Raw genomic sequence first — 53,671 nt, forward strand, 5'->3', positions numbered from 1 at the left:
GCTTCGTCGCTGTCACCGGCCGCCCGCTGCAATATGTCGCGCACGGCCGGCGTGTCGATCTGGTCCTCAGCCAGCAGGTAGATCGCCCATTCGCGGTTTATCGCATCCTGATCGCCGGTCAGGAACATCAACAGGCGGAGGTTTTCCTCGGCTGCCGGATCGTCGAAAAGAATGACCTTTTCTGCAATGGCATCCAGCAGAAAAGGCGACGTTGGCAAATAGCGATCGGTCATGTCGGCTAGCTGGCACAGGCTGATCCTGTCTCGCAAGCGCACAAATCCGTAGCTTTCGATCACCCGTGCGCCGATTCAGGCAGTTTTCAACTGTTCATCCAGAAAATGGGCAATGTCATCCAGCGCCACCTGCTTATCCAGGAATGCTTCCCCCACGCCGCGCAACAGTACGAAGGGCAGGGTGCCGGAATCCATCTTCTTGTCATGCAACATGTGATTGGCCAGCTTGCGCCCGTCGGCATCCATGCCCAGCGCCGCGATGCTGATCGGCAGGCCGGAGGCACCGATGGCCGCCACCACGCGTTCGCCATCGGCCTCGCTGATATAGCCGCGCCGTGCCGAATATCGGGCTGCCAGCACCATGCCCAGCGCCACGCCTTCGCCATGCAGCAGGCGGTCGGAAAAACCGGTTTCCGCCTCCAGCGCATGGCCGAAAGTATGCCCCAGGTTCAGCAGCGCGCGCGCGCCGGTCGTTTCCCGCTCGTCCTCGGCCACGATCCGGGCCTTGGCCTTGACGCTTTCCGTGACGGCATAATCCTGCGCTGCCTTGTCGCCGGCCATGACCTTGGGCCCTTCGGTTTCGCACCAGTCGAAGAAAGCGCGGTCCCCCAGAATGCCGTATTTGATCACTTCTGCATAACCGGCGCGGGTTTCGCGCACCGGCAGCGTGTCCAGCGTGGCCAGATCGGCCAGCACCAGCCCCGGCTGGTGAAACGCGCCGACCAGATTCTTGCCCGCGCTGGTGTTGATCGCGGTCTTGCCGCCAACCGACGAATCGACCTGCGCCAGCAGAGTGGTGGGCAATTGCACGAAGCCGCAGCCGCGCTTCATGATGGAGGCGGCAAAACCGGTCAGATCGCCGATCACCCCGCCGCCCAGCGCCAGGATATGGTCGCCGCGCTCCACCTCTTCATCCAGCAGCCAGTCCATTACCCGTTCCAGCACGCGCCAGCTCTTGGCGCCTTCACCGGGATCGAGCACCAGCCAGCGCGGTTCCTTGCCGGCCGCTTCCAGCGATGTGGCCACGGTGTCGCGCCACAGCCCGGCGACGTTCGAATCGGTGACGATTGGCACCCGCTGCTTGCGCAGCAGTTTGCCGCACTGGCCGGCCACATCGGCCAGCAATCCGCTGCCCACGCGCACTTCATACGAACGCCCGGCAAGGGCCACAGGGATTACAGCCATTGATCTAGTGCCTTCAGAATCTGGTTGATCGTTTCGGTGTGCGGGCCGGTCTTGCTGGTCACGCGCAGCGGCGCGAGCGCGTAGGCGCCATCGCGTTCCCGCTTCAGCCGGCTTAGAATCTCATGCGGATCGCCATTGCGCAGCAGCGGCCGCGTGTCCTTGCGGCCGACGCGTTCGACCAGCGTGGCGACATCGCTGTCCAGCCACACGGCCACGCCCTTTTCCAGGATCAGCCTGCGGGTTTCTTCCTGCATGAAGGCGCCGCCGCCCGTGGCGATGATGCAGGGGCCATCATCCAGCATGCGCGCGATCACGCGCCGCTCGCCATCGCGAAAATGCGCCTCGCCAAACCGTTCGAACACTTCTGCCACAGTCATTTGCGCGGCTGCTTCGATCGCTTCGTCCGCATCGACGAAGGGCAGATCGAGCAGATGGCCGAGCTTGCGCCCGATGGTGGACTTGCCCACGCCCATCATGCCGATGAGCACGAGGGGCCGGTCCAGCCGGCTTGCGATGGCCCTGATTTCGCCATCGTCGGGGAGGGGGGGTGCGTTGGTCATTGCCGCATGCGCTATAGTTGCGCTAACCGCCCGTGCAAGTTCGTGAGGAATTGCAATTGGTGGCAATGCGCCTGGGTAAGATCTGGTCTGGACTGCTGGCGGTGCTGATCGTGCTGTTGCTGTTCGCCTGGTATGATGGCGGGCGGGAACAGCAGCGGCTGATCGAACAGCCTGTGGAATTGCCGGGGAACACGCGATGAGACATGCCGTTCTGCTGGCCGGTGCTGCACTGGCCCTGAGTTCCACCTTGGCGCTGAGTTCCACGCTGGCCTTCGCCGCGCCGGAATCGCTGCTGCCGCCGGTGTTCGACAATCCCGCACCAGCGCCCGCGCCCGCGCCGCGCCCCTCTGCCCAGCGCCCGGCGCCCGCCCCCTCGGCCCCTTCGGCATCGGCGCAGCGTCCCGCCCCCGCCGCAACCGGACAGGCCGCCGCGCCCGCACCGCTTCCCGGCATCGGCATGCCGGTGCCCGTCATCCCGCCGCCGCTCGTTTCCGGCGCTCCCCTGCCATCGGGTTTCCCGTCGCTGCGGGAAATGGAGGCGATGGATCCGGATGAGCTGGACGAGCTGCTCGGCCTGAAGCCCAAGTTCGACATCCCCCCCGCTGCCCGCCGCGCCATGAGCCAGGTCGGCGTCATCAGCACGCAGGAAGGCGGCTTTGGCCCGCGCGCGCTGGCCGGCCAGCCCGAAGCGCTGGTGCGCAAGGCGATGGAGGGGACGCGCGGCCCGATCGTGTCGCGCTGGGGCCACATGCTGCTGCGCCGCGTGCTGGCCAGCCGGCTCGATGCTCCCACCGGCGCCAATCCGGCCGATTTCGCCGCCCAACGCGCCGCCCTGCTCAACCGCATGGGGGAGGCGCAGATAGCGCGGGCGCTGGTGCAGGATGTCGATTCGGCGAATTACACCCTGCCGCTCACCAATGCGGCCTTCGCCGCCTACTTCGCGACAGGCGATATTCTCGGTCTCTGCCCGGTCATGCGGCTCAAGGCGACGCAGCGGAACGATGCGCAGTGGGAAATGCTGCAGGCGATCTGCCTGGCGCATGAAGGCAATGCCTCCCGCTCCGAAAGCCAGCTTCGCCGGGCCCAGCGCAGCGGCGGCACCGCGTCGATCGATGCGCTGCTGGCCCAGCGTTACGCAGGGGCCGCCAGCCAGGGCCGCCGCGCGGTCACCATCGAATGGGGCAATGTCAAGGAACTGACCCCCTGGCGGTTCGGCCTTGCCCGGTCGCTCGGCGTGGAAATTCCCGCCGATCTGCGCAACGCAGCCGATCCCGCCTATGATCTTTCCGATGTGCTGATCCCGGCCACCCCGCTGCAGCAGCGGGCCTCCTCGGCCGATCGTGCCGGCGCGCGCGGCGTGCTGTCAGCCTCGGCCATGGTGGATCTCTATTCCCAGGTCTGGGCCACGGCGGAAATTACCGGCGATCTGCGCGATCGCGCCCGGCTTTTGCGTGAAGCCTATACCGCCAATGATGTCGCCGCGCGGCTGACGGCCATGCGCGGCCTGTGGGGGGATCAGCCCGCCTATGGCCGCCAGGTGTTGACCGCCTATGCGGCGGCCCGCGTCCCGGTCAGCGATGCGCTGGCCGATGATGCTGCCGATCTGGTCGCTTCAATGCTGTCCGCCGGGCTTGATCGCAATGCCCTGCGCTGGGGCAGCGTCGTGGGTGAAGGCAGCCAGGGCTGGGCCCTGCTGGCACTGGCCCAGCCGCAGCGCAACAGCCCGGTCGGCTCCGGCGCCTTCGGCAATTTCGTCGATGGGGACAGCAGCGACGGTCAGCGCAAATCGCGCTTCCTGCTCGCAGGTCTGGCCGGTCTCGGCCGGCTCGATGATGGCGCCGTGGCCAGCTATTCCAGCCAGCTGGGCGTCGATCTTGAGCGTGACAGTGTGTGGAGTCAGCGGATCGACAAGGCGGCGGAGGTCAACAATCCGGCGCTCGTCGCGCTGCTCGCCGGGGTCGGCATGCAGGGCACCGGGTGGGACAAGATGAGCGCCCGCCACCTGTTCCATATCGTGCGCGCGCTGCGCATGGTCGGGCTGGAAGCCGACGCCCGCATGATCGCCGCCGAAGCGGTCGCACGGGGATAAGCATCCGCGATGGGCGCGGCGATCGATGCGTTCCTGGCCATGCAGGCCGCCGAACGCGGTGCCGCGCTGAACACGCTGGCCGCCTATCGCCGCGATTTGGAAGCCACGGCCGAACAGCTAGGAGATCTGGCCGCGGTCGACCGCGAAGGACTGGGCCGACTCGGATCGCTCTGGGCGGAATTCTCGCCCGCCACCGTGGCGCGCAAGGCTTCGGCCCTGCGGCAGTTCTTCGCCTTTGCGCAGGATGAAGGCTGGCGCGCGGATGATCCCTCGGCCTTCCTGCCCCGTCCGGCAACGCGCCGTCCCTTGCCCAAAATCCTCAGCCACGCTCAGGTCGCCGCGCTGTTCGACCGCGCCGAACAGGAAGCCGCTGGCGACAGCCCGCCGGCCGTGAGGCTGCTTACCTTGCTCGAACTGCTTTACGGATCGGGCCTGCGCGCGACCGAGCTGGTCAGCCTGCCGCTTTCAGCAATCCCGCGCGATGCGCCGCTGCTGAATCTCACGGGCAAGGGCGGGCAGCAGCGCATGGTCCCGATTTCGCACCGTGCTGGTCAGGCCCTGTCGCGCTGGGTACCTCTGCGCGGGGTGGAAAGCCGCTATCTCTTCCCTTCGCGCGGCAAGCATCTGACACGGATTCGCCTGTTCCAGCTGGTGCGCGAACTGGCCGCGCGGGCGGATATCGATCCCGCAGCGGTCAGCCCGCATGTGCTGCGCCACGCCTTTGCCACCCATCTGCTCGAAGGCGGGGTGGATCTGCGCGTGCTGCAAACCCTGCTCGGCCATGCCGATATCACCACCACCCAGATCTACACCCATGTGGATGCCGCAAGGCTGGTTGCGCTGGTCAATGAACGGCATCCTCTTGCAGCCGGCGATAAGGGCGGTTAGCGCGTTGCGATGATTTCTTACCTCGAATTCGAGAAGCCGGTCGCCGAACTGCAAACCCGCATCGCGGAACTGCGCGCTGCGTCCCAGGGCGATGACGTCGACATTTCCACCGAGCTGCAGCGGCTGGAAACCAAGAGCGCGGAACTGCTGGCCAGTACCTATGCTTCGCTCACGCCCTGGCAGAAAACCCAGGTCGCCCGGCATCCCTCCCGCCCGCATTTCCGCGACTATGTCGAAAGAATGTTCAGCGATTTCATGCCACTGGGCGGCGATCGTCTCTATGGTGATGACGAAGCGATCATGGGTGGTTTCGCCACGATCGGCGGGCGCAAGGTGATGCTGATCGGCCATGAAAAGGGCCATGATACGCAAAGCCGGCTGCGCCACAATTTCGGCATGGGCAAGCCGGAAGGCTATCGCAAGGCGATCCGGTTGATGGAAATGGCCGGCCGGTTCGGCCTGCCGGTGGTCACTCTGGTCGATACATCCGGCGCATTTCCGGGAATCGAGGCCGAAGAACGCGGCCAGGCCGAAGCCATCGCCCGTTCGACCGAAGCCTGCCTGGCGCTGCCGGTGCCGATGGTGGCGGTGATCGTGGGCGAAGGTGGATCGGGCGGCGCCGTCGCGCTGGCCAGCGCCGAACGCGTGCTGATGTTCGAACATGCGGTCTATTCGGTGATTTCGCCCGAAGGCTGCGCCTCGATTCTCTGGCGCACCGCTGAGCGCGCGCCACAGGCCGCCGAAGCCATGAAGATGACCGCGCAGGATCTGCTTGGCCTGGGCGTGATCGATCGTATCGTGCCCGAACCGATGGGCGGGGCACATCGCGATCCGGCTGCGGCGACCGATGCGCTTTCGCTGGCGATCACCGATGAACTCAACCAGCTGGTCGGTCGCGATCCCGCCGAACTGCGCCGCAAGCGCGAAGATCGCTTCCTGGCGATCGGGGTCAAGGGCTGAGGCTGATCCGGCCCGGTTGCCGGCACAGACAATCGAGAAATTCAGACGCCGTCGGTTCTTCGGGAACCGGCGGCGTTTTGCTTGGTACAGCCTGCAACTGATGGCGGTTCATGGCGCGATTTGGCGCGCCCGGTAACAACGTGCCTCAGGGTGACAAGCGGCAGGGGCTATGGCAATTGCCGGACAATGTTGGAGGAGCTCTGAAATGCCGCATTCCCGGACTGTTCTTGCCCGTCTGTGCCTGGCCGGTGTCGCCAGCCTGTCGCTGGCGGCCTGTGCCACTGTTCCGGGCGCAGCCATCGCTCCCGGATCGCCGATTTCTGCGGCAGAGGCGCAGCAGGGTGCCGAATATCACCCGCAATTCGTGGCCGAATTCGGCGGCGCCATGTCCGGCCCGCAGGCCAGCTATGTCGAACAGGTCGGGCAGAAGATCGCGCTGCAGTCGGGTCTCGCCAACAGCCAGTCGGCCTTCAACGTCACTTTGCTCAACAGCTCGGTCAACAATGCCTTCGCCGTGCCCGGCGGCTATGTTTATGTCACCCGCCAACTGGTCGGGCTGATGAACAATGAAGCCGAACTGGCGGGGGTGATGGGGCATGAGGTTGGCCATGTCGCTGCCCGCCATTCCGCGCGCCGGCAACAGACGGCCCAGCGCAACCAGCTGCTCGGTGTGTTGGGTTCGGTTTTGTCCGGCGTGCTGCTGGGCGATTCGACGCTCGGCCGGCTGGGACAGGAACTGTCGAGCACTGCGCCGCAACTCGCCACGCTCAGCTATTCGCGCAGCCAGGAACTGGAGGCTGATCAGCTGGGCATCCAGTATCTGCGCGGCGCCGGCTATGATCCGCGCGCCATGGGCACGCTGCTCTACAGCCTCGCGGCGCAGAATGCGCTCGACGCCAGCCTGCAGGGCCGCGCCAACGCCACGGCGCCGCAATGGGCCTCCACCCACCCGGATCCCGCCAGCCGCGTGCAGAGCGCACTCGCCCAGGCGGGCAACGCCACCGGGGTCACCAATGCCGATGTCTTCCTTACCCGCGTCAACGGGCTGATGTATGGTGATGATCCGCAGCAGGGCGTCATCGAAGGGCGTGCCTTCATCCACCCGGCCATGCGCCTCAGCTTCACCGCCCCCGAAGGCTTCTACATGGTCAATGGCGCGCAGGCGGTGTCGATCAATGGCGAAAGCGGGCGCGCGCAGATGAGCACCGCCAGCTTCAGCGGCAATATCGATGCCTATGTGCGGCAAGTGTTCCAGGGCCTGGCCGGGCAAGGGCAGCAGCTCGCCCCGCAACAGCTTCAGCGCACCACCATCAACGGCATTCCGGCCGCCTATGGCACGGCGCGGGTCGCCTCGGGGCAGAGCCAGGTCGATGTTTCGGTGTTTGCCTATCAGTTCGCCAACAACCAGGCCTACCATTTCGCCGCCATCACGCCGGCGGGCGGGGCCGGGGTGTTCAATTCCATGTTCCAGTCGATGCGGCGCATCACCGCGCAGGAAGCGGCTCAGGTCATTCCGCGGCGGATCAGCGTGATCACGGCGGGGCGGGGCGACACCGTGCAGTCGCTCGCCGGGCGGATGGCCTTCACCGACGGCCAGGTCGAACGCTTCCGCGTGCTCAACGGGCTGACGGCCGACAATCAGATCGTTGCCGGGCAGAAGTACAAGATCGTCGTGAAGGCGAACTGACAGCGGACACAAGAAAAGGGCGGCAGATTGCTCTGCCGCCCTTTCGTCACACCATTAAGGCTGATTGTCAGCCTTAGCGTGCGGTGTTGTTCGAACCCAGTTCGTCCGAAACGGTCGTGAACGTCGTTTCGAGATTGTCGCCCAGGGTCGACATGGCGGTGATGGCGGCAACGGCGATCAGCGCTGCGATCAGGCCGTATTCAATTGCGGTGGCGCCCTGTTCGTCGCGGATCAGCTTGCTGAAAAACTTCATGATGGTCTCCTGGTTGAGGTCTTCGATACCCGGTCTGCTGCGTTTGCTGTGCTGCGGACAATCTGGGAAATAGTCCTCAATTCTTGATAATTCGCTAATCGGTTGAAGCTTTTACACTTGTCTCAACCCGGCCCCAGAACTTGATGTTTTCGTCGGCAACACCCTTCATCGCGCCAACAATCGCAATGACGACCAGGGAAACGATTAACCCGTACTCAATGGCCGTCCCCCCATGTTCATTGCGGGTCAGGCGGCGGATAAGCTTCGACAAATTCATACGGAACGCCCCTGCCTGGAAACTGCTCCGGCCTGCGGATTGTGTATGAACATTCCTAAGTATTGGTTGATGGAAGGGCTCCAGTTGCAAAAAAATCCGACAATTCTGTTGCTGGTCGTGGCTGCGGCCATCCGTCGTTCTGACGGCAGCCTGCTGTTGCAACAGCGCCCGGCGGGAAAACGGCACGGCGGTCTGTGGGAATTTCCGGGCGGCAAAGTTGAGTCGGGGGAGGTGCCGATGCAAGCCCTGCAGCGCGAAATTGTCGAGGAACTGGCCATCACCATCGATATCGCGGCGCTCCAACCCGCAGGATTCGCCGAAACGGCCGCCGAATCCGGTCATCCGGCGCTGTTGCTGATTCTCTATACGGCAGACAGCTGGTCCGGCGCGGTCACCCCATGTGAAGGCCAAGCATGGGGTTGGTTCACCCCGGCGGAGGCGGAAAGACTGGCGCTCGCCCCGATGGATCGCGCTTTGCTGAAAAAACTGACGGATCAGGGGTTGCCAAGCTGAAAATCCCTGCTATTTGGCCACCTCCAGAGCGCGCCCGTAGCTCAGCTGGATAGAGCACCAGACTACGAATCTGGGGGTCAGAGGTTCGAATCCTTTCGGGCGCGCCAATATTTCCCAAGTGGAAATGTTACCGCAGAGGCGGTTTAAACAGATGGACTTAAGAAACGCGGCCTTTGTGCCGCGTTTTCTTTTCCTGATTGTCATCCGCATGATCGGCATCCCGACATTTTCCTGAAATAGTCCTCGCAACATTCCCGCTGGCGAAGCCGGCAGCGTTGGATTTCATCCGCAGCCGATCGCTACAGCCAACCCCTTCACGCGGACGCTTCACGAGCTTGGAGCGGCGATCCGATTGCATCGGATCGCCGCTCCAATCCCTTTTCTTTGCCGCAATTTCCGAGCCAGCAGGTGATTCCACCTGCTTGGAAATTGCTCTAGGGAAGCGGTATCAGGTTTCACTTGTTACGGGACATCCCCATGGGCCGCTCTGCCACGCGCAATGCTTTTCTGCTGATCTCTTCCCCCATCGCGCTCGCACTGGCCGGCTGCGCCCAGACCGGGACGAACTTCGCCGCAACCGCCGCCAATCCGCCGCTGGCCGCGCCGCCCGCCTTTGACACGCCGATTGCGGCGGAACCCGCCGAATACAACGTCGCCGCCCAGCTTGCGAAAATGGCCGAAGTGCCGATGGCGCCCGACACATCCTATCTGACGGCGGAAGAACGGCAGGTGGTCAATCTGCTGATCAAGGCCTCCGATCTGATGAGCAAGATCTATCAGCATCAGCGCACGCCCGAATATGACACCATTCGCAGCGCGATAGAGCGCAACCGCCGCGCGGACCGCGATCAGCTGCTGCAGCTGTTCGATCGCAGCTTCGGCCCGTGGGATGAACTTGAAGATCACCACCCGTTCTGGGGCACAACTCCGATGCCGCTCGGCGCCGGCTTCTATCCAGCCGATCTGACGCGGGAGGAATTCGACACCTATCTCGCCGCTCATCCGGATCAGAAGCCGGCGCTGACCAGCCCCTATACGGTGGTGAAGCGCGATGGCGCGCGGCTGGTGACGGTGCCCTATTCGGTGGAATACCGCCAATGGCTGGAACCTGCGGCCGATCTCCTGCGCCAGGCATCCGCGATCACCACCAATCCCAGCCTCAAGCGCTTCCTGGCGCTGCGGGCGGACAGTTTCCTGTCGGATGATTATTTCGAAAGCGAGCTGGCCTGGATGGATCTGTCCGGCACCCCGATAGAGGTCGCGATCGGCCCCTATGAGGTCTATACGGATCGTCTGCTGGGGACCAAGACCGCGTTTGAAAGCTTCGTCACCCTGCGTGATCCGCAGGCCTCGGCCGCGCTGGACAAATACAAGAGCCATCTGCGCGCGATGGAACAGAACCTGCCGATCCCCGACGAACACAAGAATTTCCAGCGCGGCTTCGAAAGCCCGATCGCGGTCGCCGATCAGGTGCGCGGCGGGGGCGACAATGTCCCCGGTGTGCAGACCATCGCCTTCAACCTGCCCAATGACGAACGCGTGCGCGAAGCCAAGGGTGCGAAGAAGGTGATCCTGGCCAATGTGCTGGGCGCCAAATACGATCGCATCCTGCAGCCCATCGGCGCGCTGGTGCTGGCGCCGGATCAGGCGCGGCTGGTGGTGAAGAAATATATGGAACTGGAAACCCTGTTCCACGAACTGTCCCACAGCCTCGGGCCGGGCTCGATCACCGTCAACGGCCGCCAGACGACCGTGGGTGAAGAGCTGCGCGAAGAATATTCCGCGCTGGAAGAATCCAAGGCCGACATCATGGGCGTGTGGAACATCCTCTACATGATGGAACAGGGTGAACTGCCGATCGCGGAAAAGAGCCAGCTCTGGGCCACCTATTTCGCCGGCATCTTCCGCGCCATGCGCTTCGGCACCGGCGAAGCCCATGGCAAGGGCGCTGCGGCCCAATATGGCTGGCTCAAGGCCCATGGCGCCTTCGCCTGGAACGAAAACCTCGGCCGCTTCGTGATCGACGAGGCAAAGATGGAAACCGCGCTGCGCGATCTCCTGACCGAAGAACTGATGCTGCAGGCCCGGGGCGACTATGCCGGCACCCAGGCCTTCTTCGCCCGCTGGGCCGTTCTGGACGAACACGCCCAGGCCGCCATCGCCGCCATGGACGACATCCCGGTCGATATCGTCCCCATCTATCCCAACGGCGTGTAAGGGCAGGGCGCCCCCGCCAAATCGTCGCCCCGGCGCAGGCCGGGGCCGCTCTCAGCGAGGCACTACCCCCGAGTTCCCCAACCCAAATCACCAACACCCGCTCAGCCTGAGCCCGTCGAAGGCCATGCGCCCCACCTCAGCGGCAAAGGCAAACGCAGTGCCTGCCCTTCGACGAGCTCAGGGCGAGCGGATGTGGAGCAGGCCGCAAATTGCGGCAGGGTACCAGACGCAAAAAAAGACCGGAACGAACGATCCCCCAATCGTCGCCCCGGCGCAGGCCGGGGCCGCTGTCAGCGAGGCACTACGTCCCAATTCCCCTGGACCCCAAGCACCAAACCCCGCTCAGCCTGAGCTCGTCGAAGGCCACGCGCCCAACATCAGCGGCACCCTCAACGCGAACCTCACCGCCCCCGCTGCGCCGGCACAAACTGTTCCCTCACCGCCTGCGCCAGCAGATCCAGCGGCAGCAGCCCCTGGCCCACCACGAAATCATTGAACGCCATGCGATCGAACTTGTCGCCCAGCGCCAGCTCGGCTTCCATGCGGATATCCAGCAAGCGGCCATAACCATAGAAATAGCTGCCCGCCTGCCCCGGCATGCGGAAGGTGTAGCGATCCACTTCCTGCTTCACCATTGCGGGCGAAAACCGCGCCTCATCCCGCAGCACGCGTTCGGCCGTGGCGACATCGGTCAGCCCCAGGTTCAGCATCGGGTCCAGCATGGCCCGCGCCGCGCGCAGCAGCCGGTGCTGCAGCGCGATCAGCTGTCCCTCGACCGGCTCATGGGGCAGCATCTCGGCCTCGGTATACAGCGCCCAGCCTTCGGCATTGGTGCTGTTGAAGGCGTAGAGAATCCGCGCCTGGCTCACCCCGCGCTCCACCATCTGGGCGAATTGCAGCTCATGCCCCGGCCGCCCCTCATGCGCGCTCAGGGTCCAGGCGGCGGCAGCAAAGTTGAAATCGTCGAAGCCGGTGCTGTCGCTTGTGGCCGGCCCGGTGGTCAGCACGAACTGACCGCGCTCGCCGGTGTTGCCGATCAACCGGGGCGGCAGCATGTGCGGGGCCGGGCTGGCGGCATTTTCCGCCTCGCTGCCCAGCCGCATCAGCACCGGATAATCGGGCAGGGAGATGATCTTTTCCCGCCGGATCACCTCCTCCAGCTGCGCCAGCACCTGGGCATAGCGGGCTTCCAGCTGGTCCTGCGGAATGCGATCCTGTTTCAGCGCGGTGATCACGCTGGGGTAATCGCTGGTGGGCAGGCCCAGCTTGGCCGCCACCTGCGGGGCCAGCATCTCCATCTGCGCGCGCGTTTCATAAAACCCGCGCCGCGCCCGTTCGATCAGCTCCTGGGGCGGAATATCGATCCCCACCTGCCGCAGGCGGAACGCATAAAGCTCTTCCGGCAGCCGGAAACTGTCGCGCGCCAGCGGAACGATCGTGGCGCTTTCCCACTCGCCATATTCGGTCAGCTGGCGCTCCAGGGCATCCAGCGCTTCGGGCGCGGCAATGTCATATTTGGCGAACAGCTCGCGGATGCCGGCAATATAGGTCGGGATCTTGGGCAGCGTATCGTCCAGATCGCCGCGATAGGGGCCGATCTTGCCGTCCGCGCGGCTGTCGGCAAAGCGGGCCTTGGCCAGCTCCGTCAGCGGGGTGGTGCCGGGGTGGATGCCGGTATAGCGTTCCAGCAATTCCCTGGCTTTGGCCCGCCGTTCGGGCGCGACCTGATCGTCGAGCAGGCTGTTGATATTGCCGAAGATCATCTGCGGCACATCATACCAGTCCAGCATCAGCCGGTCGCTGATCTGCGTGCCGTCGATATCCTGCTGCAGCGATGCGATCAGGATCGCCAGATCCTGCTTCAGATTGGGGTCGGTTTCGCGCGCCAGCGCAGCCTTGAACTCGTCCTGCATGGCGCGCGACGCCGCGACATAGCGCTCCCCGATTTTGGGGCCGAGATCCATCGCCAGCCCGTCGAACTGTTCCAGTCCCGCCTGCGATGCGCCCTCGGGCTGGAACTGCGCCTGCATTTCCAGCAATTGCTGCGTGTATTGATTGCTGCGCGCGACCCAGTCCGCGCTGGCCGGGGAGGCCGCCGCACCGGCCACAGCACTGGTCGCATCGGTCGGCGCATCATGCGCTGCAACCGGGGCGGCGGCGATTATCACCGGCGCCAGGAATGATCCGGCCAGCAGGGCCCGGATGAAAGTGGTCATGAAACTGCCTCCTTATCCAGGCCGCCACGGGCCAGATGATACTATGTCGTCTCAGCCGAGCCGCTTGACCCAGCCATGGCGATCCTCGCCAGTGCCGCGCTGGATCGCTACCAGCTGTTCGCGCAGCTTGCTGGTCAGCTGGCCGGGGCCGCCGCTGCCGATCGTGAATTCGCCATCATGGCTGGCAACCTTGCCCACCGGGGTCACGACTGCCGCCGTGCCACAGGCAAAGGTTTCCACCAGCCGGCCGCTCTCGGCATCGGCTTTCCACTGGTCGATGCCATAACGTTCCTCCCGGATCGTCAGGCCGCTTTCCTGCGCCAGCGTCATCAGGCTGTTGCGGGTGATTCCGGGCAGGATCGTGCCAGACAGCGGCGGGGTGACGATCGACCCGTCATCGAACACGAAGAACAGGTTCATGCCGCCCAGTTCTTCGATCCAGCGATGTTCCGCTGCATCCAGGAACACGACCTGATCATGGCCGCGTTCTATGGCTTCTGCCTGCGGTACCAGGCTGGCGGCGTAATTGCCGCCGCATTTGGCCGCACCGGTGCCGCCGGGCGCGGCGCGGGTGTAATCGCGGCTGACCCAGATGGAGACGGCGGGGGCGCCGGACTTGAAATAATTGCCGGCCGGGCTGGCGATCACCAGGAACTTGTACCGCTTGGCCGGGCGGACGCCCAGAAACGCTTCGGATGCAAACATGAAGGGGCGCAGATACAGCGATCCGCCATCCACCTTGGGGAACCAGTCGGCATCGGTCAGCGCCAACTGCGTCACCGCATCGACAAACACGTCCTCAGGCAGTTCCGGCATGGCCAGACGGCGGGCGGAATCGTTGAAACGGCGGGCGTTTTCTTCCGGGCGGAACAGCGCCATCGTGCCATCGTTCAGGCGATAGGCCTTCAGCCCTTCGAAGATTTCCTGCGCATAATGCAGCACGGCCGCTGCCGGATCGAGCGCGATTGGCTGACGTGCGCCGATCACCGCCCGGTGCCAGCCCTTTTCCTCGCTCCAGTCGATCGACACCATGTGATCGGTGAACACCTTGCCGAAGCCGGGGTCGGCAATCAGGGCCTCGCGCTGCGCGGCGGGCAGCGGGGCGGGGTGGGGCAAGCGGGTGAGGGTGAGGCCGGGCTCGGCGAGACTCGCCATGATATCTGCGTTCCTTGATCTGTGTTGGAGGCGCTATTGAATGAAAATGTCGCCAATGCAATACAAATTGAAATTTTCAGTAAGTCATCGACGAAAACGCCGTCGGAATGATCTCTAGAGCAATTTCTAAGCAGGTGGAATGACCTGCTGACTCGGAAATTGCGGCAAACAAAGGGAAATAGAGCGGCGATCCGATGCAATCGGATCGAAAACCGCTCTATTCGCAGATGCCGAAAATGAGAAGGGCGGCTCCGCCTTTCGCGGAACCGCCCTTCGCATGGTCAGCGGCCGGAACTGCCGCCTACGGAGCCTCTATCGGCGAATGAAGAATTACCGATAATGCTCCGAGCGGGTCGTTACCGACCTCCCTGCTGAACCATGAGACATCGGTCACCTCCTTTCGCGCTAAGAAGCTGTGCCCCTCGCTTCACCGGGGGCAGAACCGCGTGGACCGCGGCTCCGAGAGAGATAATTGGTTTCGGCAGGCTCAAACACAAGTCTTGTATTTGATTTTTTCGCCGTCAGAATTGGTGTTTCGCGCTGCAGCAATTCTGTGCTCCGCAAACGCCCGAAAATCACCTGATCTGATTGCACGCGATGCAATCACGCGCAGGCGGCGCCAAAGCGCCGTCAGTCCCTCGGCACGAATACTGGAAGTCGCGCTGCCGCCCGGGCGCTGCGGCGCCTACCGGCAGTCTTCCACCACGCGGGTGACTTCGGGCCAGGCCGGCACATAGATCGGCGCTGTGCCGGGCACATCGATGGCAAACCGGCCCCGGGAAAAGGCCATGGCATCCAGCAGGCTGTCACCCGCCACCACCTGCGCGATGATCGCCGGGGTGTTGCCCTGGGCGGGCCCGGCGGCCAGCGTGCGCTCGGCGGTTTCGGTGCGGATCTGCATCGTCACCTGGTTGGTGGCGCGGCCGGCGCGGCCGATTTCCACCATGCCGGCGGCGCGGTTGCAACGCATGGTCAACAGCGCGCCGGTTTGCGGATTGCCGAACAGCGCCATGCCGCCACCCTGCGCCGCGCGATAGCTCCAGTCGCCCGGCGTCTGCGGCGCGTCCAGCCAATTGCTGACCGCAGCGGGCGGGGCCGGCGGCGGCAGCGCGGGCTGCTGCGGTGCAGGGGCTGGCTGCGGCGTGGTGGGGGCCGGGGTCGGCTGCGGCGCGCTCGGCACGCAGCCGCTGATCATCATGCCCGCCGCCAGGGCCATGGCCCCGGCGATATGGCGCAGCGATCGGGTCTGCCCGGATAACCTGTGTGCCGCGCATCCATCCCCGTTCAGCCGGTGGCCGGCGGGGGTGCGTGCTGTGAAATCCGGGCAGAACTTTGTGGTCAACGGCAAGACTCCAGAACGCGGGCGATACCGGCATGGCCGGGAGGATTGAGGCGGTCGGGCCCCGGCGCAGCTACGGAAGGAAGGGACGGGCAAAAATACATGTGCGCTCCTTCTGATCCCAACTGACCGCCCTGCGCAAGCCTGTTGGCCAAGCCTTGCCGACCAGCTGCCTCACAAACAGGGCTGGCCGGGGCGGGTTGTCGGCCTTATCTGCCCGATATGGCAGTGAAGAGACGGATCGATCAATTGCTCGTGGAACGCGGCCTCGCCGAAAGCCGTGCCCGCGCGCAAGCGCTGGTGATGGCAGGGCTGGTGTTCGTGGCAGAACGCCGGATAGACAAGCCCGGTCAACAGCTTGCAGAAGATTGCGTGCTGGAGGTGAAGGGGCGTGATCACCCCTGGGTCGGGCGCGGCGGGGTCAAGTTGGACCATGCGATCCGCCATTTCGGGCTTGATGCGACCGGCGCGGTCGCCATGGATATCGGCAGCTCGACCGGCGGGTTTACAGAGGTGCTGCTCAGCCATGGCGCCGATCATGTCTTTGCCGTCGATGTCGGCACCAATCAGCTGGCGTGGAAATTGCGCCAGAATCCGCGCGTCACTGTGCTCGAACAGACCAATGCCCGCGCGCTGACCCCGCAATTGATCGATCGCCCCTGCAATTGGGTCGTGTGCGACGCTTCCTTCATCGGCCTTTCCAAGGTGCTCGAAGTGCCGCTGCAACTCGCTGCTCCGCAGGCGCGGCTGGTGGCGCTGATCAAGCCGCAGTTCGAAGTGCGGCGGGAAGAAGTGGGCAAGGGCGGCATCATCCGCGATCCCGCGCTCCACACCCGCGTGTGTGACGAAGTGTGCGACTGGCTGACGGGCCTGGGCTGGGCGATCGACGATCTCGCCCCCAGTCCGATCACCGGCAGCGAGGGCAATGTGGAATTCCTCGTTTCCGCCAGTCGGCAGGCCGCCTCGACATAACCGGCCTTTCCCCGCGTGGGACAGGCGCTGATGGCAAGTTGCGCTGCAGCACGCGGCTCGTCACTATTGCGCCCGAATCGCGACCTGAGGAATCGATGAACCGTCTCGCAACACCGGCGCAACTTCGCGCGAGTTTTCTACGCTGGGCCCTGTTCGTCGTGCCGGCCGTCGTCCTGCTCGGCTATCTGTCGGGCACGCTGGCCGGCAGCTCGGGGGATAATCCCTGGTTCCAGATGCTGGAAAAACCGGCCACCTTCCCGCCGCCCGTCACCTTCGGCATCGTCTGGACTCTGCTCTATGCGATGATGGGCTTTGCCTTGGCCATGATCTGCGCCGCCTGGGGCGCGCGCTATCAATTGCCCGCGATCCTGGCCTTCTGCATCCAGCTGGCGCTGAATCTGGCCTGGTCGCCCACCTTCTTCGCCGCGCATCAGATCACGGGCGCACTGTTTATCCTGGTGCTGCTGGATCTGGCGGTGCTGTTGACCATGGTGCTGTTCTTCAAGGTGCGGCGTGCCGCCGGCCTGCTGCTGATCCCCTATCTGCTGTGGGTGCTGTTCGCCACGCTGCTTAACTGGCAGTTTCTCGATCTCAATCCCGATGCCGATGGCGCCACGCCCAGTGCAGCAGTGCAGCGGTTTGAAATCTGATTGCGGATCATCACCGGGATTTCATCAAATATTCTTGCTGAAATCCCCGCGCCGCACCAGATAGGGCCCATGCAAAGCGAAAACCCTCTGATCGCCGATTTCGTCAAGCTCGCCAACAGCGCTGCCGGCACCTTTGCCGGCATGACGCGGGAAGCGCGCGATGCTGGCCGCGAACGCCTGCGTGAAGCATTGGGCGGGCTGGATTTCGTCAGTCGCGAAGAATTCGACGCGGTCAAGGCCATGGCCAGCCGCGCCCGTGAAGACAGCGCCCAGCTGGAAGAACGCATCGCCGCACTCGAAGCAAAGCTTGCTGCCAGGGGCTGACGCCTGATCGGCCATTCTGTCTGACCGGTCGGCCTGGCTGATGGGCGGAACCCCGCCATGCAATTGCGCTGTCCTGCCATTCTGCTCGCCGCCCGCGCCCATGGCGAAACGGCGGTCATCGCCCGGCTGCTGACCGAAGATCACGGCGTCGTCGCCGCCTATGTCGCCGGCGGGCGTGGGCGCGCCCTGCGCCCGGTGGTGATTCCCGGCAATCGCGTCGAGTTGCAGCTGTCTGCGCGCAACGACAGCCAGCTGCCCTTCGCCAGGCTGGAACTGCTCGAAAGTCGCGCGCCCTGGTTGGCCGAACCGCTGCCGGCGGCCGCGATCAGCTGGGCCTGTGCCCTGACTGCCAGCGCGCTGCCCGAACGCCAGGCATTCCCGCCGCTGTTCTCCGCGCTCGATGCGCTGCTCACCGCGGTCTGCCACGCCCCTTCCGCACGCGGCTGGATCACGGCGCTGGTCGCTTATGAAATCCTGCTGCTGCGGGAATTGGGCTATGGGGCTCATGCGCTGTCAGGCGGGGGCAGGGCGCTCTCCGGCGTCACCGCGCGCGATTTTACCGAAAATCTTGCCGCGCTGGATGATTTGCGCCCCGCTTTGACGCGTTACCTGCTTGCCGAGCGGCACGGCGATGTTATGGCCGCCCGCTCCCGACTTAGAGAATTGCTTGGACGGATCGTGGAATGAAGATTGCTTGTCTTGCCGGTGACGGAATTGGCCCCGAAATCATGGCCGAAGCGCGCAAGGTGCTCGATGCGCTGGCGCTCGATGGCGTGATCGTCGAAGATGCCGATGTGGGCGGTGCCGGCTATCACAAGCACGGCCATCCGCTGCCGCCGGCAACGCTGGAACTGGCAAAATCCGCCGATGCCGTGCTGTTCGGCGCCGTGGGCGATCCCAGCTGCGACAATCTGGAACGCCACCTGCGCCCCGAACAGGCCATTCTCGGCCTGCGCCAGGCGCTGACGCTGTTCGCCAATCTGCGCCCGGCAACCATGTTCCCCGGCCTCGAAGATCTGTCCGCCCTGCGCCCGGAAGTCGCGCGGGAGATTGATCTGCTGATCGTGCGCGAACTGAATGGTGACGTCTATTTCGGCGAAAAGGCGATCCGCCGGCTCGACGATGGCCGCCGCCAGGGCTTCGATCTGATGTCCTATGCCGAAGACGAAGTGCGCCGCATCGCCCATGTCGCGTTCCGCGCGGCACAGGGTCGCGGTGGCCGGCTGTGCAGCGTGGACAAGGCCAATGTGCTGGAAACCAGCCAGCTCTGGCGCGATGTCGTGGTGGAGGTTTCGGCCGAATATCCCGACGTCGAACTCAGCCACATGTATGTCGACAATGCCGCGATGCAGCTGGTCCGCAATCCCGGCCAGTTCGATGTCGTCGTCACCGGCAATCTGTTCGGCGATATCCTGTCCGATCAGGCCAGCATGTGCGTCGGCTCGATCGGCCTGCTCGCCAGCGCCTCGCTCGGCGAAACGCAGACGGCCTATGGCACCAAAGGCCTGTATGAACCGATCCACGGCAGCGCGCCGGATATCGCCGGGCAGGGCAAGGCCAATCCGCTGGCCATGATCCTCAGCCTTGCGATGATGCTGCGCCACTCCTTCTCGCTGGAGGCGGAAGCCGCGCGGATCGAAGCTGCCGTGGCCAAAACGCTCGCAGACGGCATCAAGGGCGCTGATCTGGGCGGCAGTGCCGGCACCGCCGAAATCGGCGACGCCGTGCTCGCGCGCCTCTGAACATGGCGGAAGCTGCGGCAGATCAGATAAGCGCCGCCGCCGCACGGCCGCTGGAACTGGCGATCGTCTTGCCCACGCTCAATGAGCGGGGCAATATCGCGCCCATGGTCGCCCGGCTCGAAGCCGCGCTGCAGGGCATCGCCTGGGAAGCGATCTTCGTCGACGACAACAGCCGCGATGGCACCGCCGACGCTGGCCGCGACATCGGCCGCACCGATCCGCGCATCCGCGTGATCCAGCGGATCGGCCGCCGGGGCCTCGCCAGCGCCGCGATAGAGGGCATGTGCGCCACCTCCGCGCCGATCGTCGCGGTGATGGACGCCGACCATCAGCATGATCCCGCGCTGCTGCCGGGCATGCTCGATGCGATCCGCTCGGGCCAATATGATCTCGCCTATGCCAGCCGCTTTGCGGAAGGCGCGAGCATGGAACAATGGAACCGCCCCGATCGCGAAAAGGCCTCCAGCATGGCCAATGCGCTGGCCCGCAAGGTGACGGGCGTGGATCTCAGCGATCCGATGAGCGGCTATTTCATGCTGCGCGCGGAAACCCTGCGCGCCAATGCCGGCAAGCTTTCCGGGATCGGCTTCAAGATCCTGCTCGATATTCTCGCCACGGTGGAAACGCCGATGCGGGTGAAGGAATTCCCGCTCAATTTTGCCGCGCGCGCGGAAGGGGAAAGCAAGTTGGACCGCACCGTGGTGTTCGAATTCCTCGTCGGCCTCTATGACAAATGGCTCGGCCGCATCATCCCCACCCGTTTCGCGCTGTTCGGCACGATCGGCGCCCTGGGCGTGGTCGTGCATATGGCTGTGCTCTCCGCCTGGCTGGCCGCCTTCGGGGGCACGCTGCGCGATCAGCTGATCACCGATTTCGAAATCGGCCAGACCCTCGCCGCCATGGTGGCAATGACCTTCAACTTCTTCCTCAACAACTGGCTGACCTATGCGGACAAGCGCCTCACCGGCACCGGCCGTCTGTTGCAGGGCTGGGCCAAGTTCGCGCTCACCTGCTCGGTCGGGCTGCTCGCCAATGTCGGCGCGGCGGCGCTGCTGGTCCGCTTCGGCTTCCACGAATATCCTGCCGCGCTGATCGGCATCGCCATCGGCTCGGTCTGGAACTTCGCCCTCTCCAGCCGCTTCGTCTGGGGCCGCTTCAGCTGATCCATTGATCGCGCTTCCGGGCATGCTACCCTTCCAGTGAAGGAGAATGGCATGCCCGGCAAGGCTGACGATACGGATCAAAAGACGCCAAAACTGCTGTCCGGCGGCAATCCGCAGATCCCCAAGGGCGATGGCGATGCGCCGGTGCAGGCCTATATCGCCGCCATGCCCGGCTGGAAAAGCGCCACCGGCCGCCGGATCGATGCAATTATCAGCCAGGCCCTGCCCGATGTGCGCAAGGCGGTGAAATGGAACACGCCTTTCTATGGTGCCGCGGATCAGCCGGGTTGGTTCCTCAGCTTCCATTGCTTCGATCGCTACATCAAGCTCGGCTTCCTGACCGGCACCAGCCTCGATCCCGAACCGCCGATTTCTTCCAAAGTGCCCAATGTGCGCTATTGGCATTTGCACGAAGCCGATGAGTGGGAGGATGCGCAACTGGCGGACTGGGTGCTGCAGGCCAGCCGCATTCCGGGGCAAAAACTTTAGGATTTCCGTGCTACGGACACGCCGGATCGGGTGAATCGCCCGACCGGGGCCTATCAGGGGGAAGAATTTCAGCCATGTCTGCGAGCAAACCGTCGCGCCGTTTCCTGTCCGGCATGCCTCCCCGCCTGGTGCTGGGCAGCATCGCCGCCGCCAGCCTCGCGGGCTGCAGCAGTCAGGCGTCGGATCTGCCGGCTGAAGATGTGCAGTTCACCACCCTGGCCGAATGCACCGCCGCCGGTTTCGACGAGCAGCTGTGCAAAGGCGCACGCAGCACTGCGGAGCAGGAACACGCCGCCGCCGCGCCCCAATTCGCCAGCCAGGCAGAGTGCGAGGCCGAATGGGGCCAGCACAAATGCGAAACCGCCCCCCAAACCGAAACCGCGCAACAGGCCACCAGCGGCGGCACGGGTTTCTTCGTGCCCTTCATGGCCGGCTTCGTCCTGTCGCGGATGATGCAGCAGAGTTTCAACCGCGATGGCCGCGTGCCTTCCTATGCCGCCGGCGGCGCCAATGGTGGCGGCCCGGTCTATCGCGATCGCGCCGGTTCAACCGTGGCCATGTCGCGCCAGGGCGGCAAGACCATGCTCAAGCCAGTCAATGTCAACACAGCCACCGCCGCGCGCGGCGGTTTCGGCAGAAGTGAATCGAGCAGCAGCGCCAGCTTCGGCGGCTGAGATGCAGCGTTTCCTCGTCCCGGAACGGCCCAACTGGCGCGACCACGCGCGTGACGCCGGCTTCGGCTTCCACGAAATGTATGGTCAGCCCTATTGGCAGGAAGGCGCCGCCTACGCCTTCACGCTGGACCAGATAGAGCGCGACATCGAAGACCCCAGCGCCCAGCTGCATGACATGTGCCTGGATCTGGTCGCCGATGTCGTGAACCGCGAAGACCAGCTCCACCGGCTGCATATTCCGGAGGCGCATTTCGATCTGCTGCGGGACAGCTGGAACCAGGGCGACCGCCATCTCTATGGCCGGTTCGATCTCGCTTATGACGGCACCGGTCCGGCCAAGCTGCTGGAATACAATGCCGATACGCCGACCTCGATTTTCGAAGCCGCCTGGTTTCAGCATTACTGGCTGACGGACAATATCGACGCCGGCGTGCTCCCGGCCGGCACGGACCAGTTCAACCTGTTGCAGGAAAGCCTGGTCGAAGCCTTCGCCGCCTTCCCGCGTGACCGGATTTTCCACTTCGCCTGCTGGATGGCGAATGAGGAAGATCGCGGCAGCACCACCTATCTGATGGATTGCGCGATACAGGCCGGGCACCAGGCCGAACTGATCGATATCGGCGCCATCGGCATCGATCCGCACGGTCGCTTCACCGATCTGCAGGACCGCAGCATCGATCGCTGTTTCAAGCTCTATCCCTGGGAAGACATGCTGCGCGAAGATTTCGCCCGGCACCTGCGCCCCGGCGTCTTCGTCGAGCCGGTGTGGAAGGCGATCCTGTCGAACAAGGCGATGCTGCCGCTGCTGTGGGAACGGCACAGGGGCCACCCCAATCTGCTGCGCTGCCATTTCGAAGGCGATCCACTGGCCGCCGACATGGACCGTGCCGTGGCCAAGCCGATCTTCTCCCGCGAAGGGGAAAACATTCAGCTGCTCGACGGCGGCCAGGTGGTCGAACAGGCCCCCGGCGCCTACGCCCACCATCCGCGCGTGATCCAGGCCTATGCCTCGCTGTTCGAAACCGACGGCCAGCACGCCGTGCTCGGCAGCTGGATCATCGGCGACCGCGCCGCGGGCCTCGGCATACGTGAAGACAGCACCCGCATCACCCGCAACCTCTCCCGCTTCGTACCCCATGTGATCGTGGGGTAGGGGCGTTCGTCATTGGGGCGCCACCCTTACATCTCCATTCCCAAACCCCCCTTCGTCTTTCCCGCGAAGGCGGGAATCCAGCCAGCGCGACGAACCGTAATGCTCACCATTCGCGCCCGATCACCCCAATTCAGCCTCCACCATCACCCCCTCTGCACCAATTGCGCAGTCGCCGGATCATAGACATAATCCGTAATCGTGCCGTCCCTGATCCGCGCCACCGCATCGTCCACCGCAAAACGCGGCACCAGAAACCATTCGCGCGGCACGATCGGATTGCCGAAGCGATCCTTGATCTCGATATCCAACTGCGCCGGCGCAAATATCCGGTGGATCAGGTTTTCCAGCTTCACGCGGTTGATGTTGTACAGCGTATAGGTGGCAACGATCTCGACATCCGCCATCAGGAATGTCGGGTCCAGCCGGGCATTGGCGATGCGTCGCGTCACGTCGCCGCCGGTTACCCCGATCTTGTGCAGCACCTCCCGATTTGCCGCGACGATGGGATTGTCGGACTTGCTGCGCAGCACATAGATCGTGCCACTGGCAAGATCGTCAGCCTCGTTTGCGCTGGCGAACAGCGGCCCGGCGTTCGGCTCGGACACGCGGCGGCTGGCATCATCCTTGTACAGTGCGCGTTGCAGCGAACGGAGCAAAAGGTTGCTCTCGGTGCCGTTGGAATAGATGACGCGCAGCCGTGCATCGTCCTCGCCGTTGGGCGCCTTGAAGGTTTCGCCCACCTCGGCGACATAGGCGGTCTGGCCGCCAAGGATGAAAAACTCGCCTTCCCGGATATCGGTTTTCAGGAAACCGGCATCCTTGCGGATGGGCTGCGTGATACGCGCCCCACTGTTGAGATCGGCCTGCACCGCGGTGAACAGCGGCTTGAAGCGGTCGAAGTCCTCGCACGGCTCGCGGTTGGCGATTTCCTCTGCGGCGCGCTTTTCGGCAGTGGTGCGGACATAACGAAGCTCGGTAATGTCGCTTTCGCCAAAGCCTTCCAGTTCGGCGGCAAGATCGTCCTCGCTCATTTCCGTAAGCGGTGCACCTCTGCCTGAAAGCAGCCCCTGGCGATCCAGCGGCGTGAGAATGGCCAGGCAATCCTCCTGCTCGCGCAGGCGGTCCAACCGCACGGCATAGAGCCGCTCGAAAATGTCGTTGTCCTCGCCATGACGGGGAGCATGGCCGTGTTTATCCACGAACCGCTGCACTTCTTCGAAGCCGGCGATGATGCGCTCTTCGCGCGGGGTTCGCCCAAGTTTCGCTTCGGGCGGAGCGAAATCCGCAAGCTCGGCGGCAAGCTCGTCAAGATTGAGGTCACGCGCCATAACGGCCCTCTTTCCTGAAGCGCATGAAGGCGGCGGCGCCTTCGGCCATCTGCTTTTCCCATGGATCGCTGGCGGTCAGGGAGGGCAGACGCCCCCGCTCCTTCTTGAACCGGACAGCGCGATCGGCGTATTCAGCGGCATCTTCCGGCGAAAAGCTGGTCCGCTTGGCCGCGATGGCGGCGGCAACCTGTTTCAGGCGATCCTCGCTCATCGTCTTGGCCAGGATCGCATAGGCTTCCTGAAACGGATTGATGCGGTCGATCAGGTCGATGTCGAGTTCGCGCACGTCCATCGCGAATTTTCGCACGCCGTCGATCAGCGCGGTGTTGCCGCTGGGCTCGCCGGCGACGATGCGTGCGGCCTGCTGGGTGAGATTGAGCGCGGCGATGGCGTGCTGGCGCACAGCCTCCTGATCCTGCTCATTCAGTTCGGGATATTTGTCCTTGATGATCTTGCCCATGCGCAGCTGGGTCAGTTCCTCCGGCACCAGTTCCTCATCGAACAGGCCGCGCTCCATCGTCACCTTGTCCTGCACGAAGCTGGCGATCACCTCGTTCAAATCCTCGCGACAGATGCGGTTGGCTTCGGGAGATTTCGGTTCGTTGAGGCCCTTGATCTCGATCTGGAAAACGCCGCGCTCCTCATGGAAGCCGACATTGCACTTCTCTGGATCATAGCCGTCCGGCCCATAGTCGAAGTCCGGCGCGGCGACATTGGTCGGATTTTTGGGCTTAAACTCGAAGCGGGGGGCCAGCACCTGCTCCATCAGCAGGCTGGCGGCAATGGCCTTGAGCGTATCGTTCACCGCCTCCGTCACCGCGCTTTCGGAAGCATCCGGCTCGGCGATCAGATTGGTAAAGCGGGCATGGGTCTTGCCTGGCGCATCGCGGGTGGCACGGCCGATGATCTGGACGATCTCGGTCAGGCTGGCGCGATAGCCGACGGTCAGCGCGTGTTCGCACCAGATCCAGTCGAAACCTTCCTTCGCCATGCCCAGCGCGATGATGATGTCCACATTGTCGCGGTTGTTCTTCTGCGCCGGGTCTTTGAGCGCGGCGAGAACGCGGGCGCGCTTGTTGGCGTCGTCGTCCACCAGATCGGCAATGCGCAAGGTCTTGCCAGCTGCCGTCTTCACCAATTGGAAGCCGGTGGCCTCGTCCACGCCCTCCCAGCTGCCCAGGGCGTCAAGGATGTGGTTCACCTCCTTGATCTTGTCCTTGGTGCTTTCGCGCGAATTGACGCTGGGAATGTGGATGATGGTTTTCTCATCCGGGTCCAGCACGGCCAGGATGTCGTCGGCATAGGCGCCCGAATAGAAGAAATAGCCGATATTCAGTTGCTTCAGCCATTCGTAGCCGTTCAACTGCTCATAGTAAGTGTAAGTGACGCTATCGAATTTTGCCTCGTCGCCGGGGGACAGCACAGCCTCGGCATCACCCCGGAAGTAGCTTCCGGTCATGGCGACGACATGTACCTTGTCCCGCGCGATGAACTCGGCGAGGTGCTGGCCCAGCCTGTTGTCCGGGTTGGCGGAAACGTGGTGGAACTCGTCCACCGCGATCAGCCGATCATCGAAGGCTTCAACGCCAAATCTGTCCACCGCGAAACGGAACGTGGCATGGGTGCAGACCAGCACTGTGTCGTCGCTGTCGAGGAAGGCCCCGACGCTGTTGACCTTGCCGCCATCCTCGCCCGGCGCATTGCAGAGGTTCCACTTCGGGGTGACGACCCAATCGGCCCAAAATCCGTATGTGCTCAGCGGCTCATCGGCGAAGCTCGCGCCGATGCTCTTTTCCGGCACGACGATGATCGCCTGCCGCAGACCTTGGTTCGCCAGCTTGTCGAGCGCGATGAACATGAGCGCGCGGCTTTTGCCAGACGCTGGCGGGGATTTGATCAGCAGATATTGCTCGCCGCGCTTCTCATAGGCGCGCTCCTGCATGGCGCGCATGCCGAGCGAATTGGCCTTGGTGGATGCGCCGCTCTGGGCATAGGAAACCGAAACACCCGGCACCGATTTTGTCATTGCCAATCCCACCCGTTCAAAACCCGATCATTTGCACCCGGCATGTCGGTCATTCCAAGTCATCCTTCGCCAACTCCCGCTCGATCTGTTCGATGCTCGGCAGGCTGGTTTGCAATTCGGCGGGCAGGGATTCCACCAACTGATATTCCGCCACGCCCATGGGCTGCGCCTTGTCGCGCAACGCATATTCCGCCACCACCTTGTTCTTGTTCTTGCAGAGCAGCAGACCGATGGTGGGGGCGTCCTGTGGGTGTTTGATCTGGGCGTCCACCGCAGTCAGGTAAAAGCCCAGCTGGCCCAGATGCTCTGGCTTGAATTTCCCGGCCTTGAGTTCGATCACCACATAGCAGCGCAGCTTGAGGTGATAGAACAGCAGGTCGACAAAGAAATCCTCGTCACCCACTTCCAGCAGCACCTGCCGCCCGACAAAGGCGAAGCCCGCGCCTAGCTCCAGAAGAAATTCGGTGACATGCCGCACCAGCGCCTGTTCGATTTCGCGCTCCTGTGCTTCGTCCGTCAGGCCGAGAAAGTCGAAGCGATAGGGGTCTTTCAGGGATTCGCGCGCCAGATCGGATTGCGGCTTGGGCAAGCGAGCGTCAAAGTTCGTAACGGCCTTGCCGGATCGTTCCAGCAGGCGGCTTTCGATCTGTATCACCAGCACATTGCGCGACCAGTTGTGCTCTATCGCCTGTGCGGCATACCAGCGGCGGGTCTGCGGGCCGGGCAACTTATCCAGCAGCGCCAACTGATGATACCAGGGCAATTGTGCAAGCACCTCTTGCACAAATGGCTCATCGGGCCACGCCTCGGCAAAGGCGCGCATATATTTGAGGTTGCGCGAAGAAAACCCCCTCATGTCCGGGAAGGCCGCGCGCAGGTCCGTCGCCAGCCGTTCGATCACCTTGGCACCCCAACCCTGTGCGGCCTGCCGGTCCAGAATGTCCCGACCGATCTGCCAATAGAGCAAGACCAACTCGCGGTTCACCGCCAGCGTCGCGCGTTGCTGGGCGGTATGGATGCGGGTTTTCAGGTCGGCCAGCCAGTCGGCATATCCGGCGGGCGGTGTCGTCAGCTGCGTGGGGGCGGCCGTCATGACGCCCGTTCTTTCGTGCCTCGGTCCGCACGTTTGGGCGCAGCCGATGCGGCCATTTTGGTATAGAGGTCGAACAACTTTTCCAGCCGCTCGGTATCGTTCTTGAAGCGACGCCCGATATAGATGCGCTCCAACACCTCGTCATTGCGCTCATGGGCTTCGCGCAGGTCGGCGGGCATTTTCTCCGGGTCGTAGAGGTCGGCGATGGTGGCCGGGAAATGCGCCTCGCGGGCCAGCAGGATGTCCTCGGCGCAGCGGGTCAGGTCGACCTTATTCTTGTCAGTGAGGGTCGGCACGGGAAATGTGTTCCAACCTAGCGTATTAGAATAGCGGTAGTCGGTTTTCAGCTTGCCGCAAACAGTGCCGATCCAGACTAGGTGCAGGCGCGAGGCGATCAGCGCCATGTTCCACAGAGGGGCATCGTAAAGGGCGAATGCTTGATTAGTAGTTCCTATGCGACCCGGAAACACTGCAGTTGGCAAGTATTCTCGCGCCTCCGAACAGATTGTTGGTGCGAGAATGGTCATGCGTTCGCCCAAATTGCGATCTCGAAACTGATGAGGCCGGTGAATCAAGGCATTGTAGCTCGGATCGGGGCTGGTTTCCCTCGTTCTGCGAACACCATCTATTCGATGGCGTACAAATTCACTCTCCAATGCGGAACTGAGATCACTATCGTCGATCCAGAGGCAGTAACGCTGTAGCCCTCGAATAAACTCCTGTGCGCCGTAGAGCGGAATGATGATACGCTCAAACATTGGATCATCGTGAATGAGCTTGTCTCGTTCGGCTCTCGTCAGAGTGAGATAATTTCCGTCTCCCGGAAGGTTGCCATATCGCATCCGGGAAACATCTGAGATCGGATTACTACTTGTTTCGACAACTTGCACATCTGAGGGCAGCAAGTAAGGATTGATATTGACTACTTCGTGTCGCTGCTCATCGTCAAAAATATACTTTGGCGTTCTTGGCAGGCCAATACCAAGGACCACGCATGTGACACCCGCATTGTCGGCAGCGTTGTTGCTCCATTTGAACGAGCGATGGGCAAAATTAATTTTTAGGCCCATCGAAAACAAATGTGGCCAGTAAATAGGAATTTGGGTTCCTTGCGATACAGAGTTAGTAGTAACAAATGCAAATTCACCGCTATTCTTTTGAACGTAATGCGCAGATTTTTCAATCCAGCAGAAAACATAATCCAGCGATGCGCTTGATTTTAAATTCTTCCCAAGGACGAACTTAATTTCGTCTTTCTGCTCTTTATTCTGGTTGCGACGCCCGACATATGGCGGATTCCCACAGATAAATGTTTCGCCGCCTTCATTTTCAAAGTCGATTTGCGCCTGATCTAATGGTGCCGAAAATAAGTCGTCTCCGACCAATTTTACTCCGGTCCCAGTTGGTGGGCAGATGCTCAACCAATCCAACCGAAGTGCATTCCCGCAGGTAATCCAGTTTTCGGCGTTAAGCGGGAGGAACTCGGCCAGCGCCAACTTTTGTCCGCGATAGAGGGTGTCACATTGAAACTCGGCGATAATCAGCGCCAGCCGCGCTATCTCGGCAGGAAACTCGCGCAGTTCAATTCCGCGAAAATTGGTAAGCGGGATTTCGCTTTTTCGATCAACCTCGCCGCGTCGCCGATTAATCTCGGCCTCGATCTCCCGCATTTCCTTATAGGCGATGACCAGAAAATTGCCGCTGCCACAGGCGGGATCGAACACGCGGATTTTTGCCATGCGGTTGCGCAGGTTCAGCAGCTTGCGCGGGTTGTCGTCTGCCTCGGCCAGCTTCTCCCGCAAGTCGTCCAGAAACAGCGGGTTCAGCACTTTCAGGATGTTGGGGCGACTGGTGTAGTGCATCCCCAGCGCACCGCGCTCCTCGTCGTCAGCGACGGCCTGGATCATCGAACCGAAAATATCCGGGTTGATCTGGGTCCATTTCAGATTGCCGATATGGATCAGATAGCTGCGGGCGATGCGGCTGAAACGCGGCACCTCCAGACTGCCGGAAAACAGCCCGCCGTTCACATAGGGAAAGACATTGGCCCAGGACCGTATGCCTGCCGCCGCGCGTTCCTTGATCACGGTGTTCATGGCGCGGAACAGTTCGGCGATCACCTCATGAGTGTTGGCGCTGTCCTTGGCACTCATCTGGTCGACGGTGGCGGTGAACAGCCCTTCGCCATGGAAGATGTCGGTATCTTCTGCGAAAAAGCAGAAGATCAGCCGCGCCATGAAATGATTCATCTCGGCCCGGCGCTCGGCGGTGCCCCAATCGGGGTTGTCCTTCAGCAGCTCGACATAAAGCCGGTTGAGCCGGGCGGTCGCGCGGATGTCGAAGGCGCTGTCGCGCACCTGCTTGACGGTGCTGATCCCCGCCAGCGGCAGGAAGAATCCGAAGTGATTGGGAAAATCGGCATAGGGGCAAGCGACGGTCTCACCCGATGTCAAATCCTCCGCCTCGAAAGTGTCGCCATCGGTCGCGAGGATGAATTGCGCCTTGGCCTTGGCGGTGGCCGGGCTGGCTCTCAGCCCGGCAAAGGCGGCGGAAACCTCACCGGGCGCGGCGGCGGCAATGTGAATATTGTTGCGCTGCAGGACCGCGCCGGCAAGATCTGATGCGTTGGTGGAACCCTTGACGGCGCGCAGACGCTTGATCGTCGTTTGCTTGTTGCCGAAGGCCTCCAGGAACTGAAACGGAAATTCCGCCGCATCGAACATGCGCTCCGCCAAGGCGGATACAGCTTCTTCAATTTCAACGGCGTTCATGTTTGCTCACGTTTCCTGTCAATCCAATGCGGGGCCGGTGCAGGGGGCAGCAATACCCCGCTGTCGGCGCGACAAATCCCTAAGATGGCTTGCGCATGATGTCATCTCAAACAGCAGGCGCAGCAGTGATCGCCAGCTTCCCAGTTAGCTTGCTCAGCCTCCCTTTCGCGTCGCCCCAGCGGAGGCTGGGGCCGTTGACAGTGAAGCGCAAATATCTCGCGTCCCTACATATTTTTCATCGACGCGTGGGCTGAAAGGCACCTCTCACATAGCTCTCGCGTTCTCTACTGATTGTCAGATTGCCTCTGCAACCAGCACGTGCAAACACGAAACAAGGTAAAGCGCTGACAGGGGGCACCAAGAAAAAACCGGCATCCGTCTCCGCTCTGGCCGATTTCGGCCGCATCCGCCTCTCCCGGACATTCTTCATGCGCGATTTCCTGTTCTCGGACATCGCCGCTATGCACGGCTTCACCAATCTGCCCGACGCCCCCGACCTCGCCATCGCCGCCGGGGAACGGCTCTGTCAGGATTTGCTGGAGCCGCTGCAGGATCGCTTCGGCCGCATCGCCGTGCGCTCCGCCTTTCGTTCGGAAGAGGTCAATGGCTTCGGCAATGACATGCAGCGCGCCGGGAAGAAGGGCTATGGCTGCGCCGCGAATGAGAAGAACTTCGCCGGCCACATCTGGGATCGGCGCGATGCCGCCGGGCGCATGGGCGCGACAGCCTGCATCGTTGTGCCATCATTTTACGATGCTTTCCCGGGGGAGGGGGAGTGGACGAAGCTGGCCTGGTGGATCCACGACCATCTGCCCTATTCCACCATGGAATTCTTCCCCACCTATCGCGCGTTCAATCTCGGCTGGCGGGAAGAACCCGAACGCTCGATATACAGCCATGTCGCGCCCAGGGGTTGGCTGACGAAGGCGGGAATGTCGAACCATACCGCCGATCACCGGCAGGAATGGTTCGGCATTGAGCGAGCGATGAAGGGCTGAAGTTGATCACGGCTACGGCCGAGGCAGCATCCGCCACCGCCCCGGCAAAACCATCCTACCCCGCCAACGCCGCGTATGTATCCCGCAACAGCTCCGTACTATACGAAGCCAGCGATTTGCCGCGCACATGGTGGTGGTCCATCAGCCGGGCCAGTTCCAGATAGCCCTTGGCCATCGGGCGGTGTTCGTGGGCGTTCAGCCACAGGCGCAGCAGGCGGCGCTTCTGGGTGGCGCTGTTCTGGAAGCCGGTGCGCGAATGCAGCACCTTGAAATTGTGCCAGAACACCATCTCACCTGGTTGCATTTCAAAGGAAATCGTGAATTCCGGGCGAGCGCAGACCTGTTTCAGGAAACGGAGCGCCTCCACCAGTTTCGGCGGCACCTCTTCGCCTCGGCTCTGCGCGGCGGCGAACACGAACAGCACGTAATTGTACAGGCTCACATGCCTGTCCACGATCGAGAAGATCGGCACCTTGTAATCGGTCGTGCCGCTGCCGCCCTCCGCGTCGCTGCCGTCGGGGAAATAATATCCCTCGGTCAGCACCGCCAGCAGATCGGGTCGTTCGTCCAGCACCGCGTTGAATACGGCCGCGCTGCTGGTCATGCCGCTGATCCCGCCCGATACCGCCGTCTGGATCGTCGCCAGGCTCAGGATCTCGTGGAAATCGGTGTGCGGGCCCAGCTCGGTATCCATCAGATAGCCGCGATTGTCCGGATTGGGTTCATGCTGGACATAGCCGATCTTGTCACCGCGCGGGCTCTGGATCGCCGGCGTGCCCAGATGCTGGCCCAGGCCGACATAGATGCGGGTGAATTCCGCCTCGGTAAACTGTTGCAGCGAAATGCCCGACAGCAGCGTCGCGCCGCGCCCGTGCACGATGTCATGCTGCACCGCCTGCATCAGCTGCGTCAGTTCCGGCGCGCTGAAATGGGCGCGTGTCACCTCTTCGGGGGGCAGGGCTTCGGTGGCCTGCACGGCTTCGGCCAGCGCGGCGATCTGTGCGGCGCCCAGCCGGCGCGTGATCAGCTCGGCCCCGCCATTGCCCGTTGCGGTCCAGGCCGATGCGTCGGTCACCCTGGTCCATGCACCGCTATCCGCTGCGCCACTCATCCATCCATCTCCGAAAATGCTGCGTGCAACCATTTGGTTGTTTGGGTGAACCTTTATCGGCTCAGCGCCAGCTGTCCAGCCATGTCCACCACAGGAACGACTGTTCGCCGGTCAGCTCCGCCGCGCTCACGATCGGCCAGAACCAGGCGAAGATGCCCAGCGTCGCCACCAGCACGCCGATCACCAGCCAGCGCATCCAGCCGCGCTTCTCCCAGAGCGCGTCCAGCGCCAGCGCCAGTCCGCCCATCAGAAAGCAGCTGGGCAGCACATAATGGTAATAGAATTGCACATTCTTGTTGGCCACGATCCACAGCCCCAGGCTGACGGCATAGAGCACGAACACCGCCAGCGCATCGCGCCTTCCGCGTTCCAGCCCCATCCAGCAGCACCAGGCCATGGCGGGCAGGGCGATCAGCATGGTCAGCGGATGGCCGACCAGCAGCACCCCGCGCTGCGCCCCGTCGGCAGGCTCATACAGATACCAGATCGCCCGCAGATTGCCGACCCATTCATACCACACGCTCTGGTAAGTATGCGGTGCAAGCTTTTGTTGTTGCAGGCCCAGCATCTCCTGATGCAGCGTCACCAGCGCCCAGGGGCCTTCCAGCGCCTGGGTGCTGGCGGTGTAGAACGGCCAATAGCTGGCGGCATAGACCAGCAGCGGCACCAGCCCCAGCCACAGCGCTGCCTCGGCCACCGATATGCCAGAGATCGGCGCGCCCTGGCGGGTGAAGGGCAGGGCAGCCACGCGCTTAAGCCCCAGCGTGTCGAAGCGGGCAATCAGGAAGGCGATGCCCGGCAGCATGGCCAGCGGCGCGGCGTTCCATTTGGCCGCCATTGCGCAGCCCAGCGCCACCCCGGCCAGCGCCAGCCGCCAGCGGGCGGCGAGGGTGCCTGCCTCCGGATCCTGACCCGCGCGCATCGCCCCGGCGCACAGCCACAGCGCGATCATCAGCGGGGCGATCATGAAGATGTCGAGCATGGCAATGCGCGATTGCACCAGCAGCGGAATGGCGGTGATCAGCAGCACGCCGAACAGGATCGTCGCCATCCGCCGTCCGCTCGCCAGCCACATGGCCCGCATCGCCGCCCACAGCGCCGCCACTCCCGCCAGCGCGGGCAGCAGGCGCCAGCCGATCGGCCGGTCGCCCAGCAGCCACATGCCCAGCGCCAGCCATTCCTTGCCCAGCGGCGGGTGTTCGCGGTTGATCGGATATCCGCCTTCCAGCAGCACGCGGGCGGCGGGCAGATAATGCACTTCGTCGAAGAAGGGGTGGGACGGGATCGTCAGCCGCACCAGGCACAGCCCGGCAAAGATCAGCGTCAGCAGTGCCGTCCACCCGATCGGATCATGGCTGTTCGCGGATGGTTGCGGCATCGAACGGATCGATAGGGCCAGCTTCGGGGGGAGGCAAGACGCTTGCCCGCGCCATCTCCCACTCCTACAGCGCGCGTCATGAAAAAGACCACCGGAACCGATCGTTCGATCACTTCGAAATGGCGTCCCGCTACCCAGGCGGTGCGCGGCGGCACCTGGCGCAGCGAGCATGGGGAAACCAGCGAAGCGCTGTTCCTCAACAGCGGCTATACCTATGACGATGCCGAAACCGTTGCCGCCCGCTTTGCCGGCGAACAGGACGGCATGGTCTATTCGCGCATGCAGAACCCCACCACGGCCATGCTGGAAGAACGCATCGCCCTGATGGAGGGGGCAGAGGCCTGCCGCGTTCAGGCGACCGGCATGGCGGCGATGACCGCCGCGCTGCTCTCCACGCTCTCGGCCGGCGATCATATCGTTGCGGGCAAGGCCGCCTTCGGTTCCTGCCGCTGGCTGGTCGATACGCTGCTGCCGCGCTTTGGCATCGAAGGCACCAATGTCGACGCGCGCAACAATGACGAATGGGAAGCGGCGATCCGCCCCAACACGAAGATGTTCTTCTTCGAAACCCCGGCCAATCCGACCATGGACGTGGTCGATATGGCCTTCGTCTGCGGGCTGGCGAAGTCGCGCGGGATCCTGACGGTGGTCGACAATGCCTTCGCCACGGCGGCGCTGCAGCGGCCGATGGAATTCGGCGCCAATATCGTCGCCTATTCCGCCACCAAGCTGATGGACGGGCAGGGCCGCGTGCTGGCCGGGGCGCTCTGCGCGTCGGAAGAATGGATCCTCGACAAGCTGATGCCGTTTCAACGCAACACCGGGCCGATCCTGGCGCCGTTCAACGCCTGGGTCGTGCTCAAGGGGCTGGAAACGCTGGACCTGCGCGCCCGGCAGCAGTCGGCCAATGCACTGCAGGTGGCCCAGTTCCTCGAAGGCCGGGTGCCGACCATTCTGCACCCGGGTCTGCCCAGCCATCCGCAGCATGATCTGTGCATGCGCCAGATGAGCGCGACCGGGCCGATCTTCTCCTTCGTGCTCGACGGCGGCCGGTCGCAGGCCATGGCGCTGCTCAACGCGCTGGAGGTGATCGACATCTCCAACAACATCGGGGACAGCCGCTCGCTGATGACCCATCCGGCCACCACCACCCATCACAACATGGGTCCCGAAGGCCGGGAAGAGGCTGGCGTGGGCGAGAGCATGCTGCGCCTGAATGTCGGGCTGGAAGACCCGCTCGACCTGATCGAGGATCTCGATCAGGCGCTGGGCCGCATCGGCCTCTGACCGGCGTGCTCCGCGCGGGCCTTTTCGGGGTCCGCGCGGGGGCGGGGCGCGTTCATGCGCAGGCAGGGCGTGCTCCTGCGTACTACAAAAACGCGCGCCCTCTTGCTCCTGCGGGCAAAGGCGTTAGGCTGCGGACCATGCAGGATGCTATGGCCGCTCTGTTCCAGCATGTCGCCATCACGGCCGGCATCACCGTGCGCGTCGCGGTAAATTTCATGCCGGATCAATCACGTGTGGAAGCCGGCCGGTGGTTCTGGGTGTATCACATCCGTCTTGAAAACCACCGCGACGACACAGTGCAACTGCGCACCCGCCACTGGCGCATCACCGACGCCCACGGCGCGATCAACATGGTCGACGGCGAAGGCGTAGTCGGCGAAACCCCCCGCCTCGAACCGGGCCAGACACATGATTATGTGTCCGGTTGCGAGCTGACCACTACCACTGGTACGATGGAGGGATACTACAGCTTTTCCCGTGAAGACGGGTCGCTGTTCGACGTGGCCATTCCCTTCTTCCCCCTGGCGGCCGTCGCCCCCACCGAGGGCTGATGGCACCACCGTGCTTGAAGCGCGGGCTCAGCCGCAATAAACCGACGCCGATATGAAGCGGACCCATCTCCCCCTCAACGCGCTGCGCGTGTTCGACGCCGCCGCCCGCCACCTCAGCTTTACGCGCGCGGCCGATGAGCTGGCGGTGACGCCCGCCGCCGTCGGGCAGCAGATCCGCGCTCTCGAAGATGTTCTGGGCGTGGTGCTGTTTCGCCGTACTTCCAAGGGGTTGGAGCTGACTGATGAGGCTTCGTTGGGGCTCGATTCGCTGCGCGAAGGCTTCCTGCGGTTTGAAGAAAGCGTCCAGGCGATGCAGGCTGGCCAGGCCAGTTCACGCTATACCATTGCCGTGCCGCGCGAATTCTACGCCCAATGGCTGGCTCCGCGCCTGGCCCGTTTCCGTGCGGCGAATCCCGATGTCCGGTTCCAGCTGATCGCCGATGAAGATGCCGATTTTACGGAAGCCAATCTCGATGTGGCGATTCGCCTGATCGAGGGGCCGGGCGATCTGGAAGGGGTGCAGCTCTCGCCGGCGCAGAAAGTCACTGTTGCTGCGCCCGATGCGGCGGATGGCTGGATTTCCTGGCCGACCTATCCCACTGATCAGGAACAGGATGCGGCGCTGGCCGTCGGGAATGCTGGCCAGGCGCTGAGCAGCGCGATTGCCGGGCTGGGTCAGGCCACCATGCCACTGCCGCTGGTGGAAGAAGCACTGGAGGATGGCCGTCTGGTGGCACTGGCCGGGCCAGAGGATAGCCGGCACGCCTATTGGCTGGTGGCCCCCCGCCCGCAATGGCGCCAGAAGAAGGTCAAGGCGCTGGTCGACCATCTGCTGGGCCAATTGCCTGCCGACTGATGTGAACAGCCTTGTCCTGCGCTCGGCACGGTTCACCCTGCGGCCGATGGTGCGCGCCGACGCCGCCGCGCTGCTGCCTGCCTTCGCAGACCCCGCCGTGATGCAATGGTGGAGCCGTGGTCCTTTCGTCAGCGAGCAGGAACTGGCCGAATGGTTGGTGCCGGATAGCGGTTGGGACGAAGGCCGGAGCTGGGCGGTGGTCGAGCATGCGGAGGGAGCGGCAATCGGCCGGATGGCGGTGATCGATCGCGGCGACGGGATCAGTGAACTGGCCTGCCTGACGGTGCCGGAATGGCAGGGAAGGGGGCTGGCGCGGGAAACGCTGGCCGTGCTGATCCGGCATCTGTTCGACAATGAAGACTGCCGGCGGATCTATGCCGATGTCGATATCGACAATGCAGCATCCAACCGGCTGTTCGAAAGCCTTGGGTTCGCGCGGGAGGGGGTGCTGCGGGAAGCCATGACCACCCATATCGGCCGGCGCGACAGCGTCATATGGGGGCTGCTCGACAGCGATCCGCGCCAATAGCCAGCCGCAAGGTCAGATATCGTCGTGCTCTGACCGGTAAATGTAGGCCTGCGGCACATGGTCTGTCAGCCACACACCATTGCCTGACAGACGGAATTGGTGGCCATCCGCTGCCATCGATCCGCTGCAAATGCACAGGATCACCGGCTTGCCCCGACGCGCGCCGACGGCAGAGGCGGTGTCGCGATCGGGTGAGAGATGCACATGATGTCGCGCCATCGGCCGCAGTCCTTCGGCCAGGATTGCGGACAGGAAACGCTTCACGGTTCCGTGGAAGAGATTTTCGGGCGGTTTGGTTACCGGCCATTTGAGCATCACGGGAATGGAGTGCCCTTGGCGCGCGCGAATCAATTGACCATCAGCGGCCAGCTCGAACCGGTTCTTGTCACTGTCCGCCACCACCCTGGCCAGATCTTCGGCCGTTGAGGGCAGGCCGTCGCGCTCAAGTGCCTGCAGCACGCTGTCCACCTCTGCCCAACCCATGGGATCGACGGAAATCTCGCCGGCGTCCGGATCGTGTCGCAGCCAGAACGAGAGGGCTTTGGAGATGCGCCGATCATGCGGCGTCTTGTCTATAGTCATGCCAATCCTGTGTGCCTGTTCCAACCGTGCTGTGCAACCGGCTGTGGCGTCAATACCCTCACGCGCATCCGCCTGGCTTGCGGCAAGCAGGCCTGCCATTGACCGGCCAGGGGAATCCGCTTAAGGGCGCCCATCCGAAATTTGCGTGCGGTTCCGATCGGTCGCGATTTCGGCCAGATAGAGCTGAACATTGCCGGTGATGTCCCGGGCCCAGATGTTGAACCATGGGGCCTTTCTCTGTTGGAATGATATCGATCGAATGGTCGTTTCATTCTCGGGGCCAGCCGTCAAAGTAACCCGGTGTCCTCGCGGTTCCGGGTGGAGCGTTTCAGGCTCGTGCGATGGATGCGAATTCGCCACTGGCGGATCGCGGGAAGGGGCATGTACCCCGGCGCGCGTTTGCTGATTTGCTTCACCAGGCCATGTGACACCATCAACAGGTGAAGAGTAACGTCATGCCGACGATTAACCAGCTGGTCCGCAAGGGCCGCCAGCCCGTCAAGGCCAAGAGCAAGGTGCCCGCGATGGAGCAGAACCCGCAGAAGCGCGGCGTCTGCACTCGTGTGTATACCACCACCCCGAAGAAGCCGAACTCGGCACTTCGCAAGGTGGCCAAGGTCCGTCTGACCAACGGCCGCGAAGTCATCTCCTACATCCCCGGTGAAGGCCACAACCTGCAGGAACACTCCGTTGTTCTGATCCGTGGCGGCCGTGTGCGCGACCTTCCCGGTGTGCGCTACCACGTGCTGCGCGGCGTGCTCGACACGCAGGGCGTCAAGGACCGCAAGAAGAGCCGTTCGAAGTACGGCGCGAAGCGTCCGAAGTAAGCTTTCGGGATCAAGGAGTTAAAACATGTCACGTCGTCGTCGTCCCGAAAAGCGGGAAATCCTGCCTGATCCCAAGTTCGGGGATGAGGTGCTGTCCAAGTTCATGAACAACCTGATGCTTGACGGTAAGAAGTCTGTTGCAGAGCGTATCGTCTATGGCGCGCTCGAAACCATGCAGGCGCGTGCCAAGGCTGATCCGGTTGCCATGTTCCATGACGCGCTGAACAATGTGAAGCCGCAGGTCGAAGTGCGCAGCCGCCGCGTCGGTGGTGCAACCTACCAGGTTCCGGTCGAAGTCCGTCCGGAACGCTCGCAGGCACTGGCCATCCGCTGGCTGATCAACGCAGCCCGCAACCGTGCGGAAACCACCATGGCAGCACGTCTGTCGGGTGAACTGCTCGATGCGGCCAACAACCGCGGCAACGCGGTGAAGAAGCGCGAAGATACGCATCGCATGGCCGATGCAAACCGCGCCTTCTCGCACTATCGCTGGTAAGTCTGGCGTTGGTAAGTGTGGCCGGTCTTCAAGCGGTCATACTGGTAACTATATAGGGGGCGCTTTGTAGCGCCCCCACTTACTCCGAGGAATTTTCCATGGCTCGCAGCCATCCCATCGAGCGATACCGCAATTTCGGCATCATGGCGCATATCGACGCCGGCAAGACCACCACGACCGAACGTATCCTGTATTACACCGGCAAGTCCTACAAGATCGGCGAAGTGCACGACGGCGCCGCGACCATGGACTGGATGGAACAGGAACAGGAGCGTGGCATCACGATCACGTCCGCTGCCACCACCTGCTTCTGGCAGGCTGAAGACGGCGAAGGTCCGGAACACCGCCTGAACATCATCGACACCCCCGGCCACGTGGACTTCACCATTGAAGTTGAACGTTCGCTGCGCGTGCTCGACGGTGCGGTTGCTGCTTTCGACGGCGTTGCCGGCGTTGAACCGCAGTCCGAAACCGTTTGGCGTCAGGCTGAAAAGTACGGCGTTCCGCGCATGTGCTACATCAACAAGCTCGATCGCACCGGCGCCAACTTCTATTATTGCGTGCAGACGATCATCGATCGCCTGGGCGCGATCCCGGCCGTGCTCTATCTGCCGATCGGCGAAGAAGGCGGCTTCAAGGGTCTGGTCGATCTGGTCAGCAACCGTGCGATCATCTGGCATGATGAAAGCCTGGGCGCGAAGTTCGACTATGTCGAAATTCCTGAAGATCTGGCCGACAAGGCTGCCGAATATCGCGAAAAGCTGATCGAACTTGCCGTCGAGCAGGACGATGAGGCCATGGAAGCCTATCTCGAAGGCAATGTGCCCGATATCGCACAGCTCAAGACGCTGATCCGCAAGGGTACGCTGGCGCAGGCATTCGTGCCCGTGCTGTGCGGTTCGTCGTTCAAGAACAAGGGCGTGCAGGCGCTGCTCGACGCTGTTGTCGACTATCTGCCGAGCCCGGTCGATGTTCCGGCGATCAAGGGCGTGAAGCCCGACAGCGACGAAGAAGACAGCCGTCCGTCGAGCGACGACGCGCCGTTCTCCTCGCTGGCATTCAAGATCATGAACGATCCCTTCGTGGGCTCGCTGACCTTCACGCGCATCTATTCGGGCAAGCTGTCCAAGGGTGCGGTGCTGAACTCGGTGAAGGACAAGAAGGAAAAGATCGGCCGCATGCTGCTGATGCATTCCAACAACCGGGAAGACATCGAAGAAGCATTCGCAGGCGACATCGTGGCGCTGGCCGGTCTGAAGGAAACGACCACCGGCGATACGCTGTGCGATCCGGCAAAGCCGATCATCCTGGAACGGATGGAATTCCCCGAACCGGTTATCGAACTGTCGGTGGAACCCAAGACCAAGGCTGACCAGGAAAAGATGGGCATCGCGCTCAACCGCCTGGCTGCTGAAGATCCTTCGTTCCGCGTTTCGACCGATCATGAATCGGGCCAGACGATCATCAAGGGGATGGGTGAACTTCACCTCGACATCCTGGTCGATCGTATGCGTCGTGAATTCAAGGTCGAAGCCAACGTCGGTGCGCCGCAGGTGGCCTACCGCGAGTCGCTCGCCCGCGAAGTGGAAGTGGATTACACCCACAAGAAGCAGTCGGGTGGTTCGGGTCAGTTCGGTCGCGCCAAGGTTGTGGTGTCGCCGGGCGAACGCGGCCAGGGCGTCGTCTTCGAAGACGCCGTCAAGGGCGGCAATATCCCGCGGGAATACATCCCGGCCGTGGAAAAGGGCATGCGCGAGCAGGCCGCAAGCGGCTATATGGTTGGCTTCCCGATCATCGACTTCACCATCAAGCTGATCGACGGCGCGTATCACGACGTCGACTCGAGCTCGATCGCGTTCGAAATCTGCGGACGTGGCGCTATGCGCGAAGCGGCTGAACGGTCGGGCATCAAGCTGCTCGAACCAATCATGAAGGTCGAAGTCGTGACGCCGGAAGAATTCATGGGCGACGTTATCGGCGACCTGAATTCCCGTCGTGGCCAGATCCAGGGCACCGATTCCCGGGGCAACGCCCAGGTGGTCGAAGCCAATGTGCCGCTGGCCAACATGTTCGGCTACGTCAACGAACTGCGTTCCTTCACCCAGGGGCGCGCGCAGTACACGATGCAGTTCTCGCATTACGACGAAGTGCCGGCGAACGTCGCACAAGAGGTCAAGGAGAAGCTTGCCTAAAACAAGGCAAGCGTTTAGGGGCGGCGCCTGTTTCAGCGGGTGCCGGTTCCTTTCCCGCGAAATCAAATCTGATAGACAGAGGTTACGGATAAAATGGCAAAGGCAAAATTCGAGCGGAACAAGCCGCACTGCAACATCGGCACCATCGGTCACGTTGACCACGGCAAGACCACGCTGACCGCAGCGATCACCAAGGTGCAGGGCGCGCCTGTCGATTTCTCGAACATCGACAAGGCTCCGGAAGAGCGTGAACGCGGCATCACCATTTCGACCGCACACGTCGAATATGAAACCGACGCACGTCACTACGCACACGTCGACTGCCCGGGTCACGCTGACTATGTGAAGAACATGATCACCGGTGCAGCCCAGATGGACGGCGCCATCCTGGTTGTGAACGCTGCTGATGGCCCGATGCCGCAGACCCGCGAACACATCCTGCTCGCCCGTCAGGTCGGCGTGCCGGCTCTGGTCGTGTACATGAACAAGGTCGACCAGGTCGACGACGAAGAAATTCTCGAACTGGTTGAACTCGAAGTTCGCGAACTGCTGAGCTCGTACGATTTCGACGGCGACAACATTCCGATCATCAAGGGCTCGGCCCTGGCCGCTCTCGAAGGCCGTAACCCGGAAATCGGCGAAAGCTCGATCAAGGCGCTGATGGCTGCTGTTGACGAATACATCCCGCAGCCGGAACGTCCGGTTGACAAGCCCTTCCTGATGCCGATCGAAGACGTGTTCTCGATCTCGGGTCGCGGCACCGTGGTGACCGGCCGTATCGAAACCGGTATCGTGAATGTGGGCGACGAAGTCGAAATCATCGGCATCAAGGACACGCAGAAGACCACCGTGACCGGCGTGGAAATGTTCCGCAAGCTGCTCGATCGTGGTGAAGCAGGCGACAACGTCGGCGCGCTGATCCGTGGTATTGCACGTGAAGCCGTGGAACGTGGTCAGGTTCTGGCGAAGCCGGGTTCGGTCAATCCGCACACCGAATTCAGCGCAGAAGTCTACGTGCTGTCGAAGGATGAAGGTGGCCGTCACACGCCGTTCTTCGCCAACTACCGCCCGCAGTTCTACTTCCGCACCACCGACGTGACCGGCGAAGTGATCCTTCCCGAAGGCACCGAAATGGTCATGCCGGGCGACAACGTCACCATCGGCGTGAAGCTGATCGCACCGATCGCCATGGACGAAGGCCTGCGCTTCGCCATTCGTGAAGGTGGCCGGACCGTCGGTTCGGGGGTTGTCAGCAGCATCACTAAGTAATATAGGCTGCGCTCCGGCCGGATCTTCGGATTCGGCCGGTAGCAGTTTTCAGGGGGCCGCCCCTTTCCGGAGCTTCAAGGAAGCGCGGTAAGGTCGGGCGGTCTCTTATTTTTTGGAGCTTCGGCTCCTTGGCTCTTTGCAATCGGTACAGGACATGGAAGCTCAGAATATCCGTATTCGCCTCAAGGCCTTCGATCACCGCGTGCTCGACCAGGCAACCGGCGAGATTGCGGACACCGCACGCCGCACTGGCGCGCTCATCCGGGGGCCCATTCCGCTGCCGACGCGCATCGAAAAGTTCACCGTGAACCGCGGTCCGCACATCGACAAGAAGTCGCGCGAGCAGTTCGAGGTGCGTACCTACAAGCGGCTGCTCGACATTGTTCAGCCCAACGCTGCTACGGTCGATGCGCTGATGAAGCTTGATCTCGCTGCAGGCGTGAATGTGGAAATCAAGCTCGCCTGATGCGGGTTTGATGATCCGGGGCTCAGGCCTGACGGATCGGCCCTTCCGGTCGGACCCAATTGATCGGAGAATTTCTGGGTTGCGAAAGTAATCCTGAGTTTTGCCTCGGCAGAGCTCGAAGACCAGGGATACCGCCGGCTTTATGTCGGGCTGCGTCCCCCGTCTCGCCTCCATCCTGGTGGAGGCATTCAGCCCGGACGGGGCGACGTATGAAACCATTGGGCTGGCAAGCACCTGGAATGGGTCCAGGTGCCTCTGTTTAGGAGAATGGATCATGCGCACAGGCGTGATCGTGAAGAAAGTCGGGATGACCCGCTTGTTCCAGGATGATGGCCGCCATGTGCCGGTCACCGTGCTGGCGCTTGAAGATTGCCAGGTCGTTTCGCATCGTACCACCGAACGTGACGGTTATGTCGCGCTGCAGGTCGGTTCGGGCGAGGCTAAGCAGAAGAATGTCGCCAAGCCGCAGCGTGAACATTTTGCCAAGGCTGAAGTCGGTCTGAAGCAGCGTGTCGCTGAATTCCGTCTCGAAAACGAAGATGGTCTTCTGCCGGTTGGTGCAACCATTTCTGCAGAACATTTCATCGCTGGCCAGAAGGTGGACATCACCGGTCACACGCAGGGCAAGGGCTTCGCCGGCGCCATGAAGCGTTGGGGCTTCGGTGGTCTGCGCGCCTCGCACGGCGTTTCGCTGAGCCACCGTTCGCACGGTTCGACCGGTAATCGCCAGGATCCGGGCAAGGTCTTCAAGAACAAGAAGATGGCCGGCCACATGGGCGATCGTCAGCGCACCCAGCAAAACCTGGAAGTCGTGCGCACGGACGCCGATCGCGGCCTGATCTTCGTGAAGGGTTCTGTTCCCGGCTCGAACAATTCCTGGCTGCTGCTGCGCGACGCAGTGAAGCTGGCTGCGCCCGAAGGCCTGCCGTTCCCCGGTGTGGTGCTGGAAAAGGCCAACGGCCTGCCTGCCAATGACGCCGCGGTTGCACCGGTTGCTGAAGAGCAGCAGGTCGATGTGAACAATGTTGCCGAGGGTGAAGCGCCCGAAGGCACCGAAGGCAAGGAGGGCTGATCCGTGAAGGTGAATGTCCAGAAAATCGACGGTGCTGCCGCCGGTGACATCGAACTCAGCGATACCGTGTTCGGCCTGACGCCGCGCGCTGATATCCTGCATCGTGTCGTGACCTGGCAGCTCGAAAATCGCCGTGGCACCGCTCGTGCTACCCGCGAACGTTCGGAAGTTGCGCGTACCGGCAAGAAGTTCGGTCGCCAGAAGGGTGGTGGTACTGCCCGTCACGGTGATCGTGCTGCTCCGATCTTCATCGGCGGTGGTAAGGCTCATGGTGCCCGTCGTCGTGAATTCGACGTCTCGCTGAACAAGAAGGTCCGCGCGCTCGGTCTGAAGATGGCCCTTTCGGCCAAGGCTCAGAACGGCCTGGTCGTTGTCGACAGCCTGGAGCTGACCGACGCCAAGACCAAGGCGCTGGCTGCAGCATTCGGCAAGAATGGCTGGAACGGCAAGGTGCTGGTGATCGACGGCGACGTGATCGAAGGCAACTTCGGCAAGGCTGCAAGCAACCTCCCCGGCGTCAACGTGCTGCCGGCAGTGGGTGCCAATGTCTATGACATCCTGAAGCATGACACGCTGGTCCTGACCCGGTCCGCTGTCGAAAAGCTGGAGGCGCGCTTCAATGGCTAAAAAGCAGGAAATCGACGCGCGTCACTACGATGTGATCCTCGCGCCGCACATCACCGAAAAGGCGACGTTGCTCTCTGAGTTCAACGCCGTGGTGTTCAAGGTTGCACGCGATGCGACCAAGCCGCAGGTGAAGGAAGCAATCGAAGCGATCTACGACCGCAAGGTCAAAGGCGTGAACATTCTTGTCCAGAAGGGCAAGAGCAAGCGCTGGAAGGGTCGTCCTTATTCCCGCACCGACGTGAAGAAGGCGATTGTGACCCTGGTCGACGGCCAGGATCCCATCGACATCACCAGCGGTATCTGAGGCTAGAAACTGATGGCACTCAAATCCTATAATCCGACCAGCCCGGCGCGCCGTGGCCTGATCCTCGTCGACAAGTCGAGCCTCCACAAGGGCAAGCCCGTCAAGGCGCTTACCGAAGGCAAGAGCAAGACCGGCGGACGCAACAACAAGGGTCATGTGACCTCGCGCGGTATCGCCGGCGGCCACAAGCAGAAGTACCGCTTCATCGACTTCAAGCGTCGCAAGTGGGACATGCCGGCAACTGTTGAGCGTCTGGAATACGATCCCAACCGCACGGCTTTCATTGCTCTCATCAAATATGAAGACGGTGAACTGGCCTATATCATCGCGCCGAACCGGCTCGCCCCTGGCGATGTGGTTGTGGCCGGTGAACGCACTGACACGAAGCCGGGCAATGCCATGCTGCTGGGTCAGATGCCGGTCGGCACCATCTGCCACAATGTGGAGATGAAGCCGGGCAAGGGCGGTCAGATCGCCCGTTCGGCAGGCACCTATGTGCAGGTCGTGGGTCGTGACCGTGGTCTCGTGATCGTTCGCCTCAATTCGGGTGAGCAGCGTTACCTGCGTTCCGATTGCATGGGCACCGTGGGTTCGGTTTCGAACCCTGACAATTCCAACCAGACGCTGGCCAAGGCAGGCCGCAAGCGCTGGCTGGGGCGCCGTCCGCTTACTCGCGGTGTGGCGAAGAACCCGGTCGATCACCCCCATGGTGGTGGTGAAGGTCGGACCTCGGGTGGTCGTCATCCGGTTACCCCGTGGGGCAAGCCGACCAAGGGCGCCCGCACCCGCCACAACAAGGCGACGGACAAGATGATCATCCGTTCGCGCCACGCCAAGAAGAAGAGGTAAGCGCCAATGGCTCGTTCCGTCTGGAAAGGTCCGTTTGTCGACCTGCATCTGCTGAAGAAAGCAGAAGACGCCCAGGACAGTGGTGGCCGCGCGCCGATCAAGACCTGGTCGCGCCGCAGCACCGTACTGCCGCAGTTCGTTGGTCTGACGTTCAGCGTCTACAACGGTCACAAGTTCATCCCGGTGTCCGTCAGTGAGGACATGGTTGGTCACAAGCTTGGTGAATTTGCGCCCACGCGCAGCTTCCCCGGCCATGCAGCCGACAAGAAAGGCAAGCGCTAATGGGTAAGCAGAAAGCTCCCCGCCGCGTCGCCGATAACGAGGCGCTGGCCGTCGGTACCACGATCCGTGGTTCGGCGCAGAAGCTGAACCTTGTTGCCGGGCTGATCCGTGGCAAGAAGGCAGAGGAAGCGTTGAACATTCTCGCTTTCTCGAAGAAGGCGATGGCACGTGACGCGCAGAAGGTGCTCGCTTCGGCGATCGCCAATGCCGAAAACAACCATGATCTGGATGTCGACGCGCTGGTCGTGGCCGAAGCCAGTGTTGGCAAGTCCATCACCATGAAGCGGTTCCATGTTCGCGGTCGTGGCAAGTCCACCCGCATCCTGAAGCCGTTCAGCCGACTGCGTATCGTGGTCCGCGAAGTCGAGGAGGCCTGATCCATGGGTCAGAAGAGCAATCCGATCGGCCTGCGTCTGCAGATCAACCGTACCTGGGACAGCCGCTGGTACGCCGAAGGGCGTAACTACGAGCGTCTGCTCAAGGAAGACATCACCCTGCGCAAGTACATCATCGAAACCCTGCCCCAGGCAGCGATTTCGAAGGTGGTGATCGAACGTCCGGCCAAGCTGTGCCGCATCTCGATTTATGCTGCGCGTCCCGGTGTCATCATCGGCAAGAAGGGCGCAGACATCGAAAAGCTGCGTTCCAAGCTGGCCAAGATGACCGACAGCGAAGTGAAGCTGAACATCGTTGAAATCCGCAAGCCGGAAATCGATGCCAAGCTCGTCGCCCAGGGTGTCGCCGACCAGCTGGTTCGCCGTGTGGCGTTCCGCCGCGCGATGAAGCGTGCCGTGCAGTCTGCCCTGCGTCTGGGTGCCGAAGGCATCAAGATCGTTTGCGGCGGCCGTCTCGGCGGTGCGGAAATCGCGCGCGTGGAATGGTATCGCGAAGGTCGCGTGCCGCTGCACACGCTGCGTGCCAATGTCGATTATGCCGAAGCCGAGGCGCTGACCGCCTATGGTATCATCGGCATCAAGTGCTGGATCTTCAAGGGTGAGATCCTCGGGCACGATCCGATGGCGCAAGACCGGCTGATGATGGAGGCTCAAACCTCCGGCGTCCGTCCGGCGCGTTGATCGGGAGCTGAGTAGAGACAATGCTGCAACCGAAAAAAATGAAGTTCCGCAAGGCCTTCAAGGGCCGGATCAAGGGTGATGCCAAGGGCGGTACCGCTCTGAACTTCGGTTCTTATGGTCTGAAGGCCATGGAACCGGAACGGGTTACCGCCCGCCAGATCGAAGCGGCCCGTCGTGCGATCACGCGCCACATCAAGCGTCAGGGACGCCTGTGGATCCGCGTGTTCCCGGATGTGCCCGTGTCCAAGAAGCCTGCCGAAGTTCGTCAGGGTAAGGGCAAGGGTGCGGTCGAATATTGGGCAGCTCGCGTGAAGCCGGGCCGCATCCTGTTCGAACTGGACGGCGTTCCGGGCCCGCTGGCTGCTGAAGCGTTCAGCCGCGCTGCGATGAAGCTGCCGATCAAGACCAAGGTCGTTGCCCGTCTCGGCGACACCTCGCACCTGGGAGGCGAATGATGGCTAAAGTTGAAGATCTTCGCGCGAAGACCGATGATCAGCTGGGTGACCAGCTCGTCGAACTCAAGCGTGAGCAGTTCAACCTGCGTTTTCAGGCTGCCACCAACCAGCTCGAGCGTCCCGCACGGATCAAGGAAGTCCGCCGCGAGATCGCCCAGATCAAAACCCTGCAGTCCGAGCGCACCCGCGCGGCTGCGCAGGCTTAAGGAGGACACGATGCCGAAGCGTATTCTCATCGGGACCGTTGTCTCCGACAAGACTGACAAGACGGTCACCGTGAAGGTCGAACGCAAGGTGAAGCACCCGCTCTACGGGAAGATCATCCGCCGTTCGAAGAAGTATCACGCGCACGACGAAACCAACGAGTTCAAGGCCGGCGATACGGTCCGCATCGAAGAGACGCGGCCGATTTCGAAGACCAAGACCTGGAAGGTTCTGGACCGCGTGCTGGCCGGCAAGGGCGTTGCTCTTGAAGCCGACATCGAAGTCGGTGCCGCGAGCAATTGAGCCTTCGCCCTCGGGCGTTTGACGATTTTTGGAACTGCCGGACTTGTTCCGGCAAGCCAGTGAGAAGGAACCGGATCTATGATCCAGATGCAATCCAATCTTGACGTCGCAGACAACAGCGGCGCCAAGCGCGTTCAGTGCATCAAGGTGCTGGGCGGCTCTAAGCGTCGCACCGCATCTGTCGGTGACGTGATTGTGGTTTCCGTTAAGGAAGCCCAGCCGCGCGCACGCGTTAAGAAGGGCGACGTTCACCGTGCGGTGATCGTTCGCACGAAGAAGGATGTCCGCCGTGCAGACGGCAGCGTCATCCGCTTCGATTCCAACGCTGCGGTGCTCGTTAACAAGAGCGAAGAGCCGATCGGCACTCGTATCTTTGGCCCGGTGGTGCGCGAACTGCGCTCGCGCGGGTTCATGAAGATCATTTCGCTTGCTCCGGAGGTGCTGTGATGGCTGCCGCAAAGATCAAGAAGGGTGACAGCGTTGTGGTTCTGTCCGGCAAGGACAAGGGCCGCACCGGCACTGTAACCAAGGTTCTGCCGGCAGAAGGCAAGGTTGTGGTCGACGGCGTCAATGTCGCTGCCCGCCACCGCAAGCCGACCCAGGCAAACCCGCAGGGCGGCATCGACCGTGCACCTGCTCCGATGGCGATCAGCAAGGTTGCTGTCGCTGATCCGAAGGACGGCAAGCCGACCCGCGTGCGTTTCGAAGAGCACGACGGGAAGAAGGTTCGCGTTGCCGTCAAGTCCGGAGAGAAGATCGATGGCTGATTACAAACCCCGTCAGAAGATCGCTTATGACGAGCAGATCGCCAAGGCGATGACCGAAAAGTTCGGCTACAAGAACGCTCTTGAAGTGCCGAAGCTTGAAAAGATCACGCTCAACATGGGTGTTGGCGAAGCCAGCCAGGACAAGAAAAAGGTCCAGACGGCGGCTGAAGAAATGGAACTGATCGCAGGCCAGAAGCCCGTGATCACCAAGGCCAAGAAGTCCATTGCGCAGTTCAAGCTGCGTGAAGGCATGCCGATCGGTTGCAAGGTGACCCTGCGCCGTGATCGCATGTATGAATTTCTTGATCGTCTCGTCACGATCGCTATGCCGCGCATTCGTGACTTTCGTGGTCTGAACCCGAAGAGCTTCGACGGCAATGGCAACTATGCCATGGGCCTGAAGGAGCAGATCATCTTCCCGGAAATCAGCTACGACAAGATCGAGAAGGTGCGGGGGATGGACATCATCGTGACCACCACCGCCAAGACCGACGAAGAAGCGCGCGAACTGCTGCGTCTGTTCGGTTTCCCGTTCCCGGCTCCCGAAGCCGAAGAAAAGCAGGCTGCATAAGCCTTGCGTGACTGTTTGTAAGGAAGTGAGCTTAAGTCCATGGCGAAACTGAGTTCCATCAATAAGAACGAGCGTCGCAAGAAGCTCGTCAAGCAATATGCCGCTAAGTACGAGCGACTGAAGGCTATTGCTGATGACGAATCGCTCGATGAATCTGAGCGTCTGATCGCGCGTCTGAAGCTGGCGGAAATTCCGCGTAATGCCAATCCGACCCGTGTTCGTAACCGCTGCAACACCACCGGCCGTCCGCGCGGCTATTATCGCAAGTTCGGGCTTTGCCGCATCGAACTGCGGGACCTGGCCAACAAGGGCCTGATCCCGGGCGTGACCAAGTCGAGCTGGTGAGGATCTAAAACATGGCATTGACTGATCCCCTGGGTGATATGCTCACCCGTATCCGTAACGGCCAGCGGGCGAAGAAGGATTCCGTCCTCTCGCCAGCGTCGAAGCTGCGCGCCAATGTGCTCGAAGTGCTTCAGCGCGAAGGCTATATTCGCGGATACAGCGAAGATCTGACCGGCGCCCACAAGGCCCTGCGGATCGAGCTGAAGTATTTCGAAGGCGAGCCGGCTATCAAGCATGTCGCTCGTGTCTCCAAGCCGGGCCGCCGCGTCTATTCGGGCAGCAAGGAACTGCCGATCATTCGCAACGGCCTCGGCATCACCATCGTCTCGACCCCGCGCGGCGTGCTTTCGGACAACGAAGCTCGCAGCCAGAACGTCGGTGGCGAAGTGCTGGCGGAGGTGTTCTGATGAGCCGCATCGGCAAACGTCCGGTGGCAATCCCCAACGGGGTTACTGCCAATATCGACAACGGCACACTGACCGTGAAGGGCCCGAAGGGCACCCTGACGCTCGGCCTGGCTGATGAAGTCGATTACACCCTGGAAGACGGCTCCATTTCGGTGAAGCCCGCCAATGATTCCCGCCGCGCCCGCGCCTTCTGGGGCATGCAGCGCACGCTGGTTTCCAACCTGGTCGAAGGTGTGACGGAAGGGTTCTCCAAGACCCTGCAGATCACCGGTGTGGGTTACCGCGCCAACGCACAGGGCAAGGTGCTCAAGCTGCAGCTGGGCTACAGCCACGATGTCGATCTCGACGTTCCGGCCGGTCTCGAAGTGAAGACCCCGGACCAGACGACGGTCGAAATCAGCGGGATCGACAAGCAGGCCGTTGGCCAGTTTGCCGCAGAAATCCGCAGCTGGCGCAAGCCCGAGCCGTACAAGGGCAAGGGTATCAAGTATCGCGGCGAGTTTATCTTCCGCAAGGAAGGGAAGAAGAAGTAAGATGGCCAAGCTTTCTCTTTTCGAACGCCGCCGTCGCCGGGTCCGTACCGCGCTGCGCAAGCGCGCTGGTGACCGCGCCCGGTTGTCCGTGCATCGCACGGGCCGGCACATCTACGCCCAGATCATCGATGATGTTGCGGGCCGCACGCTCGCTGCAGCGTCGACCCTGGGAGTCAAGGAATCCGGCGCGAATGTCGATGCCGCAGTCAAGGTGGGCAAGGAAATCGCCGAAGCCGCCAAGAAGGCTGGCGTGACCACCGTCGTGTTCGATCGCGGCGGCTACCTGTTCCATGGCCGCGTCAAGGCGTTGGCTGATGCCGCGCGTGAAGGCGGGCTGGAGTTCTGATTATGGCAGACGAAAACAACAACCAGGAAGCCGCAGTGGAAACCACTGCCGCAGCCGACAACGCCGGCAATGATGCTGGCCAGGCCCGCGAAGGCCGTGGCAACCGTGGCCGTGGCCGCGGTGGCAACGACCGTGGTGGCGATCGTGATGGACGCGGTCGCGGCCGTGGCCGTCGTGACGACCGTCGCGAAGAAGAAGCCGGTGAAGAGCTGATCGAAAAGCTGGTTCACATCAACCGCGTGTCCAAGACGGTGAAGGGCGGCAAGCGCTTCGGTTTCGCCGCTCTGGTCGTGGTCGGTGACGGCAAGGGTCGGGTTGGCTTCGGTCATGGCAAGGCGCGTGAAGTGCCGGAAGCCATCACCAAGGCGACTGCTTCTGCAAAGAAGAAGATGATCCGCGTTCCGCTGAAGGAAGGCCGCACGCTGCATCATGATGGCAAGGGCCATTTCGGTGCCGGCAAGGTGAATGTCCGTTCGGCTCCGGCCGGGACCGGCATCATCGCAGGTGGTCCGATGCGCGCCGTGTTCGAAAGCCTTGGTGTGGCAGACGTTGTCACCAAGTCGATCGGTACCTCGAACCCGTACAACATGATCCGCGCCACGTTCGACGCGCTGGTCACCCAGACTTCTCCGAAGTCGGTGGCACAGCGTCGCGGCAAGAAGGTTGCTGATCTGCTGGGTCGCGGTGGCGCGAGCGAAGTGGAAGCTGAAGCTGCCGCTGAAGCGATCGTGGAGTAATTCGACATGGCTACAATCAAGCTGAAGCAGATCGGCTCGCCGATCCGTCGCCCGGAAAAGCAGCGCCAGATCCTGACCGGCCTCGGCCTGGGCAAGATGCACCGCGTTGTCGAACTGGAAGATACCCCCGAAGTTCGGGGCGCAGTCGCCAAGCTTCCGCATCTGGTGGCCGTGGTCGACTGACCCGGCGTGTTGCGGATATCGCGACACAGCAGATGAGGTAAATGGCATGCCGGCGATGGTAACATCGCCGGCATTGTCATATCCGGGCCGGTGAACGCAGCCCGCATGTCGGGTGGGCAGCGCGTATCCTGGCCGGTTTTTGCCCGAAAGAACGTGACTCAAGGGCCGGCTTCGCCTATGGGGCCGGCTTCCCAACAAGCGCGAACATAGCGAAAGCGAGTGCAAGACTATGAAACTTAATGAAATTCGTGACAACGCAGGTGCCCGCCATCGGCGTATGCGTATTGGCCGCGGCATTGGCTCGGGCAAGGGCAAGACCGGCGGTCGTGGCCAGAAGGGCCAGAAGAGCCGTTCGGGTGTTGCCATCAAGGGTTTCGAAGGCGGTCAGATGCCGCTTCACATGCGTCTGCCGAAGCGCGGGTTCAACAACCCGTTCGGCAAGGACTACGCAGAAGTGAACATCGGCATGATCCAGAAGCTGGTCGATGCTGGCAAGCTGGAAACCTCCGCTGTGATCGATCACGAAGTGCTCAAGGCTGCAGGCCTGGCCCGTGGCGGCAAGAACGGCGTGCGTCTGCTCGGCAAGGGTGAACTCACCGCTGCGCTGACCTTCAAGGTTGCCGGTGCCTCCAAGGGCGCCATTGCAGCTGTTGAAAAGGCTGGTGGCAAGGTCGAAGTGACCGTTCCGGCCAAGGCCGACAAGGCTGCTGACGCCGAATAATCGGTTGGAATGCGGGGCAGGGGTTATTGCATCCCTGCCCCGCACCTATATGGCACCCGCAAAGGGGGCAGGGTCCGTCCGCCCGGCCAGATAAGGCATTGAACGACCAATGGCATCACGCGCCGACAATATCGCGAGCAATCTGAGCCTCGCCAACTTCTCCAAGGCAACCGAACTGAAGAACCGCATCTGGTTCACCATCGGTGCCCTGATCGTGTTCCGTTTCCTCAGCTTCGTGCCGCTTCCCGGCGTGAATCCGGAAATCCTCGGAACGCTCTACGATCAGACGCGGGGCGGAATCCTTGATCTCTTCAACACTTTCTCGGGCGGCAGCCTTGAGCGGATGAGCCTCATCGCGCTCGGCGTCATGCCCTACATCACCGCTTCCATCGTCATTCAGCTGGCGGCTGCTCTTCATCCGGCGCTGATCGCGCTGAAGAAGGAAGGCGAGGCCGGTCGCAAGAAACTGAACCAGTACACTCGTTATGGCGCCGTGTTCCTCTGCGCCATTCAGGGCTGGTTCCTGGCGACGGGTCTGGAATCCTATGGTGCGCAGAGCGGGCTTCAGGCCGTGGTCGATCCGGGCATCATGTTCCGCGTCGTGGCGGTCATCAACCTGATCGGCGGCACCATGTTCCTGCTGTGGCTGGGTGAGCAGATCACGAGCCGCGGGATCGGCAATGGCGTTTCGCTGATCATTATGGCGGGTATTGTCGCGCAGTTCCCGACCTTCATCACCAATCTGTTCGAAGGCGGTCGCAGCGGTTCGATCAGCCCGATCGTGATCATCGGTTTCATCATCATGATCGTGGGTCTGGTGCTGACGATCTGCTTCGTTGAACGTGCGCAGCGACGTTTGCTGATCCAGTATCCGAAGCGCGCGAGCCAGAACGGCATGATGCAGGCGGATCGCAGCCATCTGCCGCTCAAGCTGAACACCGCGGGGGTTATCCCGCCGATCTTCGCCAGTTCGCTGCTGCTGCTGCCGCTGACGATCAGCCAGTTTGCCGGCAGCTCTGTCGCGACCGACAGCACTTTCTATGGCGTGATCCAGGGGATGAATCAGTATCTGCAGCACGGGGCGCCGCTCTACATGCTGCTCTACGCAGCGGGCATCATCTTCTTCTGCTTCTTCTACACGGCCGTGGTGTTCAACCCGGAAGAAACGTCGGAGAATCTGAAGAAGAACGGCGGCTTTATTCCGGGCATCCGTCCGGGCAAGCGTACCGCAGATTATCTCGATTATGTGCTGACGCGTATCACCGTGATTGGTGCGATCTATCTGACGGTGGTTTGCGTATTGCCGGAATACATGATCGCGCAGACGGGCATTCCGCTGTTCCTAGGCGGTACCAGCCTGTTGATCGTGGTGAACGTGACTGTGGATACC

At 62.4% G+C, this 53,671-nt stretch carries 63 protein-coding genes and 1 tRNA gene (2 of these 64 cut by a window edge); 48 read left to right on the forward strand and 16 right to left on the reverse strand.

The genetic code is table 11. The features are described 5' to 3' along the window. The 3 genes from GRI97_RS07305 to GRI97_RS07315 all read right to left on the reverse strand — a co-directional run. Positions 1-233, reverse strand: partial view of a HEAT repeat domain-containing protein gene (locus GRI97_RS07305; RefSeq protein ID WP_161390389.1) — the 5' portion only. Its footprint begins 250 nt before the window's first position; the window shows 233 of its 483 coding nt (coding positions 1-233); it begins with the start codon at positions 231-233; its stop codon lies off the left edge, out of view. A gap of 75 nt (positions 234-308) precedes the next feature. Continuing rightward, positions 309-1,418: a 3-dehydroquinate synthase gene (gene aroB / locus GRI97_RS07310; RefSeq protein WP_161390390.1), complete on the reverse strand. Its 1,110-nt coding sequence runs from the start codon at positions 1,416-1,418 to the stop codon at positions 309-311. Further along, positions 1,409-1,978: a shikimate kinase gene (locus GRI97_RS07315; RefSeq protein ID WP_161390391.1), complete on the reverse strand. Its 570-nt coding sequence runs from the start codon at positions 1,976-1,978 to the stop codon at positions 1,409-1,411. Before GRI97_RS07315 ends, aroB begins: the two co-directional genes overlap by 10 nt. 65 nt (positions 1,979-2,043) lie before the next feature. On the opposite strand from GRI97_RS07315, the gene GRI97_RS18790 reads away from it, so the two are divergent. The 5 genes from GRI97_RS18790 (at position 2,044) to GRI97_RS07335 (ending at position 7,602) form a co-directional block, all read left to right on the forward strand. After that, positions 2,044-2,178 carry a hypothetical protein gene (locus GRI97_RS18790; RefSeq protein ID WP_268891156.1) on the forward strand — a complete coding sequence of 45 codons (135 nt, stop codon included), beginning with the start codon at positions 2,044-2,046 and terminating at the stop codon, positions 2,176-2,178. Further along, the gene (locus GRI97_RS07320; protein ID WP_161390392.1) at positions 2,175-4,067 is read left to right on the forward strand and encodes a hypothetical protein; all 1,893 of its coding nucleotides are present in this window, start codon (positions 2,175-2,177) and stop codon (positions 4,065-4,067) included. The genes GRI97_RS18790 and GRI97_RS07320 overlap by 4 nt, the downstream gene beginning before the upstream one ends. Positions 4,068-4,076: 9 nt before the next feature. Next, positions 4,077-4,955 carry a tyrosine recombinase gene (locus GRI97_RS07325; RefSeq protein WP_161390393.1) on the forward strand — a complete coding sequence of 293 codons (879 nt, stop codon included), beginning with the start codon at positions 4,077-4,079 and terminating at the stop codon, positions 4,953-4,955. A gap of 9 nt (positions 4,956-4,964) precedes the next feature. After that, entirely contained in the window at positions 4,965-5,915 is a 951-nt protein-coding gene (locus GRI97_RS07330) for an acetyl-CoA carboxylase carboxyltransferase subunit alpha (protein WP_161390394.1), read from the forward strand. A 205-nt stretch (positions 5,916-6,120) separates the two neighbouring features. Then, positions 6,121-7,602, forward strand: coding sequence for a M48 family metalloprotease (locus GRI97_RS07335; RefSeq protein WP_161390395.1), 1,482 nt, complete (start codon positions 6,121-6,123; stop codon positions 7,600-7,602). Between the two features lie 73 nt (positions 7,603-7,675). Here GRI97_RS07335 and GRI97_RS07340 read toward each other — a convergent pair whose 3' ends face one another. Next, on the reverse strand, positions 7,676-7,855 hold the full coding sequence (locus GRI97_RS07340; RefSeq protein WP_161390396.1) for a Flp family type IVb pilin: 180 nt from the start codon (positions 7,853-7,855) through the stop codon (positions 7,676-7,678). 94 nt (positions 7,856-7,949) lie between these two features. Continuing rightward, positions 7,950-8,132 (reverse strand): Flp family type IVb pilin, encoded by a 183-nt coding sequence (locus GRI97_RS07345; protein ID WP_161390397.1) that lies wholly within the window; start codon positions 8,130-8,132, stop codon positions 7,950-7,952. Positions 8,133-8,177: 45 nt separating this feature from the next. On the opposite strand from GRI97_RS07345, the gene GRI97_RS07350 reads away from it, so the two are divergent. Both GRI97_RS07350 and GRI97_RS07355 read left to right on the forward strand, forming a co-directional pair. Further along, complete coding sequence (locus GRI97_RS07350; protein WP_235917637.1) at positions 8,178-8,645, forward strand: (deoxy)nucleoside triphosphate pyrophosphohydrolase; 468 nt, start codon at positions 8,178-8,180, stop codon at positions 8,643-8,645. Between the two features lie 30 nt (positions 8,646-8,675). Then, a tRNA-Arg gene (locus GRI97_RS07355) sits at positions 8,676-8,752 on the forward strand. 50 nt (positions 8,753-8,802) lie between these two features. On the opposite strand, the gene GRI97_RS07360 is transcribed toward GRI97_RS07355, so the two are convergent. Further along, positions 8,803-9,063 (reverse strand): hypothetical protein, encoded by a 261-nt coding sequence (locus tag GRI97_RS07360; protein WP_161390398.1) that lies wholly within the window; start codon positions 9,061-9,063, stop codon positions 8,803-8,805. A gap of 59 nt (positions 9,064-9,122) precedes the next feature. Here GRI97_RS07360 and GRI97_RS07365 point away from each other — a divergent pair, with 59 nt between their 5' ends. Then, entirely contained in the window at positions 9,123-10,862 is a 1,740-nt protein-coding gene (locus tag GRI97_RS07365; RefSeq protein ID WP_161390399.1) for a dipeptidyl-peptidase 3 family protein, read from the forward strand. A 401-nt stretch (positions 10,863-11,263) separates the two neighbouring features. On the opposite strand, the gene GRI97_RS07370 is transcribed toward GRI97_RS07365, so the two are convergent. The 3 genes from GRI97_RS07370 to GRI97_RS07380 form a co-directional block, all read right to left on the reverse strand. After that, complete coding sequence (locus GRI97_RS07370) at positions 11,264-13,078, reverse strand: DUF885 domain-containing protein (RefSeq protein ID WP_161390400.1); 1,815 nt, start codon at positions 13,076-13,078, stop codon at positions 11,264-11,266. A gap of 51 nt (positions 13,079-13,129) precedes the next feature. Further along, positions 13,130-14,233 carry a branched-chain amino acid aminotransferase gene (locus tag GRI97_RS07375; protein ID WP_161390401.1) on the reverse strand — a complete coding sequence of 368 codons (1,104 nt, stop codon included), beginning with the start codon at positions 14,231-14,233 and terminating at the stop codon, positions 13,130-13,132. Positions 14,234-14,918: 685 nt separating this feature from the next. After that, the gene (locus GRI97_RS07380; RefSeq protein ID WP_161390402.1) at positions 14,919-15,575 is read right to left on the reverse strand and encodes a hypothetical protein; all 657 of its coding nucleotides are present in this window, start codon (positions 15,573-15,575) and stop codon (positions 14,919-14,921) included. A gap of 219 nt (positions 15,576-15,794) precedes the next feature. On the opposite strand from GRI97_RS07380, the gene GRI97_RS07385 reads away from it, so the two are divergent. From GRI97_RS07385 to GRI97_RS07425, 9 genes are all read left to right on the forward strand, one after another. Then, a complete protein-coding gene (locus GRI97_RS07385) occupies positions 15,795-16,544 on the forward strand; it encodes a TlyA family RNA methyltransferase (protein ID WP_161390403.1) in 750 nt (249 codons plus the stop codon). Between the two features lie 95 nt (positions 16,545-16,639). Continuing rightward, entirely contained in the window at positions 16,640-17,194 is a 555-nt protein-coding gene (locus tag GRI97_RS07390) for a TspO/MBR family protein (protein WP_161390404.1), read from the forward strand. Positions 17,195-17,263: 69 nt separating this feature from the next. Further along, on the forward strand, positions 17,264-17,518 hold the full coding sequence (locus GRI97_RS07395) for an accessory factor UbiK family protein (RefSeq protein ID WP_161390405.1): 255 nt from the start codon (positions 17,264-17,266) through the stop codon (positions 17,516-17,518). Between the two features lie 57 nt (positions 17,519-17,575). Further along, positions 17,576-18,205 (forward strand): DNA repair protein RecO, encoded by a 630-nt coding sequence (recO, locus tag GRI97_RS07400; protein WP_161390406.1) that lies wholly within the window; start codon positions 17,576-17,578, stop codon positions 18,203-18,205. After that, the gene (gene leuB, locus GRI97_RS07405) at positions 18,202-19,260 is read left to right on the forward strand and encodes a 3-isopropylmalate dehydrogenase (protein WP_161390407.1); all 1,059 of its coding nucleotides are present in this window, start codon (positions 18,202-18,204) and stop codon (positions 19,258-19,260) included. Before recO ends, leuB begins: the two co-directional genes overlap by 4 nt. A 2-nt stretch (positions 19,261-19,262) precedes the next feature. Continuing rightward, the gene (locus GRI97_RS07410; RefSeq protein WP_161390408.1) at positions 19,263-20,423 is read left to right on the forward strand and encodes a glycosyltransferase; all 1,161 of its coding nucleotides are present in this window, start codon (positions 19,263-19,265) and stop codon (positions 20,421-20,423) included. A gap of 51 nt (positions 20,424-20,474) precedes the next feature. Then, on the forward strand, positions 20,475-20,912 hold the full coding sequence (locus GRI97_RS07415; protein ID WP_161390409.1) for a DUF1801 domain-containing protein: 438 nt from the start codon (positions 20,475-20,477) through the stop codon (positions 20,910-20,912). A 74-nt stretch (positions 20,913-20,986) separates the two neighbouring features. After that, a complete protein-coding gene (locus tag GRI97_RS07420; protein WP_161390410.1) occupies positions 20,987-21,586 on the forward strand; it encodes a DUF1190 domain-containing protein in 600 nt (199 codons plus the stop codon). A 1-nt stretch (position 21,587) separates the two neighbouring features. Next, positions 21,588-22,739: a glutathionylspermidine synthase family protein gene (locus GRI97_RS07425; RefSeq protein ID WP_161390411.1), complete on the forward strand. Its 1,152-nt coding sequence runs from the start codon at positions 21,588-21,590 to the stop codon at positions 22,737-22,739. Positions 22,740-22,882: 143 nt separating this feature from the next. Here GRI97_RS07425 and GRI97_RS07430 read toward each other — a convergent pair whose 3' ends face one another. From GRI97_RS07430 to GRI97_RS07445, 4 genes are read right to left on the reverse strand one after another with little or no spacing between them, the layout of a single operon-like run. After that, positions 22,883-24,067 (reverse strand): GIY-YIG nuclease family protein, encoded by a 1,185-nt coding sequence (locus GRI97_RS07430; RefSeq protein ID WP_161390412.1) that lies wholly within the window; start codon positions 24,065-24,067, stop codon positions 22,883-22,885. After that, positions 24,057-26,093, reverse strand: a complete 2,037-nt coding sequence (locus tag GRI97_RS07435) for a DEAD/DEAH box helicase (protein WP_161390413.1) — start codon at positions 26,091-26,093, stop codon at positions 24,057-24,059. The genes GRI97_RS07430 and GRI97_RS07435 overlap by 11 nt, the downstream gene beginning before the upstream one ends. Before the next feature lie 49 nt (positions 26,094-26,142). Then, on the reverse strand, positions 26,143-27,186 hold the full coding sequence (locus tag GRI97_RS07440; RefSeq protein ID WP_161390414.1) for a PDDEXK nuclease domain-containing protein: 1,044 nt from the start codon (positions 27,184-27,186) through the stop codon (positions 26,143-26,145). Next, positions 27,183-29,957, reverse strand: coding sequence for a class I SAM-dependent DNA methyltransferase (locus GRI97_RS07445; RefSeq protein WP_161390415.1), 2,775 nt, complete (start codon positions 29,955-29,957; stop codon positions 27,183-27,185). Before GRI97_RS07445 ends, GRI97_RS07440 begins: the two co-directional genes overlap by 4 nt. A gap of 428 nt (positions 29,958-30,385) precedes the next feature. On the opposite strand from GRI97_RS07445, the gene GRI97_RS07450 reads away from it, so the two are divergent. After that, positions 30,386-30,955 (forward strand): hypothetical protein, encoded by a 570-nt coding sequence (locus GRI97_RS07450; protein WP_235917638.1) that lies wholly within the window; start codon positions 30,386-30,388, stop codon positions 30,953-30,955. 55 nt (positions 30,956-31,010) lie between these two features. On the opposite strand, the gene GRI97_RS07455 is transcribed toward GRI97_RS07450, so the two are convergent. Next, positions 31,011-32,066: a TauD/TfdA family dioxygenase gene (locus GRI97_RS07455; RefSeq protein WP_161390416.1), complete on the reverse strand. Its 1,056-nt coding sequence runs from the start codon at positions 32,064-32,066 to the stop codon at positions 31,011-31,013. A gap of 61 nt (positions 32,067-32,127) precedes the next feature. Next, a complete protein-coding gene (locus tag GRI97_RS07460; RefSeq protein ID WP_161390417.1) occupies positions 32,128-33,444 on the reverse strand; it encodes a phospholipid carrier-dependent glycosyltransferase in 1,317 nt (438 codons plus the stop codon). Between the two features lie 78 nt (positions 33,445-33,522). Between GRI97_RS07460 and GRI97_RS07465 the strand changes: the two genes are divergently transcribed. From GRI97_RS07465 to GRI97_RS07480, 4 genes are all read left to right on the forward strand, one after another. Beyond that, positions 33,523-34,731: a trans-sulfuration enzyme family protein gene (locus tag GRI97_RS07465; RefSeq protein ID WP_161390418.1), complete on the forward strand. Its 1,209-nt coding sequence runs from the start codon at positions 33,523-33,525 to the stop codon at positions 34,729-34,731. 149 nt (positions 34,732-34,880) lie between these two features. After that, complete coding sequence (gene apaG, locus GRI97_RS07470; protein ID WP_161390873.1) at positions 34,881-35,282, forward strand: Co2+/Mg2+ efflux protein ApaG; 402 nt, start codon at positions 34,881-34,883, stop codon at positions 35,280-35,282. A gap of 52 nt (positions 35,283-35,334) precedes the next feature. Continuing rightward, a complete protein-coding gene (locus tag GRI97_RS07475) occupies positions 35,335-36,138 on the forward strand; it encodes a LysR substrate-binding domain-containing protein (protein ID WP_161390419.1) in 804 nt (267 codons plus the stop codon). Position 36,139: 1 nt separating this feature from the next. Beyond that, positions 36,140-36,667, forward strand: coding sequence for a GNAT family N-acetyltransferase (locus tag GRI97_RS07480; RefSeq protein WP_161390420.1), 528 nt, complete (start codon positions 36,140-36,142; stop codon positions 36,665-36,667). Between the two features lie 12 nt (positions 36,668-36,679). Here the strand turns inward: GRI97_RS07480 and GRI97_RS07485 are convergent, their stop codons facing one another. Next, positions 36,680-37,249 (reverse strand): RNA 2'-phosphotransferase, encoded by a 570-nt coding sequence (locus GRI97_RS07485; RefSeq protein ID WP_161390421.1) that lies wholly within the window; start codon positions 37,247-37,249, stop codon positions 36,680-36,682. A 455-nt stretch (positions 37,250-37,704) separates the two neighbouring features. Between GRI97_RS07485 and rpsL the strand changes: the two genes are divergently transcribed. The 26 genes from rpsL to secY form a co-directional block, all read left to right on the forward strand. Beyond that, complete coding sequence (gene rpsL / locus GRI97_RS07490; RefSeq protein WP_161390422.1) at positions 37,705-38,076, forward strand: 30S ribosomal protein S12; 372 nt, start codon at positions 37,705-37,707, stop codon at positions 38,074-38,076. A gap of 25 nt (positions 38,077-38,101) precedes the next feature. Next, positions 38,102-38,572 (forward strand): 30S ribosomal protein S7, encoded by a 471-nt coding sequence (gene rpsG, locus GRI97_RS07495; protein ID WP_161390423.1) that lies wholly within the window; start codon positions 38,102-38,104, stop codon positions 38,570-38,572. 98 nt (positions 38,573-38,670) lie between these two features. Then, positions 38,671-40,764 carry an elongation factor G gene (fusA, locus tag GRI97_RS07500; protein ID WP_161390424.1) on the forward strand — a complete coding sequence of 698 codons (2,094 nt, stop codon included), beginning with the start codon at positions 38,671-38,673 and terminating at the stop codon, positions 40,762-40,764. A 93-nt stretch (positions 40,765-40,857) separates the two neighbouring features. Then, entirely contained in the window at positions 40,858-42,033 is a 1,176-nt protein-coding gene (tuf, locus tag GRI97_RS07505; protein WP_161390425.1) for an elongation factor Tu, read from the forward strand. Between the two features lie 154 nt (positions 42,034-42,187). Beyond that, positions 42,188-42,499, forward strand: coding sequence for a 30S ribosomal protein S10 (gene rpsJ / locus GRI97_RS07510; protein WP_068072885.1), 312 nt, complete (start codon positions 42,188-42,190; stop codon positions 42,497-42,499). Positions 42,500-42,773: 274 nt separating this feature from the next. Beyond that, positions 42,774-43,571 (forward strand): 50S ribosomal protein L3, encoded by a 798-nt coding sequence (gene rplC / locus GRI97_RS07515; protein WP_161390426.1) that lies wholly within the window; start codon positions 42,774-42,776, stop codon positions 43,569-43,571. 3 nt (positions 43,572-43,574) lie between these two features. Further along, positions 43,575-44,198, forward strand: coding sequence for a 50S ribosomal protein L4 (rplD, locus tag GRI97_RS07520; protein WP_161390427.1), 624 nt, complete (start codon positions 43,575-43,577; stop codon positions 44,196-44,198). Next, complete coding sequence (locus GRI97_RS07525) at positions 44,191-44,502, forward strand: 50S ribosomal protein L23 (RefSeq protein WP_161390428.1); 312 nt, start codon at positions 44,191-44,193, stop codon at positions 44,500-44,502. The genes rplD and GRI97_RS07525 overlap by 8 nt, the downstream gene beginning before the upstream one ends. A 12-nt stretch (positions 44,503-44,514) precedes the next feature. Further along, positions 44,515-45,351, forward strand: a complete 837-nt coding sequence (gene rplB, locus GRI97_RS07530) for a 50S ribosomal protein L2 (RefSeq protein ID WP_161390429.1) — start codon at positions 44,515-44,517, stop codon at positions 45,349-45,351. Between the two features lie 6 nt (positions 45,352-45,357). Then, complete coding sequence (gene rpsS, locus GRI97_RS07535) at positions 45,358-45,633, forward strand: 30S ribosomal protein S19 (RefSeq protein ID WP_161390430.1); 276 nt, start codon at positions 45,358-45,360, stop codon at positions 45,631-45,633. Next, positions 45,633-46,010 carry a 50S ribosomal protein L22 gene (gene rplV / locus GRI97_RS07540; protein ID WP_161390431.1) on the forward strand — a complete coding sequence of 126 codons (378 nt, stop codon included), beginning with the start codon at positions 45,633-45,635 and terminating at the stop codon, positions 46,008-46,010. The genes rpsS and rplV overlap by 1 nt, the downstream gene beginning before the upstream one ends. A gap of 3 nt (positions 46,011-46,013) precedes the next feature. Further along, a complete protein-coding gene (rpsC, locus tag GRI97_RS07545) occupies positions 46,014-46,709 on the forward strand; it encodes a 30S ribosomal protein S3 (protein ID WP_161390432.1) in 696 nt (231 codons plus the stop codon). Positions 46,710-46,729: 20 nt separating this feature from the next. Then, positions 46,730-47,164: a 50S ribosomal protein L16 gene (gene rplP, locus GRI97_RS07550; RefSeq protein WP_161390433.1), complete on the forward strand. Its 435-nt coding sequence runs from the start codon at positions 46,730-46,732 to the stop codon at positions 47,162-47,164. Further along, positions 47,164-47,370, forward strand: coding sequence for a 50S ribosomal protein L29 (gene rpmC / locus GRI97_RS07555; RefSeq protein ID WP_161390434.1), 207 nt, complete (start codon positions 47,164-47,166; stop codon positions 47,368-47,370). Before rplP ends, rpmC begins: the two co-directional genes overlap by 1 nt. 10 nt (positions 47,371-47,380) lie before the next feature. After that, positions 47,381-47,671 (forward strand): 30S ribosomal protein S17, encoded by a 291-nt coding sequence (gene rpsQ, locus GRI97_RS07560; protein WP_161390435.1) that lies wholly within the window; start codon positions 47,381-47,383, stop codon positions 47,669-47,671. Between the two features lie 78 nt (positions 47,672-47,749). Beyond that, positions 47,750-48,118: a 50S ribosomal protein L14 gene (rplN, locus tag GRI97_RS07565; RefSeq protein WP_161390436.1), complete on the forward strand. Its 369-nt coding sequence runs from the start codon at positions 47,750-47,752 to the stop codon at positions 48,116-48,118. Beyond that, positions 48,118-48,438, forward strand: a complete 321-nt coding sequence (gene rplX, locus GRI97_RS07570; protein WP_161390437.1) for a 50S ribosomal protein L24 — start codon at positions 48,118-48,120, stop codon at positions 48,436-48,438. Before rplN ends, rplX begins: the two co-directional genes overlap by 1 nt. Beyond that, positions 48,431-49,009, forward strand: coding sequence for a 50S ribosomal protein L5 (gene rplE / locus GRI97_RS07575; RefSeq protein ID WP_161390438.1), 579 nt, complete (start codon positions 48,431-48,433; stop codon positions 49,007-49,009). Before rplX ends, rplE begins: the two co-directional genes overlap by 8 nt. A gap of 39 nt (positions 49,010-49,048) precedes the next feature. Further along, complete coding sequence (gene rpsN / locus GRI97_RS07580) at positions 49,049-49,354, forward strand: 30S ribosomal protein S14 (protein ID WP_161390439.1); 306 nt, start codon at positions 49,049-49,051, stop codon at positions 49,352-49,354. 11 nt (positions 49,355-49,365) lie between these two features. After that, positions 49,366-49,761, forward strand: a complete 396-nt coding sequence (gene rpsH / locus GRI97_RS07585) for a 30S ribosomal protein S8 (RefSeq protein ID WP_161390440.1) — start codon at positions 49,366-49,368, stop codon at positions 49,759-49,761. Beyond that, positions 49,761-50,294 carry a 50S ribosomal protein L6 gene (gene rplF / locus GRI97_RS07590; protein ID WP_161390441.1) on the forward strand — a complete coding sequence of 178 codons (534 nt, stop codon included), beginning with the start codon at positions 49,761-49,763 and terminating at the stop codon, positions 50,292-50,294. Before rpsH ends, rplF begins: the two co-directional genes overlap by 1 nt. Position 50,295: 1 nt before the next feature. Further along, on the forward strand, positions 50,296-50,640 hold the full coding sequence (gene rplR / locus GRI97_RS07595) for a 50S ribosomal protein L18 (protein WP_161390442.1): 345 nt from the start codon (positions 50,296-50,298) through the stop codon (positions 50,638-50,640). A gap of 2 nt (positions 50,641-50,642) precedes the next feature. Then, positions 50,643-51,377 carry a 30S ribosomal protein S5 gene (rpsE, locus tag GRI97_RS07600; protein ID WP_161390443.1) on the forward strand — a complete coding sequence of 245 codons (735 nt, stop codon included), beginning with the start codon at positions 50,643-50,645 and terminating at the stop codon, positions 51,375-51,377. Positions 51,378-51,383: 6 nt separating this feature from the next. Continuing rightward, positions 51,384-51,560 (forward strand): 50S ribosomal protein L30, encoded by a 177-nt coding sequence (gene rpmD, locus GRI97_RS07605; RefSeq protein ID WP_161390444.1) that lies wholly within the window; start codon positions 51,384-51,386, stop codon positions 51,558-51,560. Between the two features lie 229 nt (positions 51,561-51,789). Then, entirely contained in the window at positions 51,790-52,281 is a 492-nt protein-coding gene (gene rplO / locus GRI97_RS07610) for a 50S ribosomal protein L15 (protein WP_161390445.1), read from the forward strand. 109 nt (positions 52,282-52,390) lie between these two features. Continuing rightward, positions 52,391-53,671 carry the 5' portion of a preprotein translocase subunit SecY gene (gene secY, locus GRI97_RS07615; protein ID WP_161390446.1) on the forward strand. The gene runs 84 nt beyond the window's last position, so the window shows 1,281 of its 1,365 coding nt (coding positions 1-1,281); it begins with the start codon at positions 52,391-52,393; its stop codon lies beyond the right edge, outside the window.

It is taken from the genome of Croceibacterium xixiisoli, from assembly GCF_009827305.1.
Classification (GTDB): domain Bacteria; phylum Pseudomonadota; class Alphaproteobacteria; order Sphingomonadales; family Sphingomonadaceae; genus Croceibacterium_C; species Croceibacterium_C xixiisoli.

Bases quoted from the DNA above. Each gene is read 5' to 3' on its own strand.
- aroB (WP_161390390.1), bottom strand. From the start codon at position 1,418: ATGGCTGTAATCCCTGTGGCCCTTGCCGGGCGTTCGTATGAAGTGCGC.
- GRI97_RS07315 (WP_161390391.1), bottom strand. From the start codon at position 1,978: ATGACCAACGCACCCCCCCTCCCCGACGATGGCGAAATCAGGGCCATC.
- GRI97_RS18790 (WP_268891156.1), top strand. From the start codon at position 2,044: ATGCGCCTGGGTAAGATCTGGTCTGGACTGCTGGCGGTGCTGATCGTG.
- GRI97_RS07320 (WP_161390392.1), top strand. From the start codon at position 2,175: ATGAGACATGCCGTTCTGCTGGCCGGTGCTGCACTGGCCCTGAGTTCC.
- GRI97_RS07325 (WP_161390393.1), top strand. From the start codon at position 4,077: ATGGGCGCGGCGATCGATGCGTTCCTGGCCATGCAGGCCGCCGAACGC.
- GRI97_RS07330 (WP_161390394.1), top strand. From the start codon at position 4,965: ATGATTTCTTACCTCGAATTCGAGAAGCCGGTCGCCGAACTGCAAACC.
- GRI97_RS07335 (WP_161390395.1), top strand. From the start codon at position 6,121: ATGCCGCATTCCCGGACTGTTCTTGCCCGTCTGTGCCTGGCCGGTGTC.
- GRI97_RS07340 (WP_161390396.1), bottom strand. From the start codon at position 7,855: ATGAAGTTTTTCAGCAAGCTGATCCGCGACGAACAGGGCGCCACCGCA.
- GRI97_RS07345 (WP_161390397.1), bottom strand. From the start codon at position 8,132: ATGAATTTGTCGAAGCTTATCCGCCGCCTGACCCGCAATGAACATGGG.
- GRI97_RS07350 (WP_235917637.1), top strand. From the start codon at position 8,178: ATGAACATTCCTAAGTATTGGTTGATGGAAGGGCTCCAGTTGCAAAAA.
- GRI97_RS07365 (WP_161390399.1), top strand. From the start codon at position 9,123: ATGGGCCGCTCTGCCACGCGCAATGCTTTTCTGCTGATCTCTTCCCCC.
- GRI97_RS07370 (WP_161390400.1), bottom strand. From the start codon at position 13,078: ATGACCACTTTCATCCGGGCCCTGCTGGCCGGATCATTCCTGGCGCCG.
- GRI97_RS07375 (WP_161390401.1), bottom strand. From the start codon at position 14,233: ATGGCGAGTCTCGCCGAGCCCGGCCTCACCCTCACCCGCTTGCCCCAC.
- GRI97_RS07385 (WP_161390403.1), top strand. From the start codon at position 15,795: ATGGCAGTGAAGAGACGGATCGATCAATTGCTCGTGGAACGCGGCCTC.
- GRI97_RS07390 (WP_161390404.1), top strand. From the start codon at position 16,640: ATGAACCGTCTCGCAACACCGGCGCAACTTCGCGCGAGTTTTCTACGC.
- GRI97_RS07395 (WP_161390405.1), top strand. From the start codon at position 17,264: ATGCAAAGCGAAAACCCTCTGATCGCCGATTTCGTCAAGCTCGCCAAC.
- recO (WP_161390406.1), top strand. From the start codon at position 17,576: ATGCAATTGCGCTGTCCTGCCATTCTGCTCGCCGCCCGCGCCCATGGC.
- leuB (WP_161390407.1), top strand. From the start codon at position 18,202: ATGAAGATTGCTTGTCTTGCCGGTGACGGAATTGGCCCCGAAATCATG.
- GRI97_RS07410 (WP_161390408.1), top strand. From the start codon at position 19,263: ATGGCGGAAGCTGCGGCAGATCAGATAAGCGCCGCCGCCGCACGGCCG.
- GRI97_RS07415 (WP_161390409.1), top strand. From the start codon at position 20,475: ATGCCCGGCAAGGCTGACGATACGGATCAAAAGACGCCAAAACTGCTG.
- GRI97_RS07420 (WP_161390410.1), top strand. From the start codon at position 20,987: ATGTCTGCGAGCAAACCGTCGCGCCGTTTCCTGTCCGGCATGCCTCCC.
- GRI97_RS07425 (WP_161390411.1), top strand. From the start codon at position 21,588: ATGCAGCGTTTCCTCGTCCCGGAACGGCCCAACTGGCGCGACCACGCG.
- GRI97_RS07430 (WP_161390412.1), bottom strand. From the start codon at position 24,067: ATGGCGCGTGACCTCAATCTTGACGAGCTTGCCGCCGAGCTTGCGGAT.
- GRI97_RS07435 (WP_161390413.1), bottom strand. From the start codon at position 26,093: ATGACAAAATCGGTGCCGGGTGTTTCGGTTTCCTATGCCCAGAGCGGC.
- GRI97_RS07440 (WP_161390414.1), bottom strand. From the start codon at position 27,186: ATGACGGCCGCCCCCACGCAGCTGACGACACCGCCCGCCGGATATGCC.
- GRI97_RS07445 (WP_161390415.1), bottom strand. From the start codon at position 29,957: ATGAACGCCGTTGAAATTGAAGAAGCTGTATCCGCCTTGGCGGAGCGC.
- GRI97_RS07450 (WP_235917638.1), top strand. From the start codon at position 30,386: ATGCGCGATTTCCTGTTCTCGGACATCGCCGCTATGCACGGCTTCACC.
- GRI97_RS07455 (WP_161390416.1), bottom strand. From the start codon at position 32,066: ATGAGTGGCGCAGCGGATAGCGGTGCATGGACCAGGGTGACCGACGCA.
- GRI97_RS07460 (WP_161390417.1), bottom strand. From the start codon at position 33,444: ATGCCGCAACCATCCGCGAACAGCCATGATCCGATCGGGTGGACGGCA.
- GRI97_RS07465 (WP_161390418.1), top strand. From the start codon at position 33,523: ATGAAAAAGACCACCGGAACCGATCGTTCGATCACTTCGAAATGGCGT.
- apaG (WP_161390873.1), top strand. From the start codon at position 34,881: ATGGCCGCTCTGTTCCAGCATGTCGCCATCACGGCCGGCATCACCGTG.
- GRI97_RS07475 (WP_161390419.1), top strand. From the start codon at position 35,335: ATGAAGCGGACCCATCTCCCCCTCAACGCGCTGCGCGTGTTCGACGCC.
- GRI97_RS07485 (WP_161390421.1), bottom strand. From the start codon at position 37,249: ATGACTATAGACAAGACGCCGCATGATCGGCGCATCTCCAAAGCCCTC.
- rpsL (WP_161390422.1), top strand. From the start codon at position 37,705: ATGCCGACGATTAACCAGCTGGTCCGCAAGGGCCGCCAGCCCGTCAAG.
- rpsG (WP_161390423.1), top strand. From the start codon at position 38,102: ATGTCACGTCGTCGTCGTCCCGAAAAGCGGGAAATCCTGCCTGATCCC.
- fusA (WP_161390424.1), top strand. From the start codon at position 38,671: ATGGCTCGCAGCCATCCCATCGAGCGATACCGCAATTTCGGCATCATG.
- tuf (WP_161390425.1), top strand. From the start codon at position 40,858: ATGGCAAAGGCAAAATTCGAGCGGAACAAGCCGCACTGCAACATCGGC.
- rpsJ (WP_068072885.1), top strand. From the start codon at position 42,188: ATGGAAGCTCAGAATATCCGTATTCGCCTCAAGGCCTTCGATCACCGC.
- rplC (WP_161390426.1), top strand. From the start codon at position 42,774: ATGCGCACAGGCGTGATCGTGAAGAAAGTCGGGATGACCCGCTTGTTC.
- GRI97_RS07525 (WP_161390428.1), top strand. From the start codon at position 44,191: ATGGCTAAAAAGCAGGAAATCGACGCGCGTCACTACGATGTGATCCTC.
- rplB (WP_161390429.1), top strand. From the start codon at position 44,515: ATGGCACTCAAATCCTATAATCCGACCAGCCCGGCGCGCCGTGGCCTG.
- rpsS (WP_161390430.1), top strand. From the start codon at position 45,358: ATGGCTCGTTCCGTCTGGAAAGGTCCGTTTGTCGACCTGCATCTGCTG.
- rplV (WP_161390431.1), top strand. From the start codon at position 45,633: ATGGGTAAGCAGAAAGCTCCCCGCCGCGTCGCCGATAACGAGGCGCTG.
- rpsC (WP_161390432.1), top strand. From the start codon at position 46,014: ATGGGTCAGAAGAGCAATCCGATCGGCCTGCGTCTGCAGATCAACCGT.
- rplP (WP_161390433.1), top strand. From the start codon at position 46,730: ATGCTGCAACCGAAAAAAATGAAGTTCCGCAAGGCCTTCAAGGGCCGG.
- rpmC (WP_161390434.1), top strand. From the start codon at position 47,164: ATGGCTAAAGTTGAAGATCTTCGCGCGAAGACCGATGATCAGCTGGGT.
- rpsQ (WP_161390435.1), top strand. From the start codon at position 47,381: ATGCCGAAGCGTATTCTCATCGGGACCGTTGTCTCCGACAAGACTGAC.
- rplN (WP_161390436.1), top strand. From the start codon at position 47,750: ATGATCCAGATGCAATCCAATCTTGACGTCGCAGACAACAGCGGCGCC.
- rplX (WP_161390437.1), top strand. From the start codon at position 48,118: ATGGCTGCCGCAAAGATCAAGAAGGGTGACAGCGTTGTGGTTCTGTCC.
- rplE (WP_161390438.1), top strand. From the start codon at position 48,431: ATGGCTGATTACAAACCCCGTCAGAAGATCGCTTATGACGAGCAGATC.
- rpsN (WP_161390439.1), top strand. From the start codon at position 49,049: ATGGCGAAACTGAGTTCCATCAATAAGAACGAGCGTCGCAAGAAGCTC.
- rpsH (WP_161390440.1), top strand. From the start codon at position 49,366: ATGGCATTGACTGATCCCCTGGGTGATATGCTCACCCGTATCCGTAAC.
- rplF (WP_161390441.1), top strand. From the start codon at position 49,761: ATGAGCCGCATCGGCAAACGTCCGGTGGCAATCCCCAACGGGGTTACT.
- rplR (WP_161390442.1), top strand. From the start codon at position 50,296: ATGGCCAAGCTTTCTCTTTTCGAACGCCGCCGTCGCCGGGTCCGTACC.
- rpsE (WP_161390443.1), top strand. From the start codon at position 50,643: ATGGCAGACGAAAACAACAACCAGGAAGCCGCAGTGGAAACCACTGCC.
- rpmD (WP_161390444.1), top strand. From the start codon at position 51,384: ATGGCTACAATCAAGCTGAAGCAGATCGGCTCGCCGATCCGTCGCCCG.
- rplO (WP_161390445.1), top strand. From the start codon at position 51,790: ATGAAACTTAATGAAATTCGTGACAACGCAGGTGCCCGCCATCGGCGT.